Below are 56548 nucleotides of genomic sequence, written 5' to 3' on the forward strand. Positions count from 1 at the left end.
GACAAGTCGGCGGCCGAGATCCTGCGCGTCCTGCGCCCCGGCGGCCGGTTCGTCAACGCCGACCAGTTCTGCCGCGTGATGGGACCAGCCGGGTCACCGGAGCGGGCGCTGGACGTGCTGGACCTGTTGACCGCCAAGGCACGCCACTACCTGCTGCACGCGTCGTTCGAACGGATGCTGTTGCAGGTGGACCTGCTGCCCAGGTTCATGCGGGAGGACGGCGAGATCCTCACCACGCCCGAGTACTGGGCCGACGCGTTGAGCCGCGCGGGTTTCCGGTCGGTGACCATCGTGCCCACTCCGCCGGAGGAGTTGATGAACCGCGTCATCTGGGCTGAGAAGCCCTGACCCGTACCGAAGAGGGGGAGCTCCCGCACGGGAGCTCCCCCTCTTCGGTCGTTCTTCGGGTCAAGCCGGAACCTGCTCCCGATCCGAGGCGGGACGGCGCAGCTCGCGGCTGCGAGGCAGGATGAACGCCGCGGCCACGATCCAGACGAACCCGGTGAACCGGCCGATCGGGATCAGCAAGGCGAGCGGCTCCACCAGCATGGACAGCAAGGACAGCACGGAGATCGCCGCGATCACCACGCCGGCGACGCCAACCCAGCGCGGCAGCGCGCGCAAGTAGATGGCGGTCACCGCGATCCCGGCGATCAGCAGCCCCAACGCCGACGTGTGCGCGGGCCCGCCCAGTACGAAGAACAGGAACTGGAACCCGCGCACCACGGCGGCCTGGCCGAGCACGTCGGGCTGCCCGAGCACCCACTGGAGCAACCCGTTCAGGCCGAGGAAGACCGCCGCGAGGATGCCGCCGACCTGACTGATCACCGGTCCTGGTACGTGCGGCGCCAGGAACCGCATCCGAGACGTGGCCACGGCGGTGAACACGCCGAGCGCGACAGCGGCGTCGAACTGTAGGAAACCGTTGACGCGTGAGGCGGTCTGGCTGTCGGTGAAGTACGTCAGCGCCTCGGTCGAGCCGGCGAACGGCGACGGGGTCGGCCCCGCGCCGAGGATCGGCCCGAGCACCAGGCTGGCGACGAACAGCAGCACGAACGCGAGCGCGGGCAACGCGAGCGGCGGGCCGACGTGCCGGGCCGCCGAACGGTTCTGGGTGGTCACGACAAGCTCCTTCAGAGTTCGGCGATGATGGGGATGACCTCGCGGCCGAGGATTTCGAATGGCGTGATCCGATCAGCGCCCGGCACCCGCCCGTACACGGTCTGGATGCCCATGGCAGCCCACTTCTCCAATGTGGCGAGCATTTCGCTCACCTTCGAGGTGTCGAAGTAGAAGACGCACGTCTTCTCGATGGCGTCGTAGTCGCGGCCGTACTGGTCGCAGTACTTCTTCAGCAGGTCGAGCTTCTGCGGCAGCTCGGGCACCGGGCGCAGGCTGCACGCGTCGGCGTAGCGGGCCACGAGGGGAAGCGTGCGCTTCTCGCCGTCGCCCCCGATCAGGATTCTCGGCTTGCTGAGCGCCTGGGGGGAGTTCAGCACCCGCGCCGCGTCGATGTGCTTGCCTTGGAACGGTTTTTCGGTGCCCTGCGCGCCGGTCCACATGTCCTCGCAGAACCGCAGTGTCTCCTCTAACAGCTCGTACCGCGTGCGCAACGGCGGTGACGGCATGCCGAGTGCTTCGGTGTCCTCGCCCCAGCCGCCCGCGCCGATGCCGAGCCACGCGCGCCCGCCGGACAGGACGTCCAGCGTCGTCACGGTTTTCGCCAGCAGCGCCGGTGCGCGCATGGTCGGGGAGGTCACCACGGTCAGCAGCTGTACCTCGGATGTGTGCGCCGCGATGTAGGAGAGCGTGGAGTAGGCCTCCAGCATCTCCATCTCGACGCCGCCCATCATCGGGTGCTGCCACAGGTGGTCGCCGACCGCGATCGACGCGAATCCCGCGGTCTCGGCGGCCTGCGCGATCGACGCGAGCGTGGTCGCGATCCGCGGCGCGCCGCCTTCCCAGGTGAAGCTCGTGATTTGCAGACCCAGTCGCATGGTGTCGGCCCCTGGACAGTTAGTTGTAGGCATTGAATAATTCAGAACCAATAGCATACCGGCATGTAATGATTCACGCTATGGAACGATGGCGGGCGTCAGCGCTGCCGGGCGGCGGAGGTGGCATGTGACATGGACTCACCAGAGGCGTTGTCCGCCTTGCTCAGCCAGCTCGCCTTTCACGTCGTGAAAGATCTGCGGGCCCGGATCGCCCCGCTCGGCCTGGCCTCGCGCCCGATCCGGGTCCTGACCGCGCTGCGGGTCAACGCGGGCATGTCCCAGCAGGCCCTCGGCACCCTGCTCGGGCTGGCACCGGCGGCCACGTCCCAGGTCTCCGACGACCTCGAACGGCGGGGACTGGTCGAACGGCGCCGCAAGCCGGGCGACCGCAGGGCGTACACCTTGCGGCTCACCCAACGCGGCGAAGAGGTGCTCGCCCAGGTCGACGCGGGCATGCGGGACGTGCAACAGGCGCTGCTCCGAGGATTGCGCCCGGAGCAGCGCCGCGATCTGCTTGTGCTGTTGCGCAGGCTGGTCGACGCGCATCTGCTGCCGCTCGACCAGCCCACCTTTCTCTAGAGTCCGAACGCCAGCAGCACGGTGCCCTGCCCGGTGGGGTAGAAGGGGTAGTAACCGGCCTGCACGTAGAGCATGCCGTCGACCACCACCGCGCCGCCGTTGGCCCCGATCGCCCGGCCGACGCCGGTCACCCCGTTGACGCCTCGGAACTCCCGCACCGCGTCGAACTGCCACAGCAGTTTCCCGTCCGCGGCGGAGAAGATCCGCATCTTGCCGTCCGCGCTGCCCTCGTACACCAGACCCGGCGTCGTGGTCACCGCGGACGGATAGGACCGCTCGCACAGCTGCGCGTACTTCGCCACGCCGCCCGTGCCGCAGCCGTCCGCCGGGTGCACGGACTTCCACTCGATCCGCCCGGTCGCCGCGTCCAGTGCGAAGATCGTCGCCGGGTTGCCACGCCAGCTGGCCACGTAGATCCGGCGACCGTCGAAGCTGCTGCCCCACGGTACACCGGCACTACCGGGGTCGGCGTGCGCCATGTCCGGTGTGGACAGCCGCGTGTGCCAGATCGTCCGGCCGGACCGCGCGTCCAACGTCCAGTACACGCCGGACTTCTGTGCGATCCCGAGCACGGTCCTGCCGTTGATGGTGAACAGGTTCCCGGTCGCGCCGAAGTCGAAGTTGCGCGCGGTGCCGTCGTAGTGCGACGGGCAGTACTCGGCGGGATCCGGCCACGTGCACGACTGGGCGTGCACGTCGACGTCCTGCATCTGCCGCTTCCACCGGATGGCGCCGTCGTCGAGGCTGAGCGCGAGCACGCTGTCGATGTTCTCGGTGTTCTCCCCGCCGGTGCCGATGTGGGCGTTGCCGGTCCCGATGTACAGGGTGCGTGTCGCGGGGTCGATGACCGGGCTGGCCCACACCGCCGCACCGGCCGGGCCGAACTTCGCCGCACCCGTCGGCCACGTGCCGATCCGCTTGGCCGGTGGCATCAGGGAATGGCTCCACACCACCTTCCCGGTCCTCAGGTCGAGCGCGTCGACGTGCCCGCCGAACGAGCAGCACGCGTAGTGGGGGTCGTTCGCCGACCCGGCCTCGTTGCTGGACACACCGACGTAGACACGGTCACCGAACACCATGGGAGAACTGGTGATCCAGGCCGCCACGTGGTTGTCGAGCTTGGTGGCCCACGCCAGCTTGCCGGTGTCGCGCTCGAGTGAGTACAGGAAACCCCGGCTGTCACCGAAGTACACCCGGTCGCCGGAGACGGCCGCGCCGTCCCGCACGATGTTCGGGTTGTAGGCAGGCCACGTGCCGGCGACCGGCGTCAGGTCGAACGTCCACTTCGTCTTGCCGGTTTTCGCGTCCAGTGCGTGGAATTTGCCGTCCGGCGCGCCGACGTAGGCGACGCCCCCCGTCACCGCGGGCTGGCTGCCCATCCGCGCGTTCGGGATGTTCGGGTAGCTGAACGCCCACTTCAGCTTCAGGTTGCCGACGGTGCGCGGGGTGAGCTTCTTCTCGTCGTTGTTGTGCCTGCTGCCGGAGAGGTCCTTCTGCCACGTCGGCCACTCCTGCCCGGTCGACTGCCCCGGCGACTGGTCGAGCGAGCCCGCGACAGCCTCGTCGGCCGTGTCCTGCCGTGCGGGTAACAAGGCGGACGTGGCCACGGCGAGTCCGGCCACTGCGGCCACGGCGAGTACTTGGATGTGTTTTCTCGACAAGGGAACACCTCACGTCAGTAGGCGATCTCCACCGCGCTGCGGTATGTGGTGGCGTCGGTGAGACGGGTCAGCATGTAGTGGGCGACATCCGCGCGGGAGACCGACCAGCAGCCACGCAGCTTGCTGTCGCGAGCCACCCGGTAGCGGCCCGTGCACCTGCCGTTGGTGAGCCGGGCCGCGCCGACGAGTGTCCAATCCAGATCGGAGGCGCGGACCTGCTCTTCCATCAGCCGCATGTCCGCGTAGGGCCGTTTCAGCAAAGGGTGCAACACAAACCGGGCCACCGCGTACTCCGCCACACGTGAGCGCGGCGGCAGATGCACCGAACTGGTGGACACGGCCAGCAGCCGGGACACGCCCGCGTCCCGCATGGCGGACATGACGTTGCCGGTTCCCGCCGAGTACACAGTGGTCGCGTGTCTGCGGTAACCGATGCCCAGCGCGGACAACACAGCAGCGGTGCCGTCAACGACCGAGACCACGCTGTCCCGGTCGTTGACGTCACCGCGCCGCACGGTCAGCCGGTCGTCCCGGATCGGTACCGCGCCGGGATCACGGGCGAGCGCGACCACCTCGTGCCCGGCGCCGAGAGCCTGCCGCAGGATCTCGACGCCCGTGCCACCGGTGGCACCGAAGACCGCGAGTTTCACTGTGCGGTCTACTGGGCGACGAGGTCGCCCGACACGGCGGCCAGCAGGTCCGCGCGGCTCGCGCCGGGCAACTGCGGTGGCGGGCCGCCGGAGAGCACCTTGCCGACCCGCGCGCGGATCTCGTCGTCGGCGTACAACGCGGACGGCGGCTTCAACATCATCATCACGTTCGCGACCCGCCGCCACACCTCCTCGTCCTGGGACGCGGCGGCGACCGCGGTGCCGAAGGTGACCACGCCCGCCGGCGGCCGCTGCGGCTGGCGTCCCTGCACGGTCGCCTCCCACAAGGCCGCGCGACCGCGGTCGTTCGCGACCGCCTCCTCGTACCACGGCCGCACCATCTGCGTGGACCGTGCGGTGAACTCACGCGCCTGGACCTCGTCGACCACCGGGTGCTCGGCGAGCAGGTCCGCCAGCATGAACGCCTGCGTCAGGCCGAGCGAGACACCGCGGCCGTATGAGGGGTTCGTGGTGCACAGCGAGTCGCCGATCGGGTAGAAGCCCTGCACCAGCGGCCGGCCGTCGACCGGCAGGCGCAGCGAGTTGTCCAGGCTACCCATGGCGTACACCGGCGAGATCGGCTCCGAGTTGCCCGGCGCGACCCAGCCGGCGAGCAGCGGCGTGGCGCGGACCGCCCTGGTGAACGCCTCCTCCTCACGCAGTCCCTTCATCGCGGTGTCCTCGGGCAGCACACCCAGCGAGATCGAGAACGTCCGGTTGTCGCCGAGGAACAGCACGGCCGTGTAGTGGTCCCACAGCCCGCCCGCGCCGAAGCCGCGGTTGAGCGGACCGGGCGGCCGTTCGCTGAGCTGCCGGTAGTACCTCGTGTAGTAGACGATCTTGCAGCTCTCGCTGGTCACGTCCCTGCCGGGCAGCCCGGCCTCGGCGAGCCAGGTCTGCGCTGCGGTCCTGCGGCCGGTGGCATCGACGACGATGTCGGCGTCGATCGCCGTACCGTTTGTCAGCCGGACGCCGGTGACGCGGTTGCCGGACGCGACCAGGCCGCGCACCGTTTCCCCGGTCGTCACGGACACACCCGGTCGTGCCAGTGTGCGCTCCCGCAGCACGTGCTCGAACGTCGACCGGCGGCTGAGCACCATCCGCAGGTCGTCGTCCTCGGGCCTGCGGGTGATGTCGCCCAGCGTGGGTGGCGAGTAGTCGGCGAGGTTCACCTCGCCCGCGCCTGCCGCGCGCAGGCCGTCGTAGACGTCGCGCGCCCGGTCGCGGAGCAGGTTGCAGCCCAGCGACGCGAACGCGTGCGACTGGAGGAACTGCGGCGCGGTCGGACGGCGCCAGCTCGCCGCTTCTTCTACTGTGGACGGTGGCTGGTCGGCCGACCGCTCGATGATCCGCACCTGGTGGCCATGGTCGGCCAACGCGAGCGCGGCACCGAGCCCGACGACGCTGCCGCCGACGATGATGACGTTGCTCATGCTCGGGTCTCCCGTCACGAGTTCCAGAACTCGTCGATGGCGTACAGGTCGTTCGGGTAGGTCCAGAACTCGGCGATCTTGCCGTCGACGATGCGCGCCACGTTGACGAACGGCATCTCCAGGTGCACGCCCTTGCGCTCGTACCGCGTGTGCAGCAGGGCGAACGCGTGGTTCTCGCTCGCGCCGATCTCCAGCACGTCCATCTGGATCTTGCCTTCGGTCAGCTCGAACATCTTGGTGGCGAAGGCGATCGACTCCTGCAGCCCGTGGTGCTCACCGGACAGCGGGTTCTTGCCGGGGTAGTGGTGCACCGCGTCCTCGTGCCAGTACGAACCGGCCTTGTCGACGTCACCGACGCCGAACGCGTCGTAGACCTTGCGCATCAGTTCGACGTTGGGATGGTCGTTCATGAGGCATGCTCCTGTCGTGCGAGAACGGGGATCGTGGTGCGTACGGCTGCCTTGATCTGGTCGGCACCGGGGGCGTAGGCGTCTTCGAGGACCGGGGCGAACGGGACGGGGGCGTGCGGCGAGGTCACCACGCGCACCGGGCCGCGCAACGCGTCGAAGACGTGCTCCGCGACCAGTGCCGCGATGTCGCCTGCCACGCCGCAGCGCGGGTTCGACTCGTCGGCCACCACGAGGTGGCCGGTGCGGCGGACGCTGTCGTAGATCGTTCCGGTGTCCAGCGGGGAGATCGTGCGCGGATCGATGACCTCGCACTGGACGCCGTCGGCGACGAGTTCGTCGGCCGCCTTCTCCGCCTCGGCGACCATGCGGCCGAGCGCGACGATCGTGCAGTCGCCGCCGGTGCGGGTCACCCGCGCCTGGCCGAGCGGCACGACATAGGGCTCTTCGGGCACGTCGCCGTGGCTGAAGTAGAGCATCTTGTGTTCGAAGAAGATCACCGGGTCGTCGTCGCGGATAGCAGCGGCCATCAAGCCTTTCGCGTCGGCCGGGGTGGCAGGCAGGACGACCTTCAGCCCGGGGATGTGCGCGAAGAGCGGGTACAGTGCCTGTGAGTGCTGTGCGCCACGGCGCATGCCGGTGCCGTACATCGCCCGCAGCACAAGGGGTACTCGTGCCTTGCCCGCGGTCATGTACCGCAGTTTGGCTGCCTGGTTGAGGATCTGGTCGAAGCAGACGCCGGCGAAGTCGACGAACAGCAGATCCGCGACCGGCCGCAGCCCGGTCGCCGCGGCGCCGACCGCGGCGCCGACGAAAGCGGACTCGGTGATCGGTGTGTCGAAGACGCGGTCGGGGAAGTGCTCGTGCAGTCCCTGCGTCGGCCCCCACGCGTTGCCGAGCTTGCCGTCGCACCCGGTGCCGCCGATGTTGTCCTCACCGAACACCACGACCGACGGGTCGTGCTGCATCTCCTGCCGCAGCGCCTCGCCGACGGCGTTGAGATAGGACAGAACTCTGGTCATGTCGGGGTTCTCCGCCTCAGTAGGTGACGTAGACGTCCGTCAGCAGCTCGCCGATGTCGGGGTCCTTCGCCGACTTGGACTCGTCGACCGCGTGGTCGATCAGCACCCGCACGGCGGCGTCCACATCGGCCAGTTCGGCGGTGGTCAGCGTCTGCCGCACGATCGCGGTGTCCGCGAAGAGCCGCAGGCAGTCCCGTTCGGCGACCAGCCGGTCCACCTCGCCGTCGGCGCGGTAGGCCTGCTGGTCCCAGCCCTCCATGTGACCGAAGAACCGGTGTGCCTTGCAGTCCAACAAGGTCGGCCCTTCACTGCTGCGCGCGCGCAGCACGGCTTCCGCTGCGGCCTCGCGCACGGCGAGCACGTCGTAGCCGTCGACGACGACAGCGGGGATGCCCAGCGCTTCGGCGCGCGGTGCGATGTCCCTGCCGCCAAGGTGGAACCGGGTTCCGGTGGCCTGTGCGTAGCCGTTGTCCTCCACGACGAAGACGACCGGTAGTTGCCAGACCGACGCCAGTACGAGGCTTTCCGCGAAGGCACCCTGGTTGGCGCCGCCGTCGCCGACGAACGCCACAGACACCTGGTCCGTGCCACGTACCTTGGCGGACAACGCGGAGCCACAGCTCAGCGGGACACCACCGGCAGCGACTCCGTTGGCGCCCAGCATCCCCCGGTCGAAGTCGGCGATGTGCATCGAGCCGCCCTTGCCGTCGCACAGGCCGCCTGCCTTGCCGTAGATCTCCAGCATCATCGCCGTGACGTCACAGCCCTTGGCGATGGCGTGGCCGTGCCCGCGGTGCGTGCTCGCCACGTAGTCCTCGTCGGTCAGTACGGTGCACACGCCTGCGGCGACTGCTTCCTGCCCCGCGTAAAGGTGTACTGCCCCAGGGATTTCGCCGCCGGGGAACTCGGCGTGCAGGCGTTCCTCGAACTCGCGGATGGTTCGCATCGTGCGGTAGATGTCGATCAGCTCGGCCCGGTCGGGCCTCGGGTGGTCCGGCATGGTTCCACGCCTCTCGATGCCTTTGTGTGCTTGCCTGCTCGGTGTGGCTTGCTGTGTTGGGGGGTTCGGCTGTGTGCCAACTCACGACAAGCCGTGGCCCACTTCCGTCGTCAACAATTGATGTGGGCTTCACCGGGTATGAACTCCGGCGTTCTCGTCGCCGAATGTATCCACCAAGCCCTTGCCCAGCAACCAGCTCTTGCGGCCGCGATCGGCAATCGTCGCGGTAACAAAGCATTGTCACGATTCGGGCTGGGACGGCCCGGTCCGGGAACCCGCTGCTCAGGCCTTTCGGTCCGGATGGCGCGTGCACCCCGGGTCCTCGGTGGTGAGGGACGGGTCCCATGCCATCCGGGACGCCCCGCCTAGCGGGTTTGGGCAATTACCTCGGCCATGTGAGGATGGTTGACTTGGTGTCCATGCGACCCGGGCCGTCGGTGTCCGGGGATTCACTGCCGACAGACAATGTCCGGATTGTCAGAGTTGCCCGATAAGTATGTCCGGTGCGACTTGGCAAAAGACGCCGTTGTGCTAGGGTTATGTCAAATCGACCGGTCAGAATCATTGCTCGTTGCGGGCTGGCAGATGCGGTGCTATTTTCGGACATTGCGTCGATGGTAGATATCCGGCTCCTGCCGCGGGAGTGGTCGATCGGAATATCTGGGGGTCTACGATGAGTGTCGTTAATTGGTTAGCGGCCATCGAAGAGTCGCTTGACCATCCCGATCACAGCCAGTGCAGGCGGCCGAAGTGCGCGGCTCGCGGCGCACTCGTCCGGCTGCGACGTGACCTGCACGACCAGACGGGGACCACGCTTGTCGGCGTGGGTATGGGGGTCGAGGCCGCGCAGCGGTTGATCGACACGGACCTCGACGAGGCGCGGCGCCTGCTCGAGGACGTGCGTTCCGAGATCGCGCTGCTGGTCAAGCAGATCCGGGGGATCGCATCCAGTCGTGACGAGTCTGACCAGGTCGAACCCCCGGATGTCGGTTCGCGGATCGGCCCGGCGGTGCGGACCATGGTCAGCCGGATGAACCGCGTGGTGGGCGACCGCGTGCGGATAACGGCGAAGGTGGACGCGGCGGTCGATCGGCTGCACCCGCTCGACCGGGGCGTGGCGGCCGCGGTGTTCTGGATCGTCCGTGAGGCGCTCACCAATGTGCTGAAACACTCGAATGCGAGTTGCTGCACGGTGATTGTCACAGTACGTAGTGGCGAATTGTGCGCACTGGTCGAGGACGACGGTGTCGGATTCCCCGCACAGCGCGTCTCGCGCGGATCCGGGCTGATGAACATGGTGGAACGCGCACGTGAACACGGTGGTCGGTGCCGAGTCGGCCCCCGTGTGCCGTCCGGGTTCGCGGTGAACGCGGCGATACCGCTGACCGCGTCCGCGCGCCTGTCCGCCTGACAGTTTTCGAAACGGGCTTTTCCGGGCACTGGAGAACTGATCGGGCCGGTCGGGCTGATCGCTTGCGCCGATGGTGCTTTTCCGGAGACGGGGGATCTGAGAATGAGCAGCCACGCGACGGGCCTGATCGACGTTCTGATCGCCGACGACCATCCGGTCTATCGCTCCGGCTTACGCACGTTGCTCAACGGCATCAGTTCGCTCCGAGTGGTCGGCGAGGCCTGTACGGGGACCGAGGCGTTGACGATGACGTACCGCCTGCGCCCGCATCTGGTGTTGATGGACGTGAACCTCCCCCGTATCAACGGGATCGAGGCGACAAAGACCATCGCCAGTAAATGCCCGGACACCTCGGTGATCATTGTGACGATGCTCGAGGACAAAGAAACATTTTTCGCGGCGATACGTGCGGGCGCCCGCGGATATTTGTTGAAGGGTGCCACTACGAAAGACATCAACCGGGCAATAGAAACGGTGTGTTCGGGGAGTTTGCTGTTCGATCCGTACGTGTCGAACTGGGTGGTCGAGTACCTGACCAAACCGCAGGCGTCCGGCAAACCGTTCCCCGAGCTCACCGATCGGGAACGGGCCGTGCTCGAACTGGTCGCCGACGGGAAGAGCAACGCGGCTATCGCCCGTGACCTGGATCTTTCGATCAAGACGGTGCGCAACTACCTGTCGAGGATCTTCGCCAAGCTGCGGCTCTACGACCGCACCGAAGCCGCCGTGCAGGCCCGCCGCGCGGGACTCGGCCACTGACTCCGATGTGGAAGGACCGGGTGAGCCACGGGCTGCCCGCGTCTCCGGCTTCTCGTATGAGGATTAGGCCGATGGAGTGAGGCGGACGACCGGGACGTCACGGTCCGTCTTGCCCTGCATGGTGTCGTAGAGCCGGTACGCCTTCACCAGCCGCGGCCACAGGACCTTCTTCTCCTCCGGAGAGAGCACGCGCGCGCGCATCTTGCGCGTGCGGCCGTCGATGGTGAGCTCGACCTCAGGATTGGCCAGCGCGTTGCGCACCCAGTACGGGTGGTTGGCCGCGCCCGCGTTGGTCGCGACGACGAGCCGGTTCTCACCGTCTGGGATGGTGATCACCGGGTGGCTCCGGGGGCGGCCGGACTTGCGGCCGATGGTGGTCAGGATGCCCAGTTTGTTGCCGCCCATGGTGGACATGACGCGGCCCCCCGACAGCTTCAGGATGGCGCGGTGGGTTCCGGTGAAGAACCGCGCGAGCAGGCGGTCGAAGGAGCTGAGCTGCTTGCCGCGCTTGCCCTCCGGAGAAAGGCTGACAGGTCCGTTCATGGGCACCTCCACTCGTTGAGAGCTTAGGGATACCCGCCCCGCCGACCCACCCAACCTGTCACGCGGTGACAGACGCCGTTGGCCAGAAGTCCCACGGGCCGAGGGACAGTCGGCTCACGACGGTGGGATTGCCGTGCAGTGAACTCCAAAGCGAGCTGGTCCACAGCCGACACTCGAAGGGCGGGATCCATGAACAGGTCATTGATCGTCGCACGGATCGTCCCCGACGCGGAGGAACGCGTCGCGGACATCTTCGCGGAGTCCGACCGCACGGACCTGCCGCGCGTCGCAGGCGTACTGCACCGGTCGCTGTGGCGGCTCGGCGATCTGTACGTGCACATGCTCGAAACCGAGCAGCTCGGGGCGGACGCGGTGGAGACGGCGCGGCAGCACCCGGAGTTCGCCCGGGTGAGCGAGCGCCTGCGGCCGTACGTCACCCCGTACCTGTCGACCTGGCGCTCGCCGAAAGACGCGCAAGCCCAACGGTTCTACACATGGGAGGCAGCGAAGTGACGGTTTTCCACGGCCAGGAGCTCGACAAGGCGATCGAGGACATCCTTGTGCGCAGCGCGGGTCTGCCTGCCGACGTCGTCGGAACCGGTACCGGTGAGACCACACTGGAGGAGCTCGGACTCGACTCGCTCGCGTGCATGGAGCTGCAGGCGGTGCTCAAGGACCGCTACGGCGTGCGCATCCCCGAGGAGTCGCTGGAGATGAGCATCCCGCAGATCGCCGCCTACGTGAACAAGGCGCTTGAGGAGACGAACTGACATGGCGGGGCACACCGAGCAGAGCATCCTGATCAACGCACCTTTCCAGCTGGTCTGGGACATCACCAACGACGTCGCGGGCTGGGCCGACCTGTACACCGAGTACGCCAAGGCCGAGGTGCTCGACCGGCAGGGCGACACGGTCCGGTTCCGGCTCACCATGCACCCGGACGAGAACGGCAAGGTGTGGAGCTGGGTCAGCGAACGCACCGGCGACATCGGCAGGAAGCAGGTGCACGCGCACCGCGTCGAGACCGGACCGTTCGAGTACATGAACATCCACTGGACGTATCGCGAGGAGCCGGGCGGTACCCGGATGACGTGGGTGCAGGACTTCCACATGAAGCCGACCGCGCCGGTCGACGACGACGCGATGGTCGAGCGCATCAACACCAACTCGCGCATCCAGATGGACGTGATCAAGAAGAAGATCGAGGCCGCCGCCACGTCGGCCGCCTGACCCGTTGTGTCCGACCCTTTTCTGCGGGAGAGAAGCGAGATGACCACGACGCACAAGACTGTCGCCTGGAGCGACTGCGAGCCCAATCGCCGCCGCGGCGCGGAGATCCGGGTCGTGCTCGGACCGGCGACGGTCGGGAGCACCTCCGGGTTCATGGGTGTGGCCACCGTCCGGCCCGGCGAGAGCATCGCCGAGCACTACCACCCGTACAGCGAGGAGTTCCTGTACGTAGTGGCGGGCAGGCTCACCGTCGACCTGGACGGCGAGCCGGTCGAGCTGGGCGCGGACGAGGGCGTGCTGATCCCGATCAACACGCGGCACCGGTTGCGCAACAGCGGAACCGAGGTGGTCCGTGCGGTGTTCCACCTCGGCCCGCTCGCCCCACGGCCCGAACTCGGGCATGTGGACACTGAGACGGCCGAGGAAGCTGCGAGGCAACGGTGAGACGAACGGTCGTCACCGGTGTCGGCGTCGTCGCACCGGGGGGCGTGACCCGCAAGGCGTTCTGGTCGAGGCTGACCGACGGGCGCACCGCGACCAGGCGCATCAGCCTGTTCGACCCCGCACCGTTCCGGTCCCAGGTGGCGGCCGAGTGCGACTTCGACGCGGCCGAGGCCGGGCTGTCGGCCAAGGACACCCGGCGCTGCGACCGGTACGTGCAGTTCGCGCTGGCCGCTGCCGCCGAGGCGATCGCGGAGAGCGGCCTGGAGTTCGACGAGGAACTGCTCGACCGCACTGGTGTCGTGCTGGGATCGGCGGTCGGCGGCACCACGGCGCTGGAGAACGAGTACATCGTGGTGAGCGACACCGGCCGCGAATGGCTGGTGGACCCCGCGTACGCGAGCCCGTTCCTGTACCAGGCGCTGGTGCCGAGCAGCCTCGCCGCGGACGTCGCGGTCCGCTACGGCACGCACGGGCCGGTTCAGGTGGTTTCCACCGGTTGCACGTCGGGTATCGACGCGATCGGCTACGCACACCAGCTGGTGCAGGACGGCGACGCCGACGTGGTGATCACCGGGGCGGCGGAGTCGCCCTTGTCACCGGTCACCGCGGCGTCGTTCGACGCGATCAAGGCGACCACCCCGGACAACGACGACCCCGAGCACGCGTCCCGCCCGTTCGACCGGGATCGCACCGGATTCGTGCTCGGCGAAGGCGGGGCCGTGCTGGTGTTGGAGGAGCTGGAGCACGCGCGCCGCCGAGGCGCGCCGATCTACTGCGAGGTCACGGGGTATGCCGCGCGCAGCAACGGGTTCCACATGACCGGGCTGCGGCCGGACGGCATCGAGATGTCCGTGGCGATCGACGACGCGATGCGCCAGGCGCGGCTCGACCCGCAGGACGTGTCGTACATCTGCGCCCATGGCTCGGGTACACGGCAGAACGACCGGCACGAGACCGCGGCGTTCAAGCGGTCGCTCGGCGAGCACGCGTACCGCGTGCCGATCAGTTCGATCAAGTCCATGATCGGCCATTCGCTCGGCGCGATCGGTGCGCTGGAGATGGCCGCGTGCGCGCTGGCGATCAAGGACAACGTCGCGCCACCGACGGCGAACTGGGCCAACCGGGACCCCGAGTGCGACCTGGACTACACCCCGAACACGGCTCGTGAGCTGCCGATCGACGTGGCGCTCTCGGTGGGCAGCGGGTTCGGCGGCTTCCAGTCCGCGATGATCTTCCAGCGGCTGGGGGCGGTGGCATGACGGCGGTGATCACCGGGATCGGTGTGGTCGCGCCGAGCGGGCGGACCACCGGCGAACACTGGGCGACGGTGTGCGCCGGTGAGTCCCGCGTCGGCCCGATAACGCTGTTCGACCCGTCCCGCTACCGCACCCGGACCGCGGGTGAGGTGAAGGACTTCGACGTCATGGGCGACGTCGACGGGCGGCTGCTGGTGCAGACCGACCGGTGGACGTGGATGGGGTTCGACGCGGCGGCGAAGGCGCTGGCCGACGCGCGGCTCGACCTGTCCGCCGTGGATCCGTACGACTTCGCCGTCGTGCAGGCGAGCTCGTCCGGCGGCAACCACTTCGGCCAGGGCGAGTTGCAGAAGCTGTGGAGCAAACCGGACCGCAGGGTGGGCGTCTACCAGTCGATCGCGTGGTTCTACGCGGCGACGACCGGGCAGCTGTCGATCCGGCACCAGGCCAAAGGCCCGAGCAACGTCCTGGTGTCGGAGAGCGCGGGCGGGCTCGACTGCCTGCAGCACGCCGCGCGGCTCGTCAGCCGGGGTACGCCGATCGTGCTGACCGGCGGGCTGGAGGCACCGCTGAGCCCCTACGCGCTCACCTGCCAGCTCGCGTCCGGGCGGCTCAGCCCGGTGGACGAGTACCGGCCGTTCGACGCGGCGGCGTCCGGCTACGTGCCCGGCGAGGGCGGTGCGGTGTTCGTGGTGGAAGACCTCGAGCACGCGCGGGCGCGGGGCGTTCCCGTGATCTACGCCGAGATCGCGGGCTGGGGTTCGACGCACGACGGGACGCATGCCGGTGCCCCGTCGGCTCGGCAGTACGGACGCGCGATGAAGCTGGCGCTCGATCGCGCCGCCACCCGTGCCGACGAGGTCGACGTCGTGATCCCGGACGCACTGGGAATCCCGGCGTACGACCGCGCCGAGGCGGAGGCGATCAAGGACGTGTTCGGCTCGGTGGCGGTCACCACCCACAAGTCGTTGACCGGCCGGATGTACCAGGGCGGTGCCGCGCTCGACGCGGTCACCGCGGTGCTGGCCATGCGGAACAACACAGTGCCGGTCAGCACAGGCGTGTCCGAGCCCGCCGACGGGTGCGAACTCGACTTCGTGCCGTCGACGACGGAGTCCGCTGTGGACAACGTGCTGATCGGCGCGCGGGGGTTCGACGGCTACAACAGCTCGGTTGTGTTGAGGAGGGTAGCGTGACCAAAGCACGCGTGGTGTTCCTGATCAAGGTGCCGCGGGAACGGACAGAGGACTTCCTCGCGGCCTACGAGAAGATCCGGTACGAGGTCGCCGACGGCGTGCCCGGCCACCTGGTCGACCAGGTGTGCCAGTCGCCTGCCGACCCGGAGCAGTGGCTGATCACCAGCGAGTGGGACTCGATGGAGTCCTTCGAGGCGTGGGAGCGCAGTCCGGACCACCGGACGCTCGTGCGCCCGATGCGCGAGTGCATGTCCGACGCGCGCTCGATCCGGTTCGACGTCCGTTGCCAGACGACCCGACGAGTGGAGGACTCGCCGTGACCACGACGATGGGAATCCTGTCGGTCTGCGTGCTCGCCGCGGCGGGCGTCCAGCTCGGCACGCTGTGGATCATGAAGACGTCGATCCTGCCGATGCTGAACTCCCTGCCGTACGGCCAGTACGTGACCGTGTGCCAGCTGATCGACATGCACGTGTTCCACCCGATCGCGGTGTGGCAGGGCGTGATCGCGGCCGGGCTGGGGGTGTGGGCCTCGTTCCTGGCGCCGTCGGCGGCGGTGAGCGTGCTGTTCGTCGTCGGCTCGGTCGCGATGGTTGTCGTCGGTATCACCTCGGAGGGCTTCAACCGCCCGATCTGGCGGCAGATCGAGAAGTGGAGCCCCCAGCGCACGGCGAACAACTGGCTGCGCAAACGGTTCCGGTGGTACGTCGCCCACGAGGTCCGCACCTATGGCGCGATCGGCGCGGTCGCCGCCTTCATCGCCGCGTTCGTCGGCCAACTCGCCTGAAGGAGTGGAGAGATGCGTCTCGTTGTCTTCGGCGCCACCGGCCGGATCGGTCGCGCCGTGGTTTCACGGGCGGTGGCCGAAGGCCATGACGTGACCGGACTGTCGCAGTCCGATCTGGACATCCGGGAATCGGTCCCGGCCGAACTCGTCGACGGCGCGGACGCGGTGATCTTCGCCGCGGGCAAGCCCGGCCGAGGGCCGTCGGTCGTCCGGTCGATGGGCATGGCCAACGTGATCAGGGCGATGGACTCCGCCGGGGTCAAGCGAATCCTCGCGGTGATGCCCAGTGCGGTGCACATCAGCCGCGGTATGCCGTTGACCCGGAAGATCGCACTGCGGTTCTTCGTGCACAAGCTCTACCGGAACCCGTTCCTCGACCTGGAGCGGATGGAGGACGAGCTGCACCACAGCTCGCTCGACTGGACAGTGGTGCGTACGGCCAAGCTGTCCGACGGACCGTCCGCTGGGCAGGTCGTCGCCGTGCCCGACCACGTGCGTGGCCGGGAACGCACGGTGGGCGTCGCGGACCTCGCGGCCTACCTGGTGTCCCATGTAGACGATAGCGCACTGCACCGGGCCACAGTGGCCCTGACGGGACAGCGATGAACAGTCGGCGCAAGGCACTCGTGGCTTCACACGTCCTCGGGTCCACGCTGAGCCTGGGCGTCACGGTCGTGATGCTCGCGTTGCTGCTGTTCGCCATGTCGTCCGACGACGAGGCCTTGCTGCGTGTGGACGATCTACTGCTGCGCGTGGTGGCCATCCCGGCGCTGGTGGTGGCGCTGGCCACCGGTGTCCTGGTGGCTCTGACATCGCCGTGGGGGCTGTTGCGGCACACGTGGGTGGTCAAGAAGCTCGGATTGCTCCTGGTAACGCTGGGGTTCGCGCTGTTCCTGCTCATGCCGTGGCTCGCCGCGGGCGAGCGCTGGCTGGTGTTGGCCGGGCTGGTGCTGCAACTGGTGAAGCTCACCCTGATAACCGTGCTGTCGATCTACAAACCGAAGGGACGCTTCGGGAAGGTCCCGGAACGAGCACCAGTGGCGGTGGGTCGTGGCTGAGATGACAAGAAGGCTGTTGCTCGGTGGTGCGCTGGCGGGTGGTGCGGGCCTGATCGCACCACCCGCTTCGGCGTCACCCGGTGAGTCGCCGACAGTGCGCCCCGGCGACATCCGCTACCCGGACCTGGTACGAGGTGACAACCACCGGTTCACCGGAACCCCGGACTACGTCCGCCTGGCCGGCTCGACCGACCAGGTGGTACGAGCCGTGACGGAAGCGGTCCGAGCAGGCAGGCGCATAGCGGTGCGCAGCGGCGGACACTGCTTCGAGGACTTCGTGGACAACCCGTCCGTACGTGTGGTCATCGACATGTCCACAATGAACGAGGTGTACTTCGACGCCGCCCGAGGAGCGTTCGCCGTGGAAGCCGGCGCGACGTTGGGCGAGGTCTACGAAACCTTGTTCAAGGGCTGGGGCGTGACGCTCCCCGCAGGTGCGTGGCCGACGGTCGGTGCGGGAGGGCACATCCTCGGCGGAGGATACGGGATGCTCTCCCGCAAGCACGGATGCGTGGTCGACCACCTGTACGGCGTCGAGGTCGTGGTAGTGGACGCCTCCGGTACCGCGCGTGCCGTCGTCGCCACCCGTGAACCCGACGACCCCAACCGCGAGCTCTGGTGGGCCCACACCGGCGGCGGTGGCGGCAACTTCGGTGTGGTGACACGGTATTGGCTCGGACCTGACCTTCCCAGGCCGCCCGCGACGTTGCTGTACTCGTCGTTGATGTGGCCGTGGAGCGGGTTGAACGAGGTCGCGTTCAGCAGGCTGCTGGCCAACTTCGGCACCTGGTACGAACGCAACAGCGCCCCGGACAGCCCGTACGCGGGGTTGTTCAGCGGGATGGGAGTGCCCCACCTGTCGTCATCCGGCGGGGTCGTCGTCGGCACGCACTTCGACGCTGCCACGCCTGATGCCGCGAGGCTGCTGTCCGATTACCACGCCGCCCTGGGTGAAGGTGTGCCGTTGCGGCCGCTGACGACTGGCCCGGTCCCGATGCCGTGGTTGTACGCGGCGTCCTGGCGCGGGGGCGGGGACGGTGACCTCATCGCCCGGCGGTTCAAGTTCAAGGCGGCGTACATGCGCAAGGGCTTGTCCCAGCAGCAGACAGCGACCGCTTACCGTTACCTGACCAACCAGGCGTACAGAAACCCCAACGCGTTGTTCGTCATGATCGGCTACGGCGGCAAGGTGAACACCGTGGTGCCGTCCGCGACCGCAGTGGCACAACGCGACTCTGTCATCAAGTCGGCGTACCAGGCGTACTGGGCAGACCCGGCGGAAGACCCGAAGCACCTGGAGTGGATCCGCACATTCTACCGCGACATGTACGCGACAACAGGCGGAGTCCCCGTACCGAACGAAACCACGGACGGCTCGTACATCAACTACCCGGACGCCGACCTGGCCGATCCACGCTGGAACACCTCGGGCGTGCCATGGCACACGTTGTACTACAAGGACAACTACCCGAGGCTGCAACGGGCCAAGCGGCGCTGGGACCCGTTGAACGTTTTCCGGCACGCCCTGTCCATCCGCCCGTCCACACCGTGAAGCTCGTTGTGGGAAGCTCGTTGTGGGGTGCCTCGCAGGCGAGGCACCCCACAACAATGTCGGCTCAACTCATGCGGATCAAACGCACACGTCACCGAGACGCTTGATCTGGTCCAGGTCGGCAGAACAGGGGACCAGGACAAGCTCGTCACAACCAGCTTCCTCGTACGCGCGCAGGTTCTGCGCCAAGGCGTCGTCGCCGATGCTCGTGTTGGCGAGCACGGCCTGGGCGTACGGGGGAGCGAAGCCGTAGTAGTCGTTGATGTAGGCCTTGGCGTTCTCCTCGGCCTGATCACCGAGGGAGAAGTACGCCAGCGCCAGCAGCCGCGGCTTCCCGGTGCGCCCGGCTTTCGCCCACGCCGCACGGAACGCCCCCGCGCCACCGCGGAACATGCCGAGGCCACCACCGCCGGAGATCCAGCCGTCGCCGAACCGCACCGCCCTGGCGATCGCGCCCGGCGCGTGCCCGCCGAGGATCAGTTCGGGACCCTGCGGACGCGTGGGTGCCGGGCCGATGGCGCCCGCGAAGCCACGGCGTTCACCGGCCCACACCTTCCGCAGTTCTTCCAGTTGTGCGGTGAAGTCACGGCCGCGGTGCGCGTGGTCGGCGCCGCTGGCGTTGAAGTCGTCCGGCCGCGCACCCACTGCCATGCCGAGCGTCAGCCGTCCACCGGAGATCCGGTCGACGGTCGCGGCCTGCTTGGCCAGCAGTGCGGCGTTCCTGTGCAACGGGCCGATCAGGATCGCGGTCATCAGCCGCACACGCGAGGTCAAGGCCGCGGCAGCGGCGAGCGTGGTGAGGCAGTCGTAGTTGTCGTACACGAGCCGGTCGAGAACGGCGAGCGAGCTGAAACCAGCCCGCTCACCCTCGACCGACCAGTCCATCAGGTCCTGTGCGGTGCTGCCGGGCACGGAGCTCGGCAGCGCGACTGCGATATCCACTCGTCCTCAGCTCGCCGTCGTCTCGAGCGGCTGGTCGTGCCGACGAGCCAGCACGCATTCCAGCGCCGCGTCCCGGAAGAACGCCCGAGCACCCTCCGGAGTCACCATGTCGCGGGGCACGGCAAGGTGCTCCTCCAACTGCCGCTCGAACTCCTTGACCTCAGGCTGGCGGCTCATGTGCGCGGCCACCATGGGGATCGGGCCTTCGACCTCGATGACCCGGACGGCCATCTCCTTGCCGACGAAGGCCATCGTTCCCAGCAGCCGCCCGACGACGTTGCCCTGGTCGTCACGGACGTCGAACTTGGGCCGTCCGCTCGCCTCGAACAGGCGCTTGACCGTTTCCTCGCTGCCCGCCTTCAACGGGTAGTACAACGCGTGCCACTTCGACATCGTTTCTCCCTCACGAACTGGCGGTCACGCCGCCGTCGACGTAGATGACTTGTCCGGTCACGAACCTGGCGAGCGGCGAAACGAGGTACAGCACCGCGCTCGCCACCTCGTCGGCCTCGGCGAACCGGCCGAGCGGGATGCGTTGCCTGATCATGTCGAGGAAACGCCCGTCGCCGGTGGCCTGCTCGACGAACTCCGTCCGCACGAAACCGGGCGCGACCGCGTTCACCGTGAGACCGTGCCTGCCCCACTCGGTCGCGAGCTGCTTCACCAACAGGTCCAGCCCGGCCTTGCTGGCGCCGTAGGCCGAGAACCCGCGCCTGCCGCCCGCGTGACCACGAACAGAGGACAGGTGCACGATCCTGCCCGCGGTCCGCGCGGCGATCATGTGTTTGCCAACCTCCTGCGACAGCAGGAAAGCGCCGGTGAGGTTGGCGTCGAGGATGGCACGCCACTCGTTCTCCGGGAAATCCTCCGCCGGGATGGTCTCCAGCTTGCTCGCGCAGTTGACCAGCAGATCGATACCGCCGAGAGTGTCCACGACGTCGGCGACAACGGCACGGACGCTGTCGCCGGAGGTGATCTCGATCTGCCTGCCGATCGACGAGTTGCCCAGCTTGTCCGCCAGTTCGACGGCCTTGTCCCCGGTACGACCGGCCACGGCGACCGTCGCGCCCTGGTCGGCCAGCTGCTCGCTGATCACGGTTCCGATGCCGCCGTAACCGCCGACGACCAGTGCCCGTTGCCCTGCCAGCTGCGTCATGACTCCACCAATCCGAACAACCGCCGCGCGTTCTCGGCGAAGACCAGCCGCTCGTCCGGCAGCGCCGCGACCATGTCCACACTGGACCGCAGTGGCGCGGTGAGCGGCGGCGAGTCGGTGCCGAACAGCAGCCGGTCGGTGCCGAACACCTCGGCGGCCGCCGAAAGCGCCACCGCCGACGGCGTCGCCGTGTCGACGTGGATGCGCCGCAACCACCCGCTCGCTGGGCCGGTGACCGCTACGGGCGGTCCCGGCTTGGCGCGTTGCTGGGCGAGATCGAGCTTCTCCCGCAACAACGACAACGCCCCACCGGCGTTGGCCGCGATCAGCCGCAACGTGGGATACTTGTCGAGCCAGCCCGCGAACAGGATGGCGGCGACCCCGCAGGTGATGTCGCACGGTCGCACGATGTGCTCCACCAGGCCGAGATGGCCGTTCATCGGTGCCGAACCGACAGGCTCGGCCGGCGGGTGCAGCAGCACCGGCGCGCCCGTTTCCGCGGCCAGCGCGAAGAACTGGTCGGCGCGCGGGTCGTCGAGGTACGCGCCGCGTACGCTGGTGTTCACGATGAGACCGACGAACTCCTCCTGTGCCAACCGTTTCGCTGTGCGCTCGACCAGGTCCTCGTCGAGCGGGTTCACGTAGACGTACCCGCGCAGGTGCTCGTGGTGCTCCCGCACAGTCTCGGCGACCCAGTCGTGGAACGACTCCAACTGGTCGACGGGCTGCGCGTAGTTGTCCAGGCCGGGCACCGGAACCATGGTTCCCGCGCCGACCGGGCTGCCGACGATCGTCAGGTCGATGCCGAGTGCGGCCTTCTGCTCGACCATCCCGGCGACGTCGCCGAGGCTCGGCGGCATCGGGAACCGTTTCAGCAGTTCCGGCGGCGTGACGTGGCCGTGCACGTCGATGATCATGACGCTCCTCTCACCCGCGTGGCGGGCCGAGAACCTGGCCGCCGTAGCGCTGCACGGACGCGATCACCTCGCCGAAGTCGGGGAAGTCGGCCGGGTCGAACTCCGGCACCGCCAGCCGTTCGGCCGGTTTGCCGGTGTCGAAGAACCAGCCGTCGAACCCGCCGGGCGTGCCGAGCACGAGCCAGCGCGCGACCACCGACTCCACTTTGTACGAGTGGGGGAGGCCGCGCGGTGCGAACACCGTCGTGCCGGGGCCCGCGTTGTGCATGACGCCGTCGATCTCGATGCTGACCTCGCCGTCGAGGACGTGGAACGTCTCGTCCTCCTTGCTGTGCACGTGCAACGGGGACGCGTAACCCTGGTTGGAGGTCTGCTCGGCGAGCCAGAACTGGTTGCCGGTGTCCGCGCTGGTGGCGCGGAACTGCATCAGCGCACCCATGTGCCAGATAGCCGTGCACTGTTGCGTGGCCACTGTGAACGGTTTGACTTCGGACATGGTTCTCCCTCTCTACGGCACCAGAACGATCTTCCCGGTCACCGCGCCGTCCTCGAGTTCCCGCTGGGCACGGGCGGCCTCGTCGAGCGGCACGGTCTTGGCGATGAGCGGCTCGACCTTGCCCGCGGCCAGCAGGCCGAGCACGCTCGCGAGGTCCTCGCGATAGGCGGCGTCGTCGAGGCTCCAGGCGTTGTAGAACGTGGTGCGCTTGCCGTTCGGCACGATCTTCGGCAGCACGATCCCGCCGAGGAACCCCCTCGCGCCGATCAGCATGTTCGATTTGCCGCGCACCAGCGCCGCGCTCTGGCCGTAACCGACCATGATCCCGCCGCGCCGCAGCACCGACGACGACCGGTTGAAGTGGGCGCCGCCGATGGCGTCGAACACCGCGTCGACCGGGTTGCCGCGGAGCACGTCGACGAAGTTCTGCGCGCGGTAGTCGATCGGTGTGCCGCCGTACTTGCGGACCACGTCGAGCTTGCCCGCGGACGCCGACCCGTACGCCTCGACGTTGGCGAGCTGTGCCAGTTGCAGGAACGCGACACCGACGCCACCGGACGCGCCGTGCACCATGATCCGCTGTCCTGGCTGGACCTTCGCGACGCGGTGCAGCATCTGGTACGCGATGAAGTAGTTGAGCGCGATGGCTGAGGACTCGACGGCGGACGCCCCGTCGGGACGCGGCACCAAGCGGTCGGCCGCGACCTTGACGTGCTGGCTGTAGCCGCCGGTCGGCACGAGCGCGGCGACGGCCTGACCCGGCCGGAGCGCCACGTCTTCGCCGGTTTCCTCGACGACGCCGGCGAAGTCGTAGCCGGGGGTGAACGGCGGTTTGGGCGAGCCGGGAATGACCCGTTTGCGCAGTAGGATGTCCCCGTAGGACACACCGGCCGCTTCGACGCGGACGATCGCCTCGCCCCGCGTGGGTGCGCCGAGCTCGGTCTTCCGCACTTGCATGGTGTCCGATCCGGTCACGGTGAGATGTCGAGCGAGCACGTTGGCCTCCGGCGAAGACGATGCGGCGGATTCAGCGACTTTTCTCGCCCTTCCTGCCTAGCAGTGGCGCGGTGCGCGGTTCAACGACTCGGCGCCGATTCCCTGCGTCCGGTGACACCCTGCCCGGCCGCGGTACGGGGGTTTCCCCTCCCGGCTGGGACTCGAGGCCCACGACAGCGGGATGTGCCGCAGGACACCGTCGAAGGGGACGCATTGGACTCCACGGAGGTTGCGAATGTCCACAGAGGACAACATGAAGCTCGTCCGGTACATCACCGAGCAGGGGCTGAACGCGGGGGACGTGAGCTTCGTCGACGACGTGTTCGCACCTGACTACGTGGTGCACGCCCGCGGGCTCGACCTGCCGCCCGGCCCCGGCGCGTTCGCCAAGGCGGTGGACTTCTGGCGCAAGTCGTTCCCCGACTTCCACTGCACGATCGAGCACATGATCGCTGACGGCGAGTACGTCGCGCACCGGTTCAGCACGACCGGCACGCACACCGGCGAGCTCGGCGGGATGCCGCCGACCGGCAAGAAGTTCCACGTGTCCGGCGTCGACATGCACCGCGTCGTCGGCGGCCGGGTCGTCGAGTCGTGGATCAGCGACGACATGCCGCGGATCCTGATGGAGATCGGGGTGCTCGCACCCGGAGGCCGCCCGTGATCGGCTTCCTCGGCCTCGGTTCGATGGGCTCGGGCATGGCGGCTCGCCTGCTCGAGTCGGGGTTCGAGGTCGTGGTCCACAACCGGACCGCCGCGAAGGCCGAGGCGCTGGCCGACCGCGGTGCGAAGGTCGTCGCCACGCCTGCCGACGTCGCGCGGGTGGCGGACGTGCTGCTGCTCAGCCTGGCGACCGGTGACGTGGTCAAAGAGGTGCTGTTCGGGCCGTCCGGTGCGTTGACCGCGGGCGAGAACCTGGTGATCGCCGACATGAGCACGGTCTCGCCGGACGCGGCTCGGGCGCTGGCCGCCGAGGTGTCCGAGCGGGGGCACCGAATCCTGGACGCGTGCGTGCTCGGCAACGCCCAGCACGCCGCGTCGGGCGAACTGCGGTTCATGATCGGCGGCGACGCCGATGACGTGGCCTCGGTGCGACCGGTGCTGGAGCCGTTGGCCAAGGAGATCGTGCACCTCGGTGACCACGGCATGGGCGCCACCGCCAAGGTGGCGATGAACCTGTTGATGGGTGTGCAGATGCAGGCGCTGGCGGAGGCCGTCGTGTTCGGCGAACGCGCCGGCCTGCCGAGGGACGTGCTGATCAAGATGATCGCGGCGAGCGGGTACAGCTCGCCGGTGATGAAGTTCAAGAGCGGCGTGATGGCCCGCCGGTCGTTCACCCAGGCGGACTTCCGGCTTTCCCTGATGCGCAAGGACCTGTTGCTGGCTCTCACGGACGCGGGGCGCCTCGGTGTGCCGATGCCCGCGACGCAGGCCAGCTACGAGGTGCTCACCGCCGCCGTGAACTCCGGTCTCGGTGATCTGGACTGTGCGGCGGTGCTCGCCGAAGTCGAGCGGAGGGGAGGGCGGAAAGTCGACTGAGAACCGAAACTGAGAACAGCGATGTGGCGGTGGGCACGGACGCCCCACCGCCACATCTTCTGCTGCCGACGCTCAGGCGAACCGGTACTCGGTCAGGTCACGGACGTGCCGGTAGCCGACCTTCTCCACTACCGCCTGCATGGCCGCGTACTGGAGGAAGTGCAGGCAGGTGCACGCCTCGGCGCCTTCTTCGAGCGCACGTGCGGTGATCTCGCCGAGCAAGGCGGCGGCGTACCCGCCCTGCCGGTGCTCCGGTAGCACGAACACACCGGACGGCCGCACGACGCCACCGATGGGCCGGGCCCGTCCGGCGGCGCCGACGATGGCGCCGTCGTGCTCCCACAGGATCAGCCGGTCGCCCTCGACTTGGTCGGCGACCATGTGCTTCATGTAGCGCAGGATGTCGTCCTGGGCCATGCCGCTGTCGCGCATGGTGGTGGAGAACCACTCCGCCACCATGTCGACCTCGTCGACGCGACCGAGGCGTGGCGCGCCGGGGATCTGCGTGTTCCGGGTGGTCTCGGTGCACACCATGAGCCACTGGTCGCGTTCGGGCGTCGCGGTCTTGCCCGCGACGTCGGCGAAGCGCTCGGCGAAGGACGCGGTGGCCTCCGTGGCGCCGTTCACGCCGGGAACCCACGGCTCCTGCTTCGCGATCTCCTCGGCGAGCGTGGCGGCCGCGGCGCCGGGCATGTCGGTGATCGTGAGCCGGTAGGGCGCGGCGACCCAGGCGACACCGAGCACGGTGCCGGAATCCTCGACCCAGTACGGCTTCGCGGGACCGTCGCCCGGCAGCAGCCCGGACGGGTCGTACGTGTGGTAGAGCAGAATGTTGTTGTCGACCGGATTCTCCAGCAGCATCGGGCCGGCTTCCGCCCGGAACTCCTCGATGTCGGTCGTCGACCTCACCCGCATGTGGTTCCTCCCGTTGAACCGGCTTGTCGTCGACGTCTTCGACGCTAGGCAGCCCCGAGTTCCCCCGGCAATGGGCGCGAGTCCCAGCCGTGCTGGGCACATTCCCAGCCCGGCAGGGCACCCGGCGGATCCGGGCGGGACCCCGGCGGCCGCACAGTGGTCGAAGTGCCGGGTTCGACGTGCCGGACGTGGGGGAGTGAGAGGGGACGACATGGCTGACGAATGGTGTGCTCCCGGCGACGGTGCCGATCTGATCGCCGTCGTCGGAATGAGCTGTCGATTTCCCGGCGGCGTGAGTTCCCCTGACGAGTATTGGGATTTCCTGTTGAACCGGCGGTCCGGGATCGGCACGCTGCCGGACGACCGGTGGGCCGATCACCCGGTCCGCGGCATCACCGCGGCCGGCGGTTTTCTCGACGGGATCCACCAGTTCGACGCCGGCTTCTTCGGTCTGTCGCCGAGGGAGGCCGCGTTGATGGACCCGCAGCAGCGGCTGGTGCTGGAGCTCGCGTGGGAGGCGGTCGAGTACGCGGGCATGGCTCATGGCGCGTTGGCGGGCACAGACGCGGGTGTGTTCATCGGGGTGAACGCCGACGACCACGGCAGGCGCGTGCTGGAGGACCTGCCCCGCATCGAGGCGTGGAGCGGAATCGGCTCGTCGTTGTGCGCCATCGCCAACCGCGTGTCCTACACGTTCGACTTACGCGGGCCGAGCATCGCCGTCGACACGGCCTGCTCGGCCTCGCTCGTCGCGATCCACCTGGCGTGCCAGAGCCTGCGTCTGCGGGAGAGTTCGGTCGCGATCGCCGGTGGTGTGATGCTGATGGTCGGCCCCGGGCTCACCGCCGTGATGGACGCGGCCGGTGCGCTGTCCCCGACCGGGACCAGCAGGCCGTTCGACCAGACGGCCGACGGGTACGTCCGCGGCGAAGGAGCCGGTCTGCTGGTGCTGAAACGGCTCTGCGACGCGCGGCACAACGGTGACCGGGTGCTCGCGGTGATCAGGGGCAGCGCGGTCAGCCAGGACGGCCGCACCGACGGCATCATGGCGCCGAGCCGCCTCGCGCAGGAGCACTTGATGCGGACCGCGTGCGGGTCGGCGGGCGTTTCGCCGTCCGATGTGGACTACGTCGAGGCGCACGGCACCGGTACCCGGGTCGGCGACCCCGTCGAGGCCGGCGCGCTGGCCGAGGTGTACGGCAGCGACCGCGACCGGCCGTGCCTGGTCGGATCGGTGAAGTCCAACATCGGTCACCTCGAGGCGGCGTCCGGGGTCGCCGGGGTGATCAAGACCATCCTGGCGCTGCGGCACCGGGTGATCCCGGCGACCGTCGACGTGTCGTCACCGATTCCCGAACTGGGTGCGGGCCTGCACGTGGTCACCAGCACGACACCGTGGCCACGCACCGGGCGGCGCCGCGTCGCGGCCACCTCCGGCTACGGCTACGGCGGCACGTTGGCGCACATCCTGCTGGAGGAAGCCCCGTCCCAGCCCAGGCCGCACCGCAGCCCGACGGTCAGGCCGCGGGTGTACCCGTTGTCCGGCGCGTCGGCCGCCGCCGTCACCGCACAGGCGTCGAGGCTCGCCGACTGGCTCACCGACCGCGGTGCGTCCACACCGCTCGCCGATGTCGGCCACACGCTCGCATTGCGTCGTCCGGAGTTGCCGTGGCGCGCGACGGTCGTCGCCACCACCCGCGAGGAACTCGTCACCCGGTTACGCGCGGTCGAACCGGTGCAGGCCCAGCCTGCTGTGACTCCGGTGTGGGTGTTCTCCGGCCAAGGCTCACAGTGGCCGGGCATGGGCCGTGACCTGGCGGCGGCCGATCCCGCGTTCCGCACCGTCCTGGACCGGCTGGCCTGGACTTTCCGCGAGGAATGCGGCCGCACCCCGATGGATCTGCTGTCCGCGGACACGCTGGACACCCCCGACACGCAGATGGCGATCTTCGCGGTCCAGCTTGGTCTCGCGGCCTCATGGCACGCGCTCGGCGTGCGGCCCGCGGCGGTGATCGGCCACTCGGTGGGTGAGATAGCCGCGGCTGTCGTCGCGGGTGCGTTGTCCGAGGAGCAAGGCGTCCGTCTGGTGTGCCGTCGCTCGGAGCTGTTGAGGCGCGTCGCAGGTGCCGGTGCGATGGCGGTGGTGGACGTGCCGTTCGACGAGGTTCGGGAAAGGCTGCGGGACAACGGGAAGGTCGTCGCGGCGATCGCGGCTTCCCCGCGCTCCACCGTGATCTCGGGCGACGCGGACGCGATCGCCGAGCTGACCGAACGGTGGCGGCCGGAGGTGGCCGTCCGCCAGGTCGCCACGGACATCGCGTTCCACAGCCCGCACGTCGAGCCATTGCTCGACGACCTGGTCCGCGCCACGCGGGACCTGAAGCCGCGCACACCGGTGATTACGCTGTACAGCACGGCGTTCCCCGACCCACGCACGACAGTCGCCCGTGACGGCGGCTACTGGGCCGCGAACCTCGCCAACCCTGTGCTGTTCCACCAGGCTGTCGAGGCGGCGATCGCCGACGGCCACCGGCTGTTCCACGAGGTCGCGCCACACCCGGTCGTCACGCACTCCATCGCCGAGACCTCGGCCGAGCTGGACGCCGCGGTCGCCACCGCGTACACGTTGCGACGCACCAAGCCCGAACGCGAAACGCAGCTCGGGCAGCTCGGTGTGCTGCACTGCCACGGGATGGACGTCGACTGGCGCACCGTTCACCCCGACGGCGGGCTGGCCGATGTCCCTGGCACCGCGTGGCAACGGGAGGAGTTCCGCGCCGTACACTCGCCGCACGGCCCGCGCCCGCACGACCCCACCCGGCACGACCTGCTCGGTGAAGCGATGACCGTGCACGGTCCGTCACCCATCCGGGTGTGGCGCACCACGCTTGACCACGCGACCCGGCCGTACCCCGGCAGGCACCCGGTGCTCGGCACGGAGATCGTGCCGGCGGCCGTGCTGCTCAACACCTTCCGTGCCGCGGCCGAGACGAACGTGCTGACCGGCGTGACACTGCGGACGCCCGTTCCCGTTGATGAGAACCGAGGGCTCCAGGTCGTGCTCGACGGGAACACGGTCCGGCTGAGCAGCCAAGTGTCCGAAGAGGACTGGTTGACACACGCCACCGGGACCGCGCAGCCGCAACAGCAGGCGGCTTCCCGTCGTGGGATACCGCGGTGCGCGGATCGTCTTGACCCACGGCACGTGGTCGACCGGCTCGCCCGCGCCGGTGTCGCCGCCATGGGATTCCCTTGGCGAATAACCGAACTGAGCAGTGGGCCAGGCCTGATGGTCGCCAAGGTGGCGGTCGACTCGCTCACCTCGGCGCTCGACGCGGCGCTCTCGGCCGCGGCGACGGTCGTGAGCACCGATCCCGAGGTGCTGCACATGCCTGCGCACATCCGTCGGGTCACGTTCAGCGGTGACCCGGTCGACCAGGTCGTCATCACCGTGCACGACCGGACTGAGAACACAGTGGACGTGGCGGTCCTCGACCCGGACGGCACGGTGCTGGCCGAACTGGTCGGCCTGCGCTACGGCGTGCTGGACGGTGAGGGCTCGGCGAGCCCGCGCAGGCTCGTACACGTCATCGACTGGCGACCTGAACCAGAACGGCCGCGCACGAAGGCGATCGATCGGATCGTCGTCGTGTGCGAGCACGACGAACCACCCTTGCCTGGCCTTGGCGTCAGGTACACGCGAGTGAGCAGCCCCAAGCAACTGGACGCGATGAGTGAAGAACTGACCGCCGGGAGCGTGGTGCTCGTGGCTCCAGGTGCGGGCAGGCGTGTCGGCGTGGCCGCGTTCCAGGCGGCTTGGCTGTTGCTGCGCGTGGCCACCACGATGGCGCGCTGGGAGCACGGGCCACGGCTGTGGTGCGTCACCCGCGGCGTACTGGAGTCCGAAGTGGACAAGGCGCTGAGCCATTCGTCGTTGTGGGGAGTCGGCCGGGTGCTGGCGACCGAGCACCCCGGCATGTGGGGCGGGCTCGTCGACCTGCCGCCTGACGAGGACGGCGGGCTGCTGGACGTCCTGCGCGGTGGCCCCAGGGAAGACATCGTCGCGGTGCGCGACGGAACAGTGCTCGCTCCGCTGCTCGTTCCCGCACCCGCAGCGCGGGAGCGGGCCCCGTTGACCTGCCGCCCGGACGGCACCTACCTGATCACAGGAGGACTTGGTGCGCTGGGCCGGGAGATATCGATGTGGCTCGCGAGCCGGGGCGCGCGCAGGCTCGTGCTGGCGGGCAGGCGGGGCCTGCCGCCGCGCGAACTGTGGGACGAGGTCGCGGACCCCGAGGACGCGAGGCGCATCGAGTGCGTCCGTGCGCTGGAGGCGGCGGGCGTGACAGTGCGGACGGTCGCGGTGGACATCACCGACCGGGTCCAGGCGCCGAAGTCGCTGGACTGCCGGGAACTCGGACTGCCGCCGATCCGTGGCATCGTGCACGCCGCGGGTGTGCTCGACAGCAGGATGGCTGTCGACGTCAACTCGCCGTCGTTGATCAGGGTCATGCGGCCGAAAGTCGCCGGGGCGTTGTTGCTGCACGAGATGTTCCCACCGGGCAGCCTCGACTTCTTCGCCCTGTTCTCGTCGGCGGGACCGCTGCTCGGCCTACCTGGACAGGCGAGCTACGCCGCGGCCAACGCGTTCCTCGACGCGTTCGCGACCCGCAGGCCGGACACGGTCAGCTTCGGCTGGACGTCGTGGCGCGGACTCGGAATGAGCACGGAAGCGGACTCGATCGACGCCGAGCTGCGGTCCCGCGGCACGGCGAGCATCACCGCGCAGGAGGCGTTCGACTGCTGGGACGACCGCTCGGCCAGTACCGGTCACGTGGTCGTGCTGCGCACGATCGGTCAACTGCCCGGCATGCGCAGACCCGCGCTGCTGCGCGAGCTCGACACACCACAGGAGACGACGGAACGCCCGGAACGCGGGTGGACCGACGTGGCCGCCGAGGTGGCCGCCGCGATCGGCAGGCAGCTCGGCACCGACCGGCTGGACGTGCACAAGCCGCTGGTCGAGCTGGGCGCGGACTCCGTGCTGGTGCAGGCGATCCGGCGCGACCTCGAGCAGCGGTTCGCGGTCAGCCTGCCGGCGAACCTGTTCTGGAGCGCACCGACGACGCACGCCATCGCAGAACACTGCACGGCTTTGCTGAGCGGCGTACAGGAGGACACCGCATGAAGCGTGACGGAACCGTGCCGTGGCCGCCCCAGGCGGTCCGGCGGTACGTGACCGAGGGATATTGGCGAGGACGGCCGCTGGGCGACCTGATGTGGGACTGGGCGGACCGCTCCGGTGACCGGGTCGCGGTCGTCGACGGCGACGTCCGGCTGACCTACCGCGAGCTGGCCGAACACGTGGACGCGCTCGCCGAGAACCTCGACGGGCTCGGGCTGCGCGACGGCGACAACGTGCTGGTGCAGCTGCCGAACTGCTGGGAGTTCGTCGCGTTCTTCCTGGCGTGCCAGCGCATCGGCGTGGCGCCTGTGCTGGCGTTGCTCGCCCACCGCGAGCACGAACTCGACTACCTCGCCGAACTGGCGGAGGTGACGGCGATCGTGATGCCGGACCGCCGCAACGACTTCGACCACCAGGCGCTGGCGGCGAAGCTCGGCGCGAAACACTGCGCCCAGGTGATCGTGCTCGGCGAAGACGTCCACAACGGACACACGTCGCTCGGGTCGCTGATCCGGCGGCACGGCGACGCGCAGGAGCGGCGGATCGGAATGGCCCGCTACGCGCCGCGGTCCAGCGACGTGGCGTTGATCCTGCTTTCGGGCGGCACCACCGGTTTGCCGAAGATCATCGCCAGGACGCACGACGACTACGAGTACAACGCCCGGCGCAGCGCCGAGGTGTGCGAGTTCGACGAGGACACCGTCTACCTGGTGACGTTGTCGATGGCGCACAACTTCCCGTTGGGCTCGCCGGGGTTGCTCGGAGCGCTGATGAACGGCGGCACAGTCGTGATGGCCCGCAGCCCGCGGCCGGAGGTGACCTTCGAGCTGATCGAACGCGAGCGGGTGACCGTGTCCTCGCTCGTGCCCGCCGTCGCTCAACGCTGGGTCGACGCCGCGGCGACCACGACCAGGGACCTGTCCAGCCTCCGCACCGTGCACATCGGCGGATCGGTGCTGCCTGAGGGATTCGCAGGCACACTCGCCCGCGCCCTCGGCTGCCGGGTGCAGCAGGTGTACGGCATGGCAGAGGGATTGCTCAACTACACGCGCCTCGACGATCCGCCGCACATCGTCGAGGGGACACAGGGCAGGCCGATCTCCGACGCCGACGAGTACCTGATCGTCGACGAGAACGGCACGCCCACCGGCCCCGGCCAGCCGGGGGAACTGCTCACCAGGGGCCCGTACACGCCACGCGGGTACTTCCGGGCGCCGGAGCACAACCTGCACGCGTTCACCCCGGATGGCTGGTTCCGCACCGGCGACGTGGTGGTCCTGCACGAGAGCGGGAACCTCATCGTCCGGGGACGGATCAAGGACCAGGTCAACCGCGGCGGCGAGAAGGTCTCGGCGCCCGAAGTCGAGGGGCTGGCGCTGGAACTGCCCCAGGTGCGGCGGGCCGCGGTCATCGCGGTTCCCGACCGCGCGCTCGGCGAGCGCGTCTGCCTGTGCGTGGTGCTGCACGACGGGCAGCGGCTGGACCTCGCGGACGTCCAGCGGCAGTTCACGACGCGGGGCGTCGCCAGGTACAAGATCCCGGAACGGCTCGAGGTCGTGCCGGAACTGCCACTGACCCCGATTGGCAAGGTGGACAAGAACATGCTGCGACAGGTGGTGACGAGCGACGCCCGGCAGCTGGTCGTGGGCGCGTGAGCACGACAACGGCCCGATCGGGCCTCACGAGCTGGCAGCTGAAGACCGTGCTGGTCGTGCTGCTGTCCGGTCAGCTGCTGTCGGCCCTCGACCAGACCATCGTCGGCACCGCGCTGCCGACGATGGTGGCCAGGATGGGCGCGGTCGACAACTTCTCCCTCGTCGTGACCGCCTACCTGCTGGCGTCGACGGTGTCGACCGCGTTGTACGGCAAACTCGCGGACCTCTACGGCGCCAAACCGATGTACCTCGTCTCGATCGGCGTGTTCACCGCCGGTTCGGCGCTCGTCGGGATCAGCCAGGACATGACGCAACTGGTCGCGTCCCGCGCCGTGCAGGGCATCGGCGCGGGCGGGCTGGTGGTGCTGGCGTTCACGATCTCGTCGAGCGTGGTCCCGCCCCGGCAGATCGGCCGGATCCAGGGCCTGGTCGGTGCGATGTACGCGCTGGCGTCGCTCGCCGGTCCGCTTGTCGGCGGCGCGTTCACCGAGTACGTGTCGTGGCGCTGGTGCTTCCTGATCAACGTCCCGATCGGCGTCGTCGCGCTGGTCGCGGTCGGAGCGTTGCTGAAACTGCCCGCTCACCGGCGTGAGCACTCCGTCGACTACACCGGCGCGGCGCTGCTCACCGCGGGCGTGACGACGCTGGTGCTCGCGACAGTCTGGGGCGGTGGTGCCTACTCGTGGACATCACCGGTGATCATCGGGCTCCTTGTCGCGACGGTCGCCATCGGTGTGCTGTTCGTGATCGTCGAGCGCAGGGTCCGCGAGCCGCTGGTACCGTTGAACCTGTTGCGGGACCGGGAGATCGGTGTCGCGATGGTGGTCACGTTCCTCGTCGGCGCCGCGGTGATCGGCGGGTACTTCTTCCTGCCGGTGTACCTCCAGGTGGTGCGCGGGCACGATCCCGTCGCCGCCGGTCTGCAGCTGCTGCCGTTGATGATCGCGGTGATGGTCGGTTCGGGACTGAGCGGCTGGCTCATCTCCTCGGTCCTCGGCAGGACGAAGCCGGTCGTCGTCGCGGGCACGGCGATCATGACCGTGGCCACGTGGCTGTTCAGCCTGCTCGACGCGTCCACGCCGACGTGGCAGCTGTGGGGCAGTGAGGCGGTGCTCGGCATCGGCATGGGGATGGTGATCTCGAAGCTGATCGTGGCGGTGCAGAACAGCGTGCCGCGTGAGGACATGGGCACGATCACCGCACAGGCCGCGTTCTTCCGCACGATCGGTTCGTCGATCGGCGCCGCGGTGTTCGGCGCGATGATCGCGACGCGGGTCGGCACGAGCGAGGTGCTCACCACGTCGCCGGGCGAACTCGCCTCGGCGGGTTTCGCGGACGGGCTCCAGTTGGCCTTCCTCGCCGGGGTGCCGATCATGGTCGTCGCGCTCGTCCTGACGTTGCTGCTGCCCAACACACCCCTGCGTGAGGACGTCAGTCCGTGGGGCGAGGAAAGCCATTCAGAGCGAAGGAAGTGAGAAATGTCTGTCACCTCTTGGGGCGACAACACGAACGGCCAGCTCGGCGACGGCACCACCACCGCACGCCCGAACGCGTCCACTGTGGATGGACTGGGCGAGGTGCGGCAGATCGAGGCGGGCAGCGGGCACGTCGTGGCGGTGTTGTCCGACGGCACCGCGCTCGCGTGGGGCCGCAACATCTTCGGCCAGGTGAGCAACGGCACCACGGAGAACCAGACGCGGCCGACGCCTGTGCGCGGCCTTGACCGTCCGATTCGGACGGTTTCACTCGGCGGCGGGCACAGCATGTTCCTGGTGGAGGACGGTTCGCTGTACGCAAGCGGCGCCGGTTTCTTCGGCTGCCTGGCGGAGGCGAGCAGGCAGGTCAGCCCGGTGCCGGTGCGCATCGAGGGGCTGCCCGGCCCGGTCCGCTCGATCGCGGCGGCAGGCGGCCACAGCCTGGCCCTGCTCGAGGACGGCTCGGTGTGGAGCTGGGGCCGCGACGATTACGGTCAGCTCGGCGACGGTGCCGACGCGGACACCAAGCCGGGCCGGGTGATCCAGGAACACGCGGGCAAGCAGTACCCGTGCCGGTTCGTGCCGTCGCGCGTCGAGGGGCTGCCCGAGGTCGCGGCGATCGCGGCAGGCGGCGGCCAGAGCCTCGCCCTGCTGCCCGACGGCACCGTGCTGGCGTGGGGCTTCAACGACTGCGGGCAGCTCGGCGACGGAACCACCACGCACCGCAACGCCCCGGCCAAGATCGAGGGGCTGAGCGGCGTCACGCAGCTCGCCGGCGGCTACCACCACACGCTGGCCCTGCTGTCCGACGGCACGGTGCGGGCGTTCGGCCTGAACGACCGCGGCCAGCTCGGCAACGGCGCGACCACCAACAGCGCACTCCCGGTCGAGGTCCGCGGCCTGCGTGGGGTCAAGCAGATCGCCGCGGTCGGCGGCGGATCGGACGCCGAACCGGGCAACGCGGGCCACAGCGTCGCTGTGCTCGACGACGGCACGGTGTGGGCGTGGGGCTGCAACGACCACGGCGAGCTCGGTGACGGCACCCGGGAAAGCCGCTCGATTCCCGTCCAGGTCAAGGGGTTGAGCGACGTCGCCGCGGTGACTGTCGGCGGCGAGGTGCCGCAGTTCCGCGAGAACCCCGGCGGCGGCTACTCGCTGGCGCTGGCCGGAGGCCGGTGATGGACGTGCTGACGGACGTCCGGGACTGGATCAAGGCCACCGCGATCCCGTTGCCCGGCACCGAGACCGACGCGGCACTCGGCGGTCTCGGCCCACTCGGTGCGCTGGTCGGCGACGCGGTGGTCGTCGGCATCGGCGGATCGACCTACGGCGCGCACGAGCAGTTCACCCTGACCGCGGCGGTGATCCGGCACCTGGTGGAGGACCACGGGTTCCGCACCGTCGCGACCGAGGAGGACTGGGACGTCGCACTGCCGCTCGACAACTACGTGGTGTGCGGGGACGGTGACATCGACGAACTGCTGACCACCACTGGCATGCCGTGGCGCACCAAGGAAACGCGTGCGCTGCTGGAATGGATGCGTTCGTACAACAGCACGCACGTCGACGACCCGGTCCGGTTCGTCGGTGTCGGGGTGATCGACACGAGGGCCGAGGTGTACGACCTGGTGAGCGCGCACGTCGGCAAGGTCGCCCCGCAGGAGCTGCCCGAGCTGGCGCGGCACTTCGAGCCGATCCGGCCGACCCGTGCCGATCACGTGCGGTGGTTCTTCACCGAGGCCGAGGACCACGAGGCGCTGCTCGACCACGCGCGGGCCGCGTTGGCGATCGTGGAACGGGTCGCGGACTCCGATCTCATCGTGCAGCACGCACGACAGATCGTGGGGTTCTACGAGCACTACACGCACCACGTCGTCGAAGACGGGTACCGCGACGAGAAGATGGCCGAGAACCTCCGGTGGTGGCAGGAGTACACCGGGCACCGGATCGCCTACTGGTCGACGAACGCCCACAGCGTGCGCAGCGAACGGCTGACGATCTCCATCCCGCCGAAGGGGAGGCTGGAGTTCACGCCGACCGGGGCGCACCTGCACAAGGTGTTCGGCGACCGGTACTTCTCGCTCGGGCTCACGTTCACCAGCGGTGAGGTGATCTCCGGGTGGGGACTGCCGCCGTTCGCCCGGCGGGCCATGCCCGCGCCGCGGCAGCCCGCGGAGTTCGCCGAGACACCGTTGTCCGGAGTGGACATCCCGCAGTTCCTGCTGCCGTTGCGCGACGGGCCGGGTTCGTGGGTGGACTCGCCCGCGAAAGCACGGGTGATCGGCTCTGTCTGCGACCCCGGCCAGCCCACCGAGGAGTACTGGATGACGGGCGGCTCACTCGGCGAGTGGTTCGACGCCCTGATCCACAACCAGGTGATCACGCCGACCACCGATCTCTGAACGCACCGTCACAGGTCGAGGCGCGTCAGCTCGTGCCGTGAGGTGATCCCGAGTTTGCGGAACACCTTTCGCAGGTGGTAGTCCACCGTGCGCGGGCTGACGAAGAGCTGCGCCGCCACCTCCCGGTTGGTCGCCCCGAGGCTGACCGACCTGGCGACTTGCAGCTCCTGCGGGGTGAGTTCCTCGGTGCGCCCCGGTTCCTGGCGCCGGGCCGTCTCACCGGTGGCACGCAGCTCGACGCGTGCCCGCTCGGCCCACACCGGTGTGCCGAGGCGGGTGAGGGTGTCCAGCGCGGACCGCAGGTGCTCGCGGGCTCGGGTCCGCCTGCGTTCCCGGCGGAGGAACTCGCCGTACAGCAGTTCGGTGCGAGCGTGCTCGAAGGGGCGTTCGGTCGCGGCGTGCAGGCGCAGCGCTTCGGCGTAGTGCGCGTCGGCCACGTCGGGGTCGTCGGCCAGCAACGCCTGAGTGCGTTCGGCCAGCGCCCGCAGTTCGGTCGACCCGACCGTGTCCACCCACTTCAGGTAGCGGTCGAGCAGGGCAGTCGGTGCGTGGCCGACGCGGACGGCGGCCTCGACGTGGTCGGGGATCGCACTCACCGCCATCACCGGACTGCCCGGCTCGGGGCCGGAACCGTCCAGCTTGGCGAACACCGCCAGCGCCTCCTCGTGCCGCCGGTCGGCCAGTGCGAGCAGGCCGAGTGCGCGTTGTGCGGTGTCCGCGACCTTGACCAGGTTGCGGGACACGGCTTCGGCCATCGTCTGCTCGGCCAGCGCGCGGGCCTCGCCCGCCCGCCCCCGCAGGCCCGCCAGCATGCTCAGCGACGCCTGGTGCAGGCTCGCGCTGTTGCTCCTGGCCGTTTCCACAGCCATCCGGTGGCCCTCGTCCGCCAACGCCTCCGCGGCGGCGAACCGGCCGAGACTGATCTCGTCCGGCACCACGTATTCGAGCGTCAGCGCGAGAGTGCCCGCCGCGCCGATCGCACGGGCACGGGCGACCGCCTTGTGCCGCAAACGGGCGGAGAGGGCGTACTGGCCGACGGCCCACGCCATGCCGCCCGCCGCCAGCAGCATCTCCGGGTCTTCGAACCGTTCGGCTTCGGCCAGCGCGTCCGCCACCGCACTGGCCTGCTGGTGATCCATCCGGGTGCCGATGAACGCGCGGAGCAGCTTGGCCAGCAGCCTGCTGGTGTCGTCGGTGAACTCGGGCAGCCGGGCCAGGCAGGACGCGAGTGAGTCCAGCACGTCCGGACGCACGGCCGTGTAGGCGGCTTCGCGGGCGAGCGTCACGATCTGGAGCACCCGGTGCGGGTCCGTGGCGGCGAACGCGGCGGACATGAGGAGCGTGACGGCGTCGGACGGCGAGCCTGCCCGCAGCTCGATGGAACCGCGCAGGTACAGCGCTTCCGCCGAGTCCTCGACGCGGTCGAGCGAATCGAGCGCCGACGTCGTGTCACCGCCGCGCCACCACGCGTGGGCGGCGGCGGTACGACGCCGTTGGGCGTCGTCCGCGGCCGGGCTCAGCTCGGCGGCTCGTTCGAGCGCGGCGGCGGCCGCGAGGTGGCCCGACCGGCGGATCGCCTGCGCGGCACTGGATTCCAGCGCGGCCGCGACCTCTTCGTCCGGGCCGTCGGTCGCCTTGGCCCGGTGCCACGCCCACCGGTCGGTTCGCTGGGTGTCGGCGTCGGCCAGTGCGCGGTGCGCCGCGAGGCGTTCGGCGGGAGTGGCGCCGTGGTAGACGGCCGACCGCATCAGCGGATGCCGGAAATCCAGGTCAGCCAGCAGCACCTGATCGGCTTCGGGCGAGTCGAGCAACGACGGGACGATGCCGAGGCGACCGGCCGCCGCGCGGATCAGCTCCCGGGACGACGGCCCGGCCGCGGCCGCGAGCAGCAGCAGCGTGCCGAGCTGAGGACCCAGCTTGCGGACGCGGGCGAGGAACACCTGCTCCAACCGGCTGGCCAACGGGACCGGCTCACGTACCGCTTCGTGCGGTGAGAGATCCGCCAGCTCGATCAGCGCCAGCGGGTTGCCGCCGGTGCTCGTCACCAGGTGCTCCAGCAGCAACGGGCTGACGCGCTCGCCGAGCAACGTCCGCGCGGCGCGCAGATCCAGCCCGGTCAGCCGCAGTTCCGGTACGCCCGCCGTGTCGATCGGCCTGCCCTCGTCGTCCCGCACCGCCACCAGCAGCGCGATCGACTCGGCCGCCAGCCTGCGGGCCACGAACAGGAACGCGTCCAGCGACGCCGCGTCGCTCCACTGCGCGTCGTCCACCACGCACAGCACAGGCCGTTCGCTTGCCAGGTCCGACAGCAGGGTCAACGCCGCCATGGACACCAGGAACGGCTGGACCTCGCCGACGCCGCCGAGACCGAACGCCGTGCCGAGCGCCGCTGCCTGCGGCCCGGGGAGGCAGTCGACGCGGTCCAGCACAGGGGTGAGCAGTTGGTGCAGGGCGGCGTACGCGAACTGCGACTCGGACTCGGCCCCGACCACTCGCAGCACCCGCAGGTCCCGGGCCTCGGCGAGGGCGTGGCTGAGGAGCGTCGACTTGCCGATGCCGGCTTCGCCGCGGACCACGAGCCCGCCGCCGTGCTCGTCGCGGGCCTGGTCGATCAGCTTGTCGATCATGGCCAGCTCGGCGTTCCGGCCCACGATCATGACTGGGATCCTACCGGGCACGACTGGCGACTCGCGTGGTGCGAAAGCACCGCCCCGCTCCCTAACGTCAGTGGTGCGCGCAGAGGACGAGGGAGCTCCCGATTCCCCCAGGCGGGGCTCCCTCCCCGGGGGCGGGGCAATCTGCGGGTCCACTGAATCCCGGTTGGCCTCGCCCCACCTCGTCGCGAGGAAGGAGAGGCATGAGCCAGAACACGCCGCCGCCGCTGGAGCGGCACGTACTGGTCGTCGCGGGCGTGGTCGCCCTCGGCGCGTTCATGACGGTACTGGACACGACGATCGTCAGCGTGGCGATCCGCACGTTCTCCGAGGAGTTCGGCGCTTCGCTGGCCACGATCCAGTGGGTGGCGAGCGCGTACCTGCTCGCTTTGGCGGTCGTGATCCCGTTGACGGGCTGGGCCGCTGACCGGTTCGGCGGCAAACAGCTGTGGATGGTGTCGCTCACGCTGTTCCTGCTGGGGTCGTTGCTGTGCGGGCTGGCGTGGTCGGTCGAGAGCCTGATCGTGTTCCGGGTGGTGCAGGGGCTCGGCGGCGGAATGGTGCTGCCCGCCGGACAGGCACTGCTCGCGCAGATCGCCGGGCGGGACCGGGTCGGCCGGGTGATGAGCCTCGTCGGCATCCCGCTGTTGCTCGGCCCGGTTCTCGGTCCGGTCGTCGGCGGTGCGCTGATCGACGCGTTCTCGTGGCACTGGGTGTTCTTCATCAACCTGCCGATCGGGCTGATCGCGCTGCCGTTGTCGTGGAAGCTGATCGACGCGGGTACGCCGCGGCCTTCGGAGAAGGTCGACCTGCTTGGCCTGTTGCTGTTGTCGCCGAGTTTGGCTCTGCTCGTCTACGGGCTTTCCAACCTCGTCGCGGGTGCTCCCTCACCGACCACGATCGGTTGCCTTGCCGCAGGGGCGGTTCTGCTTGTTCTCTTCGTGATTCACGCGCTGCGCGGGGAGAACGCGCTGCTGGATCTGAAGCTGTTCGGTGACAGCCAGTTCCGGGCCGCCAACCTGGTCAACGTGTTGTCCGGCGCTTCGATGATCGGTGCCATGTTCGTCCTTCCGCTCTACTACCAGGTTCTGCGGGGCGAGTCGCCGTTGGTGGCCGGTTTGCTGACCGCTCCGCAGGGCATCGGGGCCGCTTTGTCCATGCGCCTGGGTGGCGGGTTGGTCGACAAGGGCCGGGCCGGGGTCGCCGTGCTGAGTGGGGCCGTTCTGATGGCGCTGGGTTACGTGGTGTTCGTCAATCCCGCTCCGGACGCCAGTTACGTGTTGCTGTCCTGTTCGCTGTTCGTCGTGGGTGTCGGTGCCGGGTTGACGATCACGCCAGCCATGTCGGCGGCCTACCGGACTCTGGATCGTCGGGCGATGCCCAAGGCCACTGCTTTGCTGAACATCGTGCAGCGTGTTGGCGGGTTGCTCGGTACCGCTGTCTTCGCCGTCGTGCTCCAGGCCAATCTCGGGCCTGATGGTCTGCGCGGGACCGTTGACGCTGGGGCTTTCGCGACTACGTTCTGGCTGCCGCTTGGTTGTGCCGCTTTGGCTTTGCTGCCCGCGTTGGTCCTGCCGCGGTCTCCCAAGATGGCTGAGAGCGTTGCCAGCTGATGTCGAGCGATTCTTGTGAGCTTGCGTCACATCCCGGCTTGGGGTGCTACGTGGTTTTGGCGATGCGCGGCGGGAGGTTGGGGTAGCCGGGATGTACGCCGGGAGTCAGCCCGGCCTGTACGGCCAAGCGGTGCAGTAGGTCGGACATCTGTGCGCGTTCCTCAGCCGACAGCGGGGCGAGGAGCTCTTCCTCGTGGTCCTGCATGACCTTGCGGACGCCGCGCATGACTTCCTTGCCTCGCTCGGTCAGCTCCACGATCCGTACGCGGCGGTCGGCCGGGTCCGGCCTTCGCTCGGCGAGGCCTTGCTGCTCGAGCTCGTCGACGAATGTGACCACTCGGCTCGGCTGGATGTTGAAGTGCCTTGCCATCGCCTGCTGGCTGTTGCCGGGGGACTGGGCCAGCCAGCGCAGCAGGCCCACCTGGGGCGGGGTCACTCCCAGGGCGGCGACCCGTTCAGCGAAGCGGCCGGCCGCATGGGTGCCTAGCTGCGTGAGCAGGAAGACAGCGTTCACGTTCTGTTCCACAGCCGAATCATAAACCAGTGATAAAGTAATGCTGGTGGAATGATTCTATGGTATGAACGATATAGGACCGCATACGAACCACGTCAGCACGACTACGGCAGGGGGAACCATGAGCCAGGAGACCGCAGCCGACCTGCGCAAGGCCTCGTTCCAAGGCCCGATCCACCTTCCGGGTCAGGAGGGCTACGACGAGGCTCGGTTGCCTTGGCGGCGCAATCTCGACCCGAAGCCCCTGGTGGTCGCGGAGGCCGTCAACGCGAACGATGTCCAGATCGCCGTCCGGGTCGCGCGTGAGCTCGACCTCCCGTTCGGTGTCCAGTCCACCGGGCACGGCACAGTCGTCGCGGCGGATGGCGGGGTGCTGTTGAAGACCACGCGGATGACCGGGGTCCGTGTCGACGAGAAGCACCAGACCGTCACCGTCGGGCCCGGCGACATCTGGAACTCGGTGATCGACGCGGCAGATCCGCTCGGCCTCGCGCCGCTGTCCGGCGGGCTGCCCTGGGTGGGCGTCGCGGGGTACACGCTCGGCGGCGGCACCGGCTGGCTGAGCCGCAAGTTCGGGTTCGCCGCCGACAGCCTGCTCCGGGCGACCGTCGTGACCGCGACGGGTGAGCTCCGCACGGCGTCCGAGGACGAGAACCCCGACCTGTTCTGGGCGTTGCGCGGCGGCAGCGGCAACTTCGGTGTCGTCACCGAGCTCCAGCTGCGGCTCTTCCCGGTCTCGCAGGTGTACGCGGGCTTGCTCCACTTCCCGATCGCCAAGGCCGCCGACATCCTCACCCGGTACCGCGACTGGGCGCGGACCGAGCCGGACGAGCTCAACACCGGTTTGGTGATGCTGAAGATGCCGGACATCGAGCAGGTGCCGCCGCCGGTGCGGGGCAAGCGCGTGATCTCGCTGCGTGCCTGCTACATCGGTGAGCAGGCCGAGGGGGACAAGCTGCTCGCGCCGCTGCGTGAGGCGGGCGGTGAGCCGTTGATGGGCGGCCTGCGGATGATGACCTACGGCGGTGTCCGCCAGCTCACCGGCCCGCCGCCGAGGCCCCTCGCCTCGCTGGAGCACGTCGACCTGTTCCGGTCGCTGGACGACGAGGTGATCGAGAGCGTCGTGTCGGCCGCAAGCGACGACAAGACGTTGCTGTCGGTGGCGGAGATCCGGCACTGGGGCGGTGCGATGGCGCACGACACGGGCACCCCGGTCGGGCACAGGGATGTGCCGTTCTCGATCGTCACCGAGATCGATCTGTCCGACCAGGCGACCGAGCCGGAGGCGAAGGCCTTCCTCGACGCACTGGCCGCGCGGCTGCGGCCGCACGCGACGGGCGGCACGTTCCTCAACTTCATCAACGACCCCGCGCTGACCGAGACGGCGTTCGAACCGGCGAACTGGCAGCGGTTGCGCCAGGTGAAGAAGGTGTACGACCCGTCGAACTTCTTCCACTGCAACCACAACATCCCGCCGGCGTCATGAACCGGCTCGAGGTGAAGCTGGTCCGGTGGCCCGCCGAGGCGGCTTCCCTCGCGCGCTACCGCCAGATGAACGTGTTGCGCCTGCTCGTCGTCGAGGGGAGGGCAGCGCCGCCCATCACCGCCGACGTGAAGGAGGACTGGGTCCGGCCGCCGGTCAGCAAGGCCGACCTGATGGCGCGGATCGCCGCGCTGCGGGCCCGTTCCGACGTGTACGCGGTGCCGCACGTCGACCCGGTGGGGGTGCTGCGCTACGGCTCCCAGTCGGTCACCGTCTCCGCGATCGGCACGGCAGTGCTGTCCCGGCTCGCCGCCGACTTCGGCGTCCTCGTCGAACGTGAGGAACTGCTCGGCCTGCTGCCGGGCAACGACGGTGACCGCAACGCACTCGATCTGCAGATCATGCGACTGCGCAGGCGCATCGGGCCGTTGGGCCTCGGCATCCGCACGGTGCGGGGCCGCGGCTATGTTCTCGTGCCGCAGAGCTCGGAGGAGACGGCGTAGATGGCAACACTGGTTTCGCTGCACGCGCACCCGGACGACGAGAGCATCGGCACGGGCGGCGTGTTGCGCAAGGCCTCTGAGGAAGGACACCGCGTCGTGCTCGTGGTCGCCACCAACGGCGAGCACGGCGAGTTGGTGGACGGCGTCGTGCTGGCCGACGGCGAGTCGCTGGCCACCCGCCGGATCAAGGAGACATACGAGGCAGCCGAGATCCTGGGCGTGCACCGCGTGGTGTTCCTGGGATACCAGGACTCCGGGATGATGGGCGCGGACACCAATGACGACGCCCGCTCGTTCTGGCAGGCGGACGTCGACAAAGCCGCACGGGCGCTCGCGGACCTCCTCACCGAGGAACACGCGGACGTGCTGACCGTGTACGACGACAACGGCGGCTACGGCCATCCCGACCACATCCAGGTGCACCGCGTCGGTATGCGGGCCGCGGAGATCGCGGGCACCAGGAAGGTGTACCAGCAGACGATGAACCGCGACCGGATGCGTCGCGGCCGCAAGGCGTTCGCCGCTCGTGCGAAAGCGGCGGGCATCGAGATCCCCGGCGGCGGCGAGGAAGACCACGGCACGTTCGGCAAGCCGGAAGCGGAGCTCACCGCCGCGGTGGACGTGACGCCGTACCTGGCGCACAAACGCCGGGCGATGCGTGCGCACGCCAGCCAGATCGGCGAGAAATCGGTGTTCCTCGCGATGCCGGATGAGGGTTTCCGGTTCGGGTTCGGCACGGAGTGGTTCATCCGCGCCGGGCAGGGGCCCGGCATCACCGAAACCGATCTCTTCCAGGGCCTGGCCTGATTTGATGTGTCCGAGCGGATCTCGTTGATGCGATTCGATTGTCAGACTTGGGGTAGGTGGAGTTCGCAGCGCGGGGTGCGAGGGTGCGCGGGGTCCAGGCTGTTGAGGGTCAGGTCGATCGTCCGGTTGCTGGTGACCAGGGAGGTGTCGCAACCCGGAGACGTCGCCTTCACGCACAGATTGGCAGGGATTGTGTTCCGCTACCGGGGTTCCCGTCCGGTGCGGCGCACGACGTCCTTGATGAAGTCGAGCGTGGGACTGCCTGCCTCGACCACTACGCGCTCGGTGTTGAAGTTCCAGGCAAAAAGACCGAGTCTGGTGAGCTCGGTGATCGACGTGTCGGCCAGCAGTGTCCGCACGTCCTGGTCGACGACTTTGCCCCGAGTGCGTTGGTTGCCGTACGCGGCTACCATGACCGGCCCGTATTCGCTGAGGATGCGGACGGTGCGCCGTATCTGTTCGACGTTGCCGTCCGGTTGCTTCGCCAGGACGGACTGGAAATCGGAGGTGGCCAGCACGTCGGCGAACTGCTTGAACATGGAGCGGCCGCCTGCCGTCGCCGGGGAGTCGTTGTTGGTTTGCCACCCGTCCCAGCCCAGCGCTACGCGCGCGTTCGGCGCTTCGTCCCGAATGATCTGCCGGGTCTCGAGATAACGGTCCTTCAACGCCTTGTAATACGCCGTGGTCGCGGGGTCGGCGGCGTATGCGCCGTCAACGCACGCGAACTTGTTGACCTCGTGGAATACCGTGACGTACAGCGGTGGGCTGTCGGCCCGACCGGCGAAGGCGCGTGCGAGGGTTCGCATGTGCCGGAGAAAGTCGGCGGACAGAGGATGGGGCCTGCCGCAGCCGACACCGTACTTGGTGTCGACGGGTACCTCAGGGTCGTCCTCGGCCCAGTTGGCGACGATCACATGCAGCGCGTAGCCCTCCGCATAGGCGTTGGCCACCATGGTGTCGCGTTGGGCCGTCAACTTCGCCAGGTCGTTCGGCTTGTGATAGTTGGTGGTGAGCATCCGCACCGGGGTCTCCCGCACGAGTTTGCTCGCCAGCGCGGAGTTGATCTGGTCGCCGAGGCCGTACAGCAGCGTGGCTCGGCCGTCTGCCGACAAGGTGGGGACCTGGCGGCGGTCCGAGGGGTCCGGCGGGTGGGCGGCGCCACCCGGTCCGCTGTCCGATGTGGACGAAGCGGCCATGAAGGCGGCGATCAGCACCACGACGACGCCGATACCGATGGTTACCAGGACGCGACGGCGAACGGGTCGCCCGCCCGAGTCCGCGAAGAGTTGTGCGGCCTCGTCCGCGGTGGGCCGGCTGGCCGGGTCCGCACGTGTCAGCGCGGAAAGGATGCCGGTGAGGTGGTCGTTGCCCAGTGGGGAGCCCTCGACGGCGGCTGAGAGCGTCACACCGAGCGCGTAGAGGTCGGACGCCGGTGTGGCGATGTCGCCCGCGAGCACCTCGGGGGCCAGGTAGCCGGGAGTCCCGGCGGTTCGCGCGGTCCCGGTCAGTGTGACCTGGCCCCACGCCGCGATGCCGAGGTCGGCCAGCTTCGCCGTCCCGTCGTCGGTGACGAGGATGTTGGCTGGCGTGATGTCGCGGTGCACCATGCCCTTGGCGTGCATGGCAGACAGCGCGGTGGCGATCTGCGCGCCGATCTGGGCGACGCGGCTCGACGCCACCGGGCCGTCCGTCCGGCAGATCTCGGCCAGGCTGCGGGCCGGCAGGTATTCCATGACCAGCCACCGCTTGCCGTCCTCGACGACCACATCGAATACGGAGATCACGTTGGGGTGGTGCAGTCCCGCCCCGATCCGGGCCTCACGCCGGGTTTCCTCGCCGTCGCCGGTGCTGGCCTGCTTGAGCGCCACCTCCCGGCGTAACTCAAGGTCGGTGGCCCGCCAGACCTTCCCCATACCGCCCGCTCCGACAGCTTCCTCGAGCCGATACCGGCCAGCGACTATTTCCTCGCTACGCACCGGCCCAGACTAGTCACTGTCCGCAGTACCAAGCACACTTGATCATACGGGCCGCCAACAGGTGGCCTGCGTGACCTCGCGCCCGGGAGTCATGTTCGGTTCAGGAACCGGCGGGCATTCGACGCCGCGCCGAGCAGGGGCAGCAGCGCGCGCAGCACTGGGCGTCCGGTTCGGCTGGTGAGGTGTTGCTGCCAGCGCACGGGCTGTAGCGATTCGCGTAGTGCCGGTACCGCGTGACCGGCCATGGCTTGTTGGTACTCGTGTAGTGCCAGCGCTAACGCGTGTTTGTCATGGGCCCTGGTGAGGTGGTGGACGAGCAGGTCGGCGTCGCGGATAGCGGTCGCGGCGCCTTGCCCGCCGGTGGGTGGCATGGCGTGTACGGCGTCACCGAGCGCGGTGACCGCCCTGAGTTGCCACGGTGTGAGGTCGGTGTCCGGGTTGGCCGCGTAGAAGGGAAACTGGGTGACCTGGGCTGGGTCGGAGTTGTCGAGCAAGGCCTGGATCCAGGCTGACCAGCCCCGGAGCAGGCCTCGTGCCCGGTGCAGGGCCGCTGCGGCGGTCACGGGTCCCGCCTCGGCGATGGTGGCCGGGACGATGACGCCCCACAGGACGTATCCGGGTTCCACGATCGCCGGTGGGTCCTGGCAGGCGTCGGTCGCGATCGGCGCGGTGGCCGGGTCGTGCAGGGACAGGAAGATCGCGGTGCCGTCGGGGCCGAGGACGAACGCGGGACCGGCCTGGAGGTCGCGGGGCAGGCCCGCGCGCACCGCGTCGGTCAGTGCGGCCCGTCCGGCCAGTCCTGACGCGGGCAGGATTCGGCTGGTGGGACTGCCGGTGAGAGCGGTGACGACGCGGGACCGCGCACCGTCCGCGCCGACGAGCACATCGGCGGTTTCGGTTCTGCCGTCGGCGAAACACGCGGTCGCAGTGCCTTCGGGATCGTGACGCAACCCGACGAGCTCCGAACCGAGTCGGACGACGTCGTCCAGGCCGTGTCCCAGAAGTCGGCGCAGTGGGAGCCGGCCGATCAGCATGTGGTCGCCGTCGTCGCCGCGCGGAAGGCGTGTCAGCACTCGTAAGCGGTGGTCCAGCATAGTGAACTGCTGGAACGTGCGTGGGTGTGGTGCGCTTGCCATGAGTGCCTGGTACACCCTGCGGTCCAGGCGCCGTCGCAGTACGTCCACTGCGGGTGGGCTCAGGTGTAGTCGGTAACCCTCGGTGTGTGCCAGGTCGGTGTCGCGCTCGTGGACCTGTACGTCCATTCCGGCGGCACGCAGTCCATGAGCCGCTACCAATCCGCCGATCCCTGCGCCGATGATGATGACTCGCATCACCCCTCCAATCAGTCTACTGATATCAGGCTAGGCAGCAGATGGTGCGCTTCCCCGTCTTCCTGTCCAGCTTGAAATCAGCCTACTGATATTCTGGCGGCGTGGGTGATGACGAGTGGGTGAGCGAGGACTTGGCCGTGCTCCCGGCGTGGGCGATCGTGCAGGCGTATCACGCGTTGGCGCGTAGCTTGTATGAATTGTTCGGGCGTCATGGGTTGACGCCGGTTCAGTTCGGGGTTCTGGCGCAGCTGTCGGATAGCCCGGGTCTGTTGCAGGCTGAGCTCGCTCGTCGGGTGTTGATCCGCCCGCAGAGCATGACTGGCGTCATCGCCGATCTTGCCGAGCGTGGTCTGTTGCTTCGGCAGGGGCCGGGTGGGCGCGGTAAGCCGGTGCCGGTACGCCTGACCGAGGAGGGGCGGGCGGTGCTCAAGGCAGCGGGCGTCTCGATACGGAAGTTCAACGAACCGGCCGCGTTGGGCCTGGAGAGCTACGAAGCGGGGATGCTCAACGCCCTGCTGCACAAGCTGATCGCTGCGCAGACGGAGCGCACCCGCGCGTAGCTCGACGAACGTGACGATCTGGCCGAGTCGCCACCCCAGAACGCGCGAAGGCCTGGAGCAGGTGGGCGGTGAGGGCCGTCGTGCCACGGCCGGGCGTCGTCGGCGCGTCAGGAGACGTGGACGGTTGCCAGCGTGACGGCGGCGGCACGTAGGCGCACTGTGACGGTGCCTGGGCGTGTTGGGGTGAAGTCGATGTCCTCCGGCTCGGTCGGGTCGACATCGGCGTTGCTGTCGGGGTATTCGTCGACGGTGATGTCGTCGGACCGGTCGGACCTGATGTTGATCTTGACCGGTTGGCCGACCGCCACTCGCAGGACCGTGTCGGGCGGCTGGACTTTGCCTGCCTGATAGGACACGTCGGCGACTGTTCTGGCTGCGCTCGACCCGGTCGGCGGTGGTCCGGTCGAAGAGGTGGTCACCGGTGGGCTGGTGGGCGTGGGCGGACTCGCCGGAGGGTTCGAATCATTCGATGAACAACCGGTGCTGGCCACCGCCACGACGATCAGCACGAAGCTGGCAATTGACCTGATCATCAGCTCAGACTAAGGCTGAATGGGGCAGCCCGCGGAGTGGAAACCCGAACGGGTCACTGATGACTGTCGACATGTGCTCTGTCGACAGTGGACGGCCTGCCCATGGCGACTGTCGTGGCGGGTGGCGATCCGGCGCCAGTTGTCGAGCGTGCGGGCGGGAGAGACAATGAAGTGGTTACGCGGTGGTTGTGTCAGCTGGGCACATCGTGGGTATCCAGCTGACACAACCCTCCTTTACTACTCCGTGACGGTCTTCAACGGCACCCCGAACCGAACCGTCGGGACCGTCACGGAGCAGGCCTTTAGGGCACGGCGAAGGTGTTCCGTGCCTTGCCGTCATCGATCACGACGACCGCGGGACACTGTGAACACTCGCTGCTTGGTCGCGTGTGGACGGTGAATCTACCTTCCGCCCAGCAGGCGACCTCCCGAGCCGATCGGACCGCCGCCGCCGTTGCCGCTCCTCTGTGGGAGGCAGAGTACAACAAACGTGCGATGGTGAAACGTCGGACAACACCATCGAGTGGTCGACGAAATTCTTTTCACGCTTGCCGGGGGGATGTCTATCGGGCCCGCGAGCCGAAGAGTCGCAGTACGGCCATCGACATCACGCCGGGCAGGAAATCTTTTCCGCTCGAATCGGAGTTCGAACCGTTCACCCGGTGAGTCGAACTCGCGATACCGCGTCCGACCGGTGGATCAGCACGATGACCGCGACGGCGACCGCGATCGCCACCCCGGCTTGGTGGAAGCCGGTGATCACGTTGACAAGGGCACTGATGATGCCGATGTATTCCATCGTCAGTGCGAATGGACGCACCCACGGTCGGGAGCCGAGGAAAATCGCGCTGGTGAGCAGGGCCAGTGCGATCAACGGATTGAGGATGTCCACGATGACGGCCTGTGGATAGACGTCCTGGTTGTGGTCCATCCGGGAGAACGTGTCCTGGAGTTGACCCACCCAGACCCCGAGGGACGCCAGGGCCTGGCATGCCATGATCACGCGCGCGATTCCGATGAGCATCAGTACCCTCCCGGGCGGCGTGGTGGAACGGGCTTGATCGGCTTGACGATCCGGGCAGGCCCGTCCGCGGTTCCCGGGGGTACCGGGACGACGCCGACCGTTGTCAGGACGAAGACGAGGTCGTCCCAGGTCGTGTAGGTGTGCGCCGGACCCGAGCAGAACCCGCCGCCGCACACCGTGGGCGGGTTCGACGAGCAGCTCGCGACGAGCACGAGCGCGAGGGCTGGGAACAGCCGCTTGGACATGGTGCTCCTTGATCTGGCATCCGAACAGCCAGAGCAAGGCTAGGCAAACGGATGGGGACCGGTCCCCGTCAGCGGCGACGAGAGGCTCCACGCTCGTGCCAGGCGTTTCAGCGGACAGCTCAGGCCGCCTGCGACCGTGACGCCACCGCTGGCCGTGGGGAACGCGATGTGCGCACCGACTGTATTCGTTTGGAGCAGTGACAACACCTGCCGCGACGGTCGACCATGTGACCTCGCGTCCGTATCGACGCCGGGAGGGGGCCGCCGATGCCGCAGGAAAGCCTGCTCGTTCTGGTGCGGGAGTTCATGGAAAGGCCGGAGCACCGAGGTGTGCCGGTCACCCGGCGCACACCGATGCTGGTGTTCACCGGACCCAAGGGCTCGGGCAAGACCGCGCTGCTCGACGAGGTGCGGCAGCAGTTGGTCGGCACCGTTCCGCACGCCGTCATCGACTGCGCGACGTTGAAGAGCAACGCCGCGTGGGAGGTGCTCGCGAGCCTCACGTTCGACCTCAACCTCACCGCCGCGGGATACGGGACCGTTCCGTTCCCGCGGTTCGTCACCGCTCAGGTCGCGATCGCCCAGGACTTCACCGGTCTCACCACCGGCAAGAAGCAGGAGCAGTTGGAACGTGCGCTTGAGCAGATGCGCAACGTCGACAAGCTGCGCGAGATCATCGGGGTGATGGCCGACCAGGCGGCCCAGTTCGTGCCGGTGATCGGCCCGGCCGCGCGGTACGCCCCGGAGCTGGTGCTTGGCGGGCTCAAGGCGAACAGGTGGAGCCAGCAGGTCGTGCTCGGCACCGGACTCACCCACTACGGCAAGGACAAGTCCACCGCGTACCTCCAGCTGATCAGGATCAACCAGCTCACCAGGAGGGACGCGAGCGAGAACCAGCGCAAGACCGCGACCGAGCTGCTGTGGAGCGCCTTCCTCGCCGACCTGCGCGCGGCGTTCGGGTCCGGCAGCCGCAAGCGCAGGTGGTCGCTGAACTGCGTCCTGCTGCTCGACAACATCGACGCGAAGCAGGGCCGGATCCTCTACCGGGCGCTCACCGACACCCGCCGCAACGCCGAGCCGGACCCGCTGACCGTGGTCGCGACCAGCGGGGGCAGGCTGCCCCGGCACCTGGACCCGAAGGAGCGCATCCCGTTCGCCGAGGAGGCGAGCTACGCGAACTACCTGGAGCAGCGGCAGGGTGAGTACCGCGCCGACTCGTACCCGGTGCGGCTGCGGGACCTGAGCCTCGACGAGGTCACCGGGATGCTGGACGACGTGGCGCCGCCGTGGATGGACGAGCGGCGCACGTTCGCGGCCTGGATCTACCGGATGACGCTCGGCCACCCCGCCGCGACGGCCGTGCTCGTCAAGGCGTTCAGCGATCGGGAGAGCAGGCCGGGTTCGTTGCGGGAGGTGCTGGCCGACGAGTTCCCCGGTTCGGTCGATCAGGACGAGCAGATCACCGTCCGGCAACGGTTGCGCCGCAAGTTCCTCGGTGACGACCCGGCCGAGGAGTTGCTGACGCAGTTGCGGGCGTGTGCGGCGGCCCGTGACCTCGACCAGGCCGAGCTGTTGCGCGACAGCGGACTGATCGCCAAGCCCGCCGACAACGCCGCGCTGGTGCCCGCGGAGCTCCAGGTTGTCGAGGGTGACAAGAGGGTCATGCTGCCCGCGTTCAGGAACCTGATGCTCGCCGAGCTGGCCGAGCAGCGCGAGCGCTGGCTCGCGGTGCACACCTGGTTGCGGGACAATGGAAAGGAAGATCGGCACTATCACGCTCTCGCCGCGCGGGACGTCGCGGCGGTGGTGGGTTGGCTGGAGCACGGGCTGTCCGACGCGAAGACGTGGCTCGAGTCGTTGCACTCCATCACCGAGGCACCCAACGACCTGAAGCTCGACCACGACAGCACCAAACCGGACCGCGCGCTCGCCGCGGCCGGGTGGCAGCCCTCGGACACGGGGAGCCGGACGACGGCCCGGATCGTCGCGGCGCTGTGGATCGCGCGGGACCCACTGACCACAACCAAGCGCAAGGATCTGTACAGCAGCGCCGCGTTCGACCTGCGCACGCTCGCGCAGGACCCGAAGGCGGCCCGCAACGAACTGCGGCACGAGGCCGACGTGCTCGACGAGCGAGCCGAGACCATCGACGACGTGCCCGAGACCGCGTCCCGCAACACGGTCGCTCGTACCCCGCCCGCCCCGTCGATGGTGCCTCCGGTGTCCACTGTGGAACGGCGAAGGCGCAGGCGGGTCAAGGTCGTCGCGGCGGTGGCCGTGGTCGCGGTGTTGGCGGTGGCAGGAATCTTCGCCGTAACGGAGTTCTTGACGTGCGGCGACGACGTGTACAAGCGCCACGGCGAATGCGTCGGTGTCGCGCACAGCTCGTACGTCTTCGACGACCGGATCGCCGACGTGCAGCGCAAGATCTACGCCGAGAACGACAAGATCGCCAACGAGCCGCGGGTCACGGTCGCGGTGATGACCCCGATGACACCGTTGCCGCAGGACGCGGGCAGCGTGACCTGGGAACGGGTGCGGGCGCAACTGGAGGGCGCGCACGTCGCGCAGCTCGCCGCGAACCAGCAAGGCAGGCTGCCCAAAGTGCGGCTGGTGCTGGCCAACCCCGGCAGCTCGCAGCAGGGCTGGCGGGACGTCGTCGACCAGCTCACCAGCGCGGAGGACGACCTCGTGGGAGTGGTCGGCATCGGGCTCAGCACAGTGCCGACGCAGGAAGCCGCCAAGGCGCTCGCGGCGGCCGACATCCCGATGGTGGCCTCGGTCGTGACCGCCACCGACATCAACGTCGACAAGCAGGGTGACAAGTCCGGCTACATCAGGGGCTTCATCCGCGTGAACACGACAACCGGTGACCAGATCGAGGTGCTGTCGACCTTCCTGGCCGGATCCGGTGTCCGGACGGCGATGCTGGTGTACGACACCAACGACCAGGATCTCTACACCTCGACGCTGTACCGGGAGTTCAAGCAGGCGGCCACCGATCGGCGCGGTCCGCAGATCACAGTGGAAAGCCGGTTCGACACCGAGGCCGCACTGGACACCCAGTTCAAGGAGATCGCCAAAGACCTGTGCGTCGACGGCGCACCCACCACGATCCTCTACGCGGGCCGCGCGGTGCTGCTCGACGACCTGATCCGCAACCTACGCACCCGAGGCTGTGCGCTGGACCGGCAGATCACCCTGGTGACCGGCTCCGACGCCTCGATGTTGCGGTCCCGCGGGGACTTGCGCCCCAAGGACAACGAGGCGAAGCTCGCGATCCTCTACACCCCGCACTTCGACCCGGACGCGATGCGCGACGACGCGGGGTTCGTGGCCATCGGCAAGGAGTTCGACCGGCTCGGGTTCGACAGGAGGGACCTGGACGACGGCTGGGGCATCATGATGCACGACGCCATGCTCGCCACCACGGAGTCGATCGGCCAGGCGGCCAGCGGGCTCGACGCGGGCGCCACGGTGACACGCAAGGAGGTTCGGGCGGCGCTGGGGCGGCTGGACCGCAAGAAGAACGCGGTGAACGGCGCCGGCGGCACGTTCGGGATCAACGCCACGACGGGCAACTCCACCGGTCGGCGGCTGCCGGTGATCGAGGTGGGCCCGGACGGCGCCTTCACCGTCAGAAACGTCGTCGACCTACCCAGCTGACACGCGTGCGCCAGGGGAGCTTCGATCTTGGGTCGACTGCACGGCACCGAAGCTACCGGATGCGGAGTTTGCGCATGAGCTTCAGCCCGGACAACATCCCCTGGACGTACTTCTCGTAGGTCTGGCCGCCCCGGGGGCCCATGACCTGCTTCTTGAGCACGGCCATGTTCTTGGCGTCGGTGTACTTGAGCAGGCCCTGGTCGCCGTGGCGGGCGCCGACGCCCGAGCTCTTGAGGCCACCGGACGGTGTGCCCTTGGACGCGAAGGCGGTGGCGAGGATGTCGTTGATGTTCAGGTTGCCGGACTCGATGCGCGCTGCGACGGTACGCGCCGCGGCGACGTCACCGCCCCAGACCGAGGCGTTGAGGCCGTAGTCGGTGTCGTTGGCCAGCGCCACGGCCTCGTCGACGGTGCTGTACTTGTACAGCGCGACAACCGGTCCGAAGGTTTCGGTGACGCCGCAGTGCATGTCCTTCGTGACGCCTTCGAGGATCGTCGGCTCGAAGAACGCGGGACCCAGGTCGGGGCGGGGCTTGCCACCACACAGCACCGTGGCGCCCTTGGCGACCGCATCGTCCACATGGGATTTGACTCGGCGCATGTGGTCGACGGACACGAGCGAGCCCATGTCGGGGCCGAAGTCGTAGGAGGCGCGGACGTCGAGCGCTTTCGCCTTGGCCACGAAGGTGTCCTTGAACGAGTCGTACCGGGACTCCGGCAGGTAGATCCGTTCGATGTGCATGCAGATCTGCCCGGTGTTGCCGAAAGCGCCGAAGACGGCACCCTGCGCGGCCGCGTCGAGGTCGGCGTCGTCCAGCACGATCATCGGGTTCTTGCCGCCGAGTTCGAGGCAGCAGCCGATCAGGTTGCGGCCGGCCCGTTCGCCGATGATCCGGCCGGTGGCCGTGGACCCGGTGAACATCACGTAGTCGGCGTGGTCGATCAGCGTGGGGCCGACATCCGGGCCCTCGCCGCACACCACCTGGAACAGGCCCGTGGGCAGACCGGCCTCTTCCAGCAACCGCACGCCGTACAGCGGGGAGAGCGCCGTCTTGTTGTCGGGCTTCAGCACGACCGCGTTGCCGGCCATCAGCGCCGGGACGGCGTCGGAGATGCCGGTGGCGAAGGGGAAGTTCCACGGAGCGATGATGCCGACGACACCTTTGGGCTGTCGGATCTCGGTCGAGGTGGTCAGCAACGGGACCGGCCCGCCGCGCGTCGTGGACGCCAGCAGCTTGGTGGCCCGTTTGAGGTAGTGGCTCATCACCATCGCCGGGTCGCACGTCTCTTCGATCGCCATCCGCCGGTTCTTGCCGCTTTCGACCTGGATGAGATCGGCGACGGTGCGCGCGTTGCCGACGAAGAGCGCATGCGCCCGTTTGAACACCGCCAGCCGCTCTTTGAGCGGTGTGGCGGCCCACTTGCGCTGCGCCGCACGTGCCACGGCGAAGGCCTGTTCGACGTCGGCGGGCGTCGACTGGGGCAGATCGACCACGGCATCGCCCGTGTAGACCTCGGTGAGCGTCCAGGTCGCACTGGTCGAGCCCGGCACTCTGGCGACGAGCTGACGCAGTAGCGCGTCGGTCGCCGAAGCGGGGCGCGTGAGTCCGGGCTGCGTGAGGGTCATGGGCCTCGTCCCGTCAGTTGGCCGAGAGGATCAGTTGCGCACCCATTTCGCCGATCATGATGCAGGGCGCGTTGGTGTTGCCGCCGGTGATCGACGGCATGATCGAGGCGTCGCAGACCCGCAGGCCGTCGACGCCGCGAACTTTGAGGTCGGGACTGACGACGGCGAGCTCGTCGACCCCCATCCGGCACGTGCCGACGCCGTGGTAGACCGAGGTCGCCCGGTTCAGGATCGCGTCACGCAACTCCTGGCCTTCGAGGCGCTTACCCGGGTGGATCTCCTCCTTGACCGCGCCCTTGAACGCCTTCGACGCGAAGATCTCGCGCACCATCTCCGAGCCCTCGCCGAGCACCTCCAGGTCGGCGGGGTCGGCCAGGTACTGGTAGTCGATGAGCGGCGTCGCCGCGGGGTCGGCGGAAGCGAGCCGCAACGTGCCGCGGCTCTTGGGGTAGATCAGCGTCGTCAGCACGGTGAGCGCGGTGCGCTTGTCGATGTCGTGCCGGATCGGCGCGTCCTGGTTGGGTGACACGTACGCCCAAGGCAGGAGGTGCAACTGCAGGTCGGGGACCGTGTCGGCCTGGGACGTCCTGAGGAACGCGACCGCTTCGAAGACCGAGTTCGCCAGGAACGTGGTGCCGGGCCGCAGCAGCTCGCGGGCCAGGCCGCGCGCGAAGTACGGCGCGGTTCCCGTGTTCCTGCTCGACGACACGTGGAAGGTCAGCGCGTGGAACATGTGGTCGTGCAGGTTGTCGCCGACCGGCAGGTCCGCGACCACGTCGATGCCGTGCGCCCTGAGGTGCTCTGCGTGGCCGACGCCGGACAGCATGAGCAGTTGCGCGGATCCGACGAACCCGGCCGAGAGGATGACTTCCTTGCCTGCGCGGACGGTGCGTTGGGTGCCGTTGGCGTCGGTGACTTCGACGCCGACCGCGCGCCCGTTCTCGATGACGACCTTCCTCGCCAGTACACCGGACTGCAGTTGCAGCGTCGCGGGCGCGAGATGGTGGATGTAGCCGCGTGAGGCGCTGTAGCGCAGGCCGTCGGCGGCGTTCTGCTGCATCCGGCTGACGCCTTCTTGTGACTCGGCGTTGTAGTCGTCGAGGATCTCGCAGCCGAGCGCGTCGGCGGTCGCCTGGATGAACTGGAGCGTCCCCTCTTCCGGGCTCTTGTTGCGGGTGATCCGGATCGGCCCGCCCGCGCCGCGGAACGCGTTCTCGCCGTCCTCGAAGTCCTCCATCCGCTTGTAGGCGGCGTTCACGCTGTCGGCGTCCCAGCCGGTGTTGCCCTCGGCCGCCCACGAGTCGTAGTTGGAGCGGTTGCCGCGCACGTAGACCATGCCGTTGATGGAG

The 56548-nt window shown here is 68.8% G+C and carries 53 protein-coding genes (2 of these 53 cut by a window edge); 28 read left to right on the forward strand and 25 right to left on the reverse strand.

What is annotated here, in order from left to right:
• Positions 1-348: the end of a class I SAM-dependent methyltransferase gene (locus tag ALI144C_RS08080; protein ID WP_076986378.1), read on the forward strand. The gene continues 366 nt to the left of window position 1, outside the view; 348 of the gene's 714 nt are visible here — the last part of the coding sequence; the start codon falls outside the window, past its left edge; it ends in the stop codon at positions 346-348.
• 60 nt (positions 349-408) lie between these two features.
• On the opposite strand, the gene ALI144C_RS08085 is transcribed toward ALI144C_RS08080, so the two are convergent.
• Together ALI144C_RS08085 and ALI144C_RS08090 are read right to left on the reverse strand one after the other, a co-directional pair.
• Positions 409-1122: a hypothetical protein gene (locus tag ALI144C_RS08085; protein WP_076986379.1), complete on the reverse strand. Its 714-nt coding sequence runs from the start codon at positions 1120-1122 to the stop codon at positions 409-411.
• An 11-nt stretch (positions 1123-1133) separates the two neighbouring features.
• Positions 1134-1997: an LLM class flavin-dependent oxidoreductase gene (locus ALI144C_RS08090; protein WP_076986380.1), complete on the reverse strand. Its 864-nt coding sequence runs from the start codon at positions 1995-1997 to the stop codon at positions 1134-1136.
• Between the two features lie 132 nt (positions 1998-2129).
• Here ALI144C_RS08090 and ALI144C_RS08095 point away from each other — a divergent pair, with 132 nt between their 5' ends.
• Positions 2130-2576, forward strand: a complete 447-nt coding sequence (locus ALI144C_RS08095) for a MarR family winged helix-turn-helix transcriptional regulator (RefSeq protein ID WP_076986381.1) — start codon at positions 2130-2132, stop codon at positions 2574-2576.
• Here the strand turns inward: ALI144C_RS08095 and ALI144C_RS08100 are convergent.
• Genes ALI144C_RS08100 through ALI144C_RS08125 form a run of 6 tightly spaced genes read right to left on the reverse strand, consistent with a single transcriptional unit; the run spans position 2573 to position 8749 of the window.
• The gene (locus tag ALI144C_RS08100; RefSeq protein ID WP_076986382.1) at positions 2573-4237 is read right to left on the reverse strand and encodes an outer membrane protein assembly factor BamB family protein; all 1665 of its coding nucleotides are present in this window, start codon (positions 4235-4237) and stop codon (positions 2573-2575) included. The genes ALI144C_RS08095 and ALI144C_RS08100 overlap by 4 nt on opposite strands.
• A 14-nt stretch (positions 4238-4251) precedes the next feature.
• Positions 4252-4887: an NAD(P)-dependent oxidoreductase gene (locus tag ALI144C_RS08105; protein ID WP_076986383.1), complete on the reverse strand. Its 636-nt coding sequence runs from the start codon at positions 4885-4887 to the stop codon at positions 4252-4254.
• Between the two features lie 8 nt (positions 4888-4895).
• Positions 4896-6320 carry a tryptophan 7-halogenase gene (locus ALI144C_RS08110; RefSeq protein WP_076986384.1) on the reverse strand — a complete coding sequence of 475 codons (1425 nt, stop codon included), beginning with the start codon at positions 6318-6320 and terminating at the stop codon, positions 4896-4898.
• 14 nt (positions 6321-6334) lie between these two features.
• Positions 6335-6730, reverse strand: a complete 396-nt coding sequence (locus ALI144C_RS08115; RefSeq protein ID WP_076986385.1) for a nuclear transport factor 2 family protein — start codon at positions 6728-6730, stop codon at positions 6335-6337.
• Positions 6727-7749, reverse strand: a complete 1023-nt coding sequence (locus ALI144C_RS08120; RefSeq protein WP_076986386.1) for an alpha-ketoacid dehydrogenase subunit beta — start codon at positions 7747-7749, stop codon at positions 6727-6729. Before ALI144C_RS08120 ends, ALI144C_RS08115 begins: the two co-directional genes overlap by 4 nt.
• A gap of 16 nt (positions 7750-7765) precedes the next feature.
• Positions 7766-8749: a thiamine pyrophosphate-dependent dehydrogenase E1 component subunit alpha gene (locus ALI144C_RS08125; RefSeq protein ID WP_076986387.1), complete on the reverse strand. Its 984-nt coding sequence runs from the start codon at positions 8747-8749 to the stop codon at positions 7766-7768.
• Between the two features lie 673 nt (positions 8750-9422).
• Between ALI144C_RS08125 and ALI144C_RS08130 the strand changes: the two genes are divergently transcribed.
• Together ALI144C_RS08130 and ALI144C_RS08135 are read left to right on the forward strand one after the other, a co-directional pair.
• Positions 9423-10160, forward strand: a complete 738-nt coding sequence (locus ALI144C_RS08130) for a sensor histidine kinase (protein WP_076986388.1) — start codon at positions 9423-9425, stop codon at positions 10158-10160.
• A 102-nt stretch (positions 10161-10262) separates the two neighbouring features.
• Complete coding sequence (locus ALI144C_RS08135; RefSeq protein ID WP_076986389.1) at positions 10263-10919, forward strand: response regulator; 657 nt, start codon at positions 10263-10265, stop codon at positions 10917-10919.
• 63 nt (positions 10920-10982) lie between these two features.
• On the opposite strand, the gene ALI144C_RS08140 is transcribed toward ALI144C_RS08135, so the two are convergent.
• Positions 10983-11462 (reverse strand): nitroreductase/quinone reductase family protein, encoded by a 480-nt coding sequence (locus ALI144C_RS08140; RefSeq protein WP_076986390.1) that lies wholly within the window; start codon positions 11460-11462, stop codon positions 10983-10985.
• 189 nt (positions 11463-11651) lie between these two features.
• On the opposite strand from ALI144C_RS08140, the gene ALI144C_RS08145 reads away from it, so the two are divergent.
• The 11 genes from ALI144C_RS08145 to ALI144C_RS08195 are packed head-to-tail and all read left to right on the forward strand — an operon-like array spanning position 11652 to position 18985.
• Positions 11652-11975, forward strand: coding sequence for a TcmI family type II polyketide cyclase (locus ALI144C_RS08145; protein WP_076986391.1), 324 nt, complete (start codon positions 11652-11654; stop codon positions 11973-11975).
• Positions 11957-12232 carry an acyl carrier protein gene (locus ALI144C_RS55360; protein WP_076986392.1) on the forward strand — a complete coding sequence of 92 codons (276 nt, stop codon included), beginning with the start codon at positions 11957-11959 and terminating at the stop codon, positions 12230-12232. The genes ALI144C_RS08145 and ALI144C_RS55360 overlap by 19 nt, the downstream gene beginning before the upstream one ends.
• A 1-nt stretch (position 12233) precedes the next feature.
• Entirely contained in the window at positions 12234-12692 is a 459-nt protein-coding gene (locus ALI144C_RS55365; protein ID WP_076986393.1) for an SRPBCC family protein, read from the forward strand.
• A 39-nt stretch (positions 12693-12731) separates the two neighbouring features.
• A complete protein-coding gene (locus tag ALI144C_RS08160) occupies positions 12732-13136 on the forward strand; it encodes a cupin domain-containing protein (protein ID WP_076986394.1) in 405 nt (134 codons plus the stop codon).
• Positions 13133-14395, forward strand: a complete 1263-nt coding sequence (locus ALI144C_RS08165; protein ID WP_076986395.1) for a beta-ketoacyl-[acyl-carrier-protein] synthase family protein — start codon at positions 13133-13135, stop codon at positions 14393-14395. The genes ALI144C_RS08160 and ALI144C_RS08165 overlap by 4 nt, the downstream gene beginning before the upstream one ends.
• Entirely contained in the window at positions 14392-15588 is a 1197-nt protein-coding gene (locus ALI144C_RS08170) for a beta-ketoacyl synthase N-terminal-like domain-containing protein (RefSeq protein WP_076986396.1), read from the forward strand. The genes ALI144C_RS08165 and ALI144C_RS08170 overlap by 4 nt, the downstream gene beginning before the upstream one ends.
• Positions 15585-15908, forward strand: a complete 324-nt coding sequence (locus tag ALI144C_RS08175; RefSeq protein ID WP_076986397.1) for an antibiotic biosynthesis monooxygenase family protein — start codon at positions 15585-15587, stop codon at positions 15906-15908. Before ALI144C_RS08170 ends, ALI144C_RS08175 begins: the two co-directional genes overlap by 4 nt.
• A complete protein-coding gene (locus ALI144C_RS08180; protein ID WP_193441164.1) occupies positions 15905-16375 on the forward strand; it encodes a hypothetical protein in 471 nt (156 codons plus the stop codon). Before ALI144C_RS08175 ends, ALI144C_RS08180 begins: the two co-directional genes overlap by 4 nt.
• Positions 16376-16387: 12 nt before the next feature.
• Positions 16388-16981: an NAD(P)-dependent oxidoreductase gene (locus ALI144C_RS08185; RefSeq protein WP_076986398.1), complete on the forward strand. Its 594-nt coding sequence runs from the start codon at positions 16388-16390 to the stop codon at positions 16979-16981.
• The gene (locus tag ALI144C_RS08190; RefSeq protein ID WP_076986399.1) at positions 16978-17433 is read left to right on the forward strand and encodes a hypothetical protein; all 456 of its coding nucleotides are present in this window, start codon (positions 16978-16980) and stop codon (positions 17431-17433) included. Before ALI144C_RS08185 ends, ALI144C_RS08190 begins: the two co-directional genes overlap by 4 nt.
• Before the next feature lies 1 nt (position 17434).
• Positions 17435-18985: an FAD-binding oxidoreductase gene (locus ALI144C_RS08195; protein WP_143230505.1), complete on the forward strand. Its 1551-nt coding sequence runs from the start codon at positions 17435-17437 to the stop codon at positions 18983-18985.
• Positions 18986-19063: 78 nt separating this feature from the next.
• Here the strand turns inward: ALI144C_RS08195 and ALI144C_RS08200 are convergent, their stop codons facing one another.
• The 6 genes from ALI144C_RS08200 to ALI144C_RS08225 are packed head-to-tail and all read right to left on the reverse strand — an operon-like array spanning position 19064 to position 23492.
• Positions 19064-19927: an LLM class flavin-dependent oxidoreductase gene (locus ALI144C_RS08200; RefSeq protein ID WP_076986401.1), complete on the reverse strand. Its 864-nt coding sequence runs from the start codon at positions 19925-19927 to the stop codon at positions 19064-19066.
• Positions 19928-19933: 6 nt separating this feature from the next.
• Positions 19934-20320, reverse strand: coding sequence for a SchA/CurD-like domain-containing protein (locus ALI144C_RS08205; protein WP_076986402.1), 387 nt, complete (start codon positions 20318-20320; stop codon positions 19934-19936).
• A gap of 10 nt (positions 20321-20330) precedes the next feature.
• Complete coding sequence (locus ALI144C_RS08210) at positions 20331-21083, reverse strand: SDR family NAD(P)-dependent oxidoreductase (protein ID WP_076986403.1); 753 nt, start codon at positions 21081-21083, stop codon at positions 20331-20333.
• On the reverse strand, positions 21080-22000 hold the full coding sequence (locus tag ALI144C_RS08215; protein ID WP_076986404.1) for an amidohydrolase family protein: 921 nt from the start codon (positions 21998-22000) through the stop codon (positions 21080-21082). The genes ALI144C_RS08210 and ALI144C_RS08215 overlap by 4 nt, the downstream gene beginning before the upstream one ends.
• Before the next feature lie 10 nt (positions 22001-22010).
• Entirely contained in the window at positions 22011-22496 is a 486-nt protein-coding gene (locus tag ALI144C_RS08220) for a cupin domain-containing protein (RefSeq protein ID WP_076986405.1), read from the reverse strand.
• A 12-nt stretch (positions 22497-22508) separates the two neighbouring features.
• Positions 22509-23492, reverse strand: coding sequence for a medium chain dehydrogenase/reductase family protein (locus ALI144C_RS08225; protein ID WP_237774040.1), 984 nt, complete (start codon positions 23490-23492; stop codon positions 22509-22511).
• Between the two features lie 235 nt (positions 23493-23727).
• Between ALI144C_RS08225 and ALI144C_RS08230 the strand changes: the two genes are divergently transcribed.
• Together ALI144C_RS08230 and ALI144C_RS08235 are read left to right on the forward strand one after the other, a co-directional pair.
• Complete coding sequence (locus ALI144C_RS08230; RefSeq protein WP_076986406.1) at positions 23728-24156, forward strand: ester cyclase; 429 nt, start codon at positions 23728-23730, stop codon at positions 24154-24156.
• Positions 24153-25031 (forward strand): NAD(P)-dependent oxidoreductase, encoded by an 879-nt coding sequence (locus ALI144C_RS08235; RefSeq protein WP_237774041.1) that lies wholly within the window; start codon positions 24153-24155, stop codon positions 25029-25031. The genes ALI144C_RS08230 and ALI144C_RS08235 overlap by 4 nt, the downstream gene beginning before the upstream one ends.
• Positions 25032-25103: 72 nt before the next feature.
• On the opposite strand, the gene ALI144C_RS08240 is transcribed toward ALI144C_RS08235, so the two are convergent.
• The gene (locus ALI144C_RS08240; protein WP_076986408.1) at positions 25104-25946 is read right to left on the reverse strand and encodes a GNAT family N-acetyltransferase; all 843 of its coding nucleotides are present in this window, start codon (positions 25944-25946) and stop codon (positions 25104-25106) included.
• 211 nt (positions 25947-26157) lie between these two features.
• Here ALI144C_RS08240 and ALI144C_RS08245 point away from each other — a divergent pair, with 211 nt between their 5' ends.
• From ALI144C_RS08245 to ALI144C_RS08265, 5 genes are read left to right on the forward strand one after another with little or no spacing between them, the layout of a single operon-like run.
• Positions 26158-31134, forward strand: a complete 4977-nt coding sequence (locus ALI144C_RS08245) for a type I polyketide synthase (protein WP_076986409.1) — start codon at positions 26158-26160, stop codon at positions 31132-31134.
• Positions 31131-32786, forward strand: coding sequence for a (2,3-dihydroxybenzoyl)adenylate synthase (locus tag ALI144C_RS08250; protein ID WP_076986410.1), 1656 nt, complete (start codon positions 31131-31133; stop codon positions 32784-32786). Before ALI144C_RS08245 ends, ALI144C_RS08250 begins: the two co-directional genes overlap by 4 nt.
• Entirely contained in the window at positions 32783-34261 is a 1479-nt protein-coding gene (locus tag ALI144C_RS08255; protein ID WP_076986411.1) for an MDR family MFS transporter, read from the forward strand. Before ALI144C_RS08250 ends, ALI144C_RS08255 begins: the two co-directional genes overlap by 4 nt.
• A gap of 3 nt (positions 34262-34264) precedes the next feature.
• The gene (locus ALI144C_RS08260; protein WP_076986412.1) at positions 34265-35440 is read left to right on the forward strand and encodes an RCC1-like domain-containing protein; all 1176 of its coding nucleotides are present in this window, start codon (positions 34265-34267) and stop codon (positions 35438-35440) included.
• Complete coding sequence (locus ALI144C_RS08265; protein ID WP_076986413.1) at positions 35440-36663, forward strand: erythromycin esterase family protein; 1224 nt, start codon at positions 35440-35442, stop codon at positions 36661-36663. Before ALI144C_RS08260 ends, ALI144C_RS08265 begins: the two co-directional genes overlap by 1 nt.
• Positions 36664-36671: 8 nt before the next feature.
• Here ALI144C_RS08265 and ALI144C_RS08270 read toward each other — a convergent pair whose 3' ends face one another.
• Positions 36672-39320, reverse strand: a complete 2649-nt coding sequence (locus ALI144C_RS08270; RefSeq protein WP_083752843.1) for a helix-turn-helix transcriptional regulator — start codon at positions 39318-39320, stop codon at positions 36672-36674.
• Between the two features lie 200 nt (positions 39321-39520).
• On the opposite strand from ALI144C_RS08270, the gene ALI144C_RS08275 reads away from it, so the two are divergent.
• A complete protein-coding gene (locus ALI144C_RS08275) occupies positions 39521-40930 on the forward strand; it encodes an MDR family MFS transporter (RefSeq protein WP_076986414.1) in 1410 nt (469 codons plus the stop codon).
• A 46-nt stretch (positions 40931-40976) separates the two neighbouring features.
• Here ALI144C_RS08275 and ALI144C_RS08280 read toward each other — a convergent pair whose 3' ends face one another.
• Complete coding sequence (locus ALI144C_RS08280; protein WP_076986415.1) at positions 40977-41456, reverse strand: MarR family winged helix-turn-helix transcriptional regulator; 480 nt, start codon at positions 41454-41456, stop codon at positions 40977-40979.
• Positions 41457-41565: 109 nt separating this feature from the next.
• On the opposite strand from ALI144C_RS08280, the gene ALI144C_RS08285 reads away from it, so the two are divergent.
• Genes ALI144C_RS08285 through ALI144C_RS08295 form a run of 3 tightly spaced genes read left to right on the forward strand, consistent with a single transcriptional unit; the run spans position 41566 to position 44237 of the window.
• Positions 41566-42930: an FAD-binding oxidoreductase gene (locus ALI144C_RS08285; protein ID WP_076986416.1), complete on the forward strand. Its 1365-nt coding sequence runs from the start codon at positions 41566-41568 to the stop codon at positions 42928-42930.
• A complete protein-coding gene (locus tag ALI144C_RS08290; protein ID WP_237774042.1) occupies positions 42927-43430 on the forward strand; it encodes a helix-turn-helix domain-containing protein in 504 nt (167 codons plus the stop codon). Before ALI144C_RS08285 ends, ALI144C_RS08290 begins: the two co-directional genes overlap by 4 nt.
• Positions 43431-44237, forward strand: a complete 807-nt coding sequence (locus ALI144C_RS08295; protein WP_076986417.1) for a PIG-L family deacetylase — start codon at positions 43431-43433, stop codon at positions 44235-44237.
• A gap of 200 nt (positions 44238-44437) precedes the next feature.
• Here the strand turns inward: ALI144C_RS08295 and ALI144C_RS08300 are convergent, their stop codons facing one another.
• Positions 44438-46213: a serine/threonine-protein kinase gene (locus tag ALI144C_RS08300; protein WP_076986418.1), complete on the reverse strand. Its 1776-nt coding sequence runs from the start codon at positions 46211-46213 to the stop codon at positions 44438-44440.
• 89 nt (positions 46214-46302) lie between these two features.
• Positions 46303-47544: an FAD-dependent oxidoreductase gene (locus tag ALI144C_RS08305; RefSeq protein ID WP_076986419.1), complete on the reverse strand. Its 1242-nt coding sequence runs from the start codon at positions 47542-47544 to the stop codon at positions 46303-46305.
• Between the two features lie 101 nt (positions 47545-47645).
• Between ALI144C_RS08305 and ALI144C_RS08310 the strand changes: the two genes are divergently transcribed.
• On the forward strand, positions 47646-48104 hold the full coding sequence (locus ALI144C_RS08310; RefSeq protein WP_076986420.1) for a MarR family winged helix-turn-helix transcriptional regulator: 459 nt from the start codon (positions 47646-47648) through the stop codon (positions 48102-48104).
• 107 nt (positions 48105-48211) lie between these two features.
• Here ALI144C_RS08310 and ALI144C_RS08315 read toward each other — a convergent pair whose 3' ends face one another.
• From ALI144C_RS08315 to ALI144C_RS08325, 3 genes are all read right to left on the reverse strand, one after another.
• A complete protein-coding gene (locus ALI144C_RS08315; RefSeq protein ID WP_143230506.1) occupies positions 48212-48523 on the reverse strand; it encodes a hypothetical protein in 312 nt (103 codons plus the stop codon).
• Positions 48524-49292: 769 nt separating this feature from the next.
• Complete coding sequence (locus ALI144C_RS08320) at positions 49293-49661, reverse strand: hypothetical protein (protein ID WP_076986422.1); 369 nt, start codon at positions 49659-49661, stop codon at positions 49293-49295.
• On the reverse strand, positions 49661-49906 hold the full coding sequence (locus ALI144C_RS08325; protein WP_076986423.1) for a hypothetical protein: 246 nt from the start codon (positions 49904-49906) through the stop codon (positions 49661-49663). Before ALI144C_RS08325 ends, ALI144C_RS08320 begins: the two co-directional genes overlap by 1 nt.
• Before the next feature lie 267 nt (positions 49907-50173).
• On the opposite strand from ALI144C_RS08325, the gene ALI144C_RS08330 reads away from it, so the two are divergent.
• Positions 50174-53572 (forward strand): ABC transporter substrate-binding protein, encoded by a 3399-nt coding sequence (locus ALI144C_RS08330; protein WP_076986424.1) that lies wholly within the window; start codon positions 50174-50176, stop codon positions 53570-53572.
• 52 nt (positions 53573-53624) lie between these two features.
• Here the strand turns inward: ALI144C_RS08330 and ALI144C_RS08335 are convergent, their stop codons facing one another.
• Positions 53625-55199 carry a succinic semialdehyde dehydrogenase gene (locus ALI144C_RS08335; protein ID WP_076986425.1) on the reverse strand — a complete coding sequence of 525 codons (1575 nt, stop codon included), beginning with the start codon at positions 55197-55199 and terminating at the stop codon, positions 53625-53627.
• Positions 55200-55212: 13 nt separating this feature from the next.
• Positions 55213-56548: the 3' portion of a GMC family oxidoreductase gene (locus tag ALI144C_RS08340; protein ID WP_076986426.1), read on the reverse strand. Its footprint extends 293 nt past the window's final position; only the last 1336 of its 1629 coding nucleotides appear in the window; its start codon lies beyond the right edge, outside the window — the gene reads right to left on this strand; the stop codon is at positions 55213-55215.

It is taken from the genome of Actinosynnema sp. ALI-1.44 (assembly GCF_001984155.1).
Classification (GTDB): Bacteria; Actinomycetota; Actinomycetes; order Mycobacteriales; family Pseudonocardiaceae; genus Kibdelosporangium.

Coding starts and splice junctions, on each gene's coding strand:
- ALI144C_RS08160 (WP_076986394.1), top strand. CDS start 12,732: ATGACCACGACGCACAAGACTGTCGCCTGGAGCGACTGCGAGCCCAAT.
- ALI144C_RS08120 (WP_076986386.1), bottom strand. CDS start 7,749: ATGACCAGAGTTCTGTCCTATCTCAACGCCGTCGGCGAGGCGCTGCGG.
- ALI144C_RS08285 (WP_076986416.1), top strand. CDS start 41,566: ATGAGCCAGGAGACCGCAGCCGACCTGCGCAAGGCCTCGTTCCAAGGC.
- ALI144C_RS08270 (WP_083752843.1), bottom strand. CDS start 39,320: ATGATCGTGGGCCGGAACGCCGAGCTGGCCATGATCGACAAGCTGATC.
- ALI144C_RS08325 (WP_076986423.1), bottom strand. CDS start 49,906: ATGTCCAAGCGGCTGTTCCCAGCCCTCGCGCTCGTGCTCGTCGCGAGC.
- ALI144C_RS08140 (WP_076986390.1), bottom strand. CDS start 11,462: ATGAACGGACCTGTCAGCCTTTCTCCGGAGGGCAAGCGCGGCAAGCAG.
- ALI144C_RS08145 (WP_076986391.1), top strand. CDS start 11,652: ATGAACAGGTCATTGATCGTCGCACGGATCGTCCCCGACGCGGAGGAA.
- ALI144C_RS08260 (WP_076986412.1), top strand. CDS start 34,265: ATGTCTGTCACCTCTTGGGGCGACAACACGAACGGCCAGCTCGGCGAC.
- ALI144C_RS08210 (WP_076986403.1), bottom strand. CDS start 21,083: ATGACGCAGCTGGCAGGGCAACGGGCACTGGTCGTCGGCGGTTACGGC.
- ALI144C_RS08205 (WP_076986402.1), bottom strand. CDS start 20,320: ATGTCGAAGTGGCACGCGTTGTACTACCCGTTGAAGGCGGGCAGCGAG.
- ALI144C_RS08215 (WP_076986404.1), bottom strand. CDS start 22,000: ATGATCATCGACGTGCACGGCCACGTCACGCCGCCGGAACTGCTGAAA.
- ALI144C_RS08295 (WP_076986417.1), top strand. CDS start 43,431: ATGGCAACACTGGTTTCGCTGCACGCGCACCCGGACGACGAGAGCATC.
- ALI144C_RS08330 (WP_076986424.1), top strand. CDS start 50,174: ATGCCGCAGGAAAGCCTGCTCGTTCTGGTGCGGGAGTTCATGGAAAGG.
- ALI144C_RS08240 (WP_076986408.1), bottom strand. CDS start 25,946: ATGCGGGTGAGGTCGACGACCGACATCGAGGAGTTCCGGGCGGAAGCC.
- ALI144C_RS08265 (WP_076986413.1), top strand. CDS start 35,440: ATGGACGTGCTGACGGACGTCCGGGACTGGATCAAGGCCACCGCGATC.
- ALI144C_RS08230 (WP_076986406.1), top strand. CDS start 23,728: ATGTCCACAGAGGACAACATGAAGCTCGTCCGGTACATCACCGAGCAG.
- ALI144C_RS08220 (WP_076986405.1), bottom strand. CDS start 22,496: ATGTCCGAAGTCAAACCGTTCACAGTGGCCACGCAACAGTGCACGGCT.
- ALI144C_RS08110 (WP_076986384.1), bottom strand. CDS start 6,320: ATGAGCAACGTCATCATCGTCGGCGGCAGCGTCGTCGGGCTCGGTGCC.
- ALI144C_RS08335 (WP_076986425.1), bottom strand. CDS start 55,199: ATGACCCTCACGCAGCCCGGACTCACGCGCCCCGCTTCGGCGACCGAC.
- ALI144C_RS08130 (WP_076986388.1), top strand. CDS start 9,423: ATGAGTGTCGTTAATTGGTTAGCGGCCATCGAAGAGTCGCTTGACCAT.
- ALI144C_RS08190 (WP_076986399.1), top strand. CDS start 16,978: ATGAACAGTCGGCGCAAGGCACTCGTGGCTTCACACGTCCTCGGGTCC.
- ALI144C_RS08095 (WP_076986381.1), top strand. CDS start 2,130: ATGGACTCACCAGAGGCGTTGTCCGCCTTGCTCAGCCAGCTCGCCTTT.
- ALI144C_RS08170 (WP_076986396.1), top strand. CDS start 14,392: ATGACGGCGGTGATCACCGGGATCGGTGTGGTCGCGCCGAGCGGGCGG.
- ALI144C_RS08185 (WP_076986398.1), top strand. CDS start 16,388: ATGCGTCTCGTTGTCTTCGGCGCCACCGGCCGGATCGGTCGCGCCGTG.
- ALI144C_RS08090 (WP_076986380.1), bottom strand. CDS start 1,997: ATGCGACTGGGTCTGCAAATCACGAGCTTCACCTGGGAAGGCGGCGCG.
- ALI144C_RS08305 (WP_076986419.1), bottom strand. CDS start 47,544: ATGCGAGTCATCATCATCGGCGCAGGGATCGGCGGATTGGTAGCGGCT.
- ALI144C_RS08320 (WP_076986422.1), bottom strand. CDS start 49,661: ATGCTCATCGGAATCGCGCGCGTGATCATGGCATGCCAGGCCCTGGCG.
- ALI144C_RS08245 (WP_076986409.1), top strand. CDS start 26,158: ATGGCTGACGAATGGTGTGCTCCCGGCGACGGTGCCGATCTGATCGCC.
- ALI144C_RS08290 (WP_237774042.1), top strand. CDS start 42,927: ATGAACCGGCTCGAGGTGAAGCTGGTCCGGTGGCCCGCCGAGGCGGCT.
- ALI144C_RS08250 (WP_076986410.1), top strand. CDS start 31,131: ATGAAGCGTGACGGAACCGTGCCGTGGCCGCCCCAGGCGGTCCGGCGG.
- ALI144C_RS08135 (WP_076986389.1), top strand. CDS start 10,263: ATGAGCAGCCACGCGACGGGCCTGATCGACGTTCTGATCGCCGACGAC.
- ALI144C_RS55360 (WP_076986392.1), top strand. CDS start 11,957: ATGGGAGGCAGCGAAGTGACGGTTTTCCACGGCCAGGAGCTCGACAAG.
- ALI144C_RS55365 (WP_076986393.1), top strand. CDS start 12,234: ATGGCGGGGCACACCGAGCAGAGCATCCTGATCAACGCACCTTTCCAG.
- ALI144C_RS08125 (WP_076986387.1), bottom strand. CDS start 8,749: ATGCCGGACCACCCGAGGCCCGACCGGGCCGAGCTGATCGACATCTAC.
- ALI144C_RS08115 (WP_076986385.1), bottom strand. CDS start 6,730: ATGAACGACCATCCCAACGTCGAACTGATGCGCAAGGTCTACGACGCG.
- ALI144C_RS08275 (WP_076986414.1), top strand. CDS start 39,521: ATGAGCCAGAACACGCCGCCGCCGCTGGAGCGGCACGTACTGGTCGTC.
- ALI144C_RS08195 (WP_143230505.1), top strand. CDS start 17,435: ATGACAAGAAGGCTGTTGCTCGGTGGTGCGCTGGCGGGTGGTGCGGGC.